The organism is Jatrophihabitans sp. YIM 134969, from assembly GCF_054456675.1.
Genome location: NZ_JBTJEQ010000042.1, coordinates 1 through 42740, shown reverse-complemented (window position 1 = coordinate 42740; position 42740 = coordinate 1). Strand labels below are relative to the sequence as shown.

35 protein-coding genes and 1 pseudogene are annotated in these 42740 nt (G+C 72.1%); 17 read left to right on the top strand and 19 right to left on the bottom strand.

Going from position 1 to position 42740, the window contains the following annotated elements:
* The 4 genes from ACXR2U_RS18720 to ACXR2U_RS18705 form a co-directional block, all read left to right on the top strand.
* A partial coding sequence (locus tag ACXR2U_RS18720; RefSeq protein WP_458826593.1) for a MotA/TolQ/ExbB proton channel family protein occupies positions 1-502 on the top strand: 502 nt, incomplete at its 5' end.
* Positions 499-867 (top strand): DUF2149 domain-containing protein, encoded by a 369-nt coding sequence (locus ACXR2U_RS18715; RefSeq protein WP_458826592.1) that lies wholly within the window; start codon positions 499-501, stop codon positions 865-867. The genes ACXR2U_RS18720 and ACXR2U_RS18715, both read left to right, overlap by 4 nt.
* A 7-nt stretch (positions 868-874) precedes the next feature.
* Entirely contained in the window at positions 875-1591 is a 717-nt protein-coding gene (locus ACXR2U_RS18710; RefSeq protein WP_458826591.1) for an ABC transporter permease, read from the top strand.
* Positions 1588-2502, top strand: coding sequence for an ATP-binding cassette domain-containing protein (locus tag ACXR2U_RS18705; protein WP_458826590.1), 915 nt, complete (start codon positions 1588-1590; stop codon positions 2500-2502). Before ACXR2U_RS18710 ends, ACXR2U_RS18705 begins: the two co-directional genes overlap by 4 nt.
* Positions 2503-2621: 119 nt before the next feature.
* On the opposite strand, the gene ACXR2U_RS18700 is transcribed toward ACXR2U_RS18705, so the two are convergent.
* A complete protein-coding gene (locus ACXR2U_RS18700) occupies positions 2622-2831 on the bottom strand; it encodes a TOBE domain-containing protein (RefSeq protein WP_458826589.1) in 210 nt (69 codons plus the stop codon).
* A gap of 624 nt (positions 2832-3455) precedes the next feature.
* On the opposite strand from ACXR2U_RS18700, the gene ACXR2U_RS18695 reads away from it, so the two are divergent.
* The gene (locus tag ACXR2U_RS18695; RefSeq protein WP_458826588.1) at positions 3456-4187 is read left to right on the top strand and encodes a Pr6Pr family membrane protein; all 732 of its coding nucleotides are present in this window, start codon (positions 3456-3458) and stop codon (positions 4185-4187) included.
* A gap of 121 nt (positions 4188-4308) precedes the next feature.
* Here the strand turns inward: ACXR2U_RS18695 and ACXR2U_RS18690 are convergent, their stop codons facing one another.
* From ACXR2U_RS18690 to ACXR2U_RS18680, 3 genes are all read right to left on the bottom strand, one after another.
* Entirely contained in the window at positions 4309-5007 is a 699-nt protein-coding gene (locus tag ACXR2U_RS18690) for a VOC family protein (protein WP_458826587.1), read from the bottom strand.
* A gap of 289 nt (positions 5008-5296) precedes the next feature.
* Complete coding sequence (locus ACXR2U_RS18685) at positions 5297-6541, bottom strand: MFS transporter (protein ID WP_458826586.1); 1245 nt, start codon at positions 6539-6541, stop codon at positions 5297-5299.
* Positions 6542-7493: 952 nt separating this feature from the next.
* Positions 7494-7934, bottom strand: coding sequence for a VOC family protein (locus ACXR2U_RS18680; RefSeq protein WP_458826585.1), 441 nt, complete (start codon positions 7932-7934; stop codon positions 7494-7496).
* Positions 7935-7997: 63 nt separating this feature from the next.
* Between ACXR2U_RS18680 and ACXR2U_RS18675 the strand changes: the two genes are divergently transcribed.
* Positions 7998-9029, top strand: a complete 1032-nt coding sequence (locus ACXR2U_RS18675) for a helix-turn-helix transcriptional regulator (protein ID WP_458826584.1) — start codon at positions 7998-8000, stop codon at positions 9027-9029.
* Between the two features lie 655 nt (positions 9030-9684).
* On the opposite strand, the gene ACXR2U_RS18670 is transcribed toward ACXR2U_RS18675, so the two are convergent.
* A complete protein-coding gene (locus ACXR2U_RS18670) occupies positions 9685-9972 on the bottom strand; it encodes a PASTA domain-containing protein (RefSeq protein ID WP_458826583.1) in 288 nt (95 codons plus the stop codon).
* Positions 9973-10074: 102 nt separating this feature from the next.
* On the bottom strand, positions 10075-10614 hold the full coding sequence (locus ACXR2U_RS18665) for a hypothetical protein (protein ID WP_458826582.1): 540 nt from the start codon (positions 10612-10614) through the stop codon (positions 10075-10077).
* 247 nt (positions 10615-10861) lie between these two features.
* On the opposite strand from ACXR2U_RS18665, the gene ACXR2U_RS18660 reads away from it, so the two are divergent.
* Positions 10862-12043 carry a zinc-dependent alcohol dehydrogenase gene (locus ACXR2U_RS18660; protein WP_458826581.1) on the top strand — a complete coding sequence of 394 codons (1182 nt, stop codon included), beginning with the start codon at positions 10862-10864 and terminating at the stop codon, positions 12041-12043.
* Between the two features lie 38 nt (positions 12044-12081).
* Here the strand turns inward: ACXR2U_RS18660 and ACXR2U_RS18655 are convergent, their stop codons facing one another.
* Positions 12082-12807: a YoaK family protein gene (locus ACXR2U_RS18655; RefSeq protein ID WP_458826580.1), complete on the bottom strand. Its 726-nt coding sequence runs from the start codon at positions 12805-12807 to the stop codon at positions 12082-12084.
* A gap of 57 nt (positions 12808-12864) precedes the next feature.
* On the opposite strand from ACXR2U_RS18655, the gene ACXR2U_RS18650 reads away from it, so the two are divergent.
* Positions 12865-13764, top strand: a complete 900-nt coding sequence (locus tag ACXR2U_RS18650) for a LysR family transcriptional regulator (protein ID WP_458826579.1) — start codon at positions 12865-12867, stop codon at positions 13762-13764.
* Between the two features lie 32 nt (positions 13765-13796).
* Here ACXR2U_RS18650 and ACXR2U_RS18645 read toward each other — a convergent pair whose 3' ends face one another.
* Together ACXR2U_RS18645 and ACXR2U_RS18640 are read right to left on the bottom strand one after the other, a co-directional pair.
* Positions 13797-14315, bottom strand: coding sequence for a GNAT family N-acetyltransferase (locus tag ACXR2U_RS18645; RefSeq protein WP_458826578.1), 519 nt, complete (start codon positions 14313-14315; stop codon positions 13797-13799).
* Between the two features lie 106 nt (positions 14316-14421).
* On the bottom strand, positions 14422-17640 hold the full coding sequence (locus ACXR2U_RS18640; RefSeq protein ID WP_458826577.1) for a BTAD domain-containing putative transcriptional regulator: 3219 nt from the start codon (positions 17638-17640) through the stop codon (positions 14422-14424).
* 212 nt (positions 17641-17852) lie between these two features.
* On the opposite strand from ACXR2U_RS18640, the gene ACXR2U_RS18635 reads away from it, so the two are divergent.
* Positions 17853-25985: a calcium-binding protein gene (locus ACXR2U_RS18635; protein WP_458826576.1), complete on the top strand. Its 8133-nt coding sequence runs from the start codon at positions 17853-17855 to the stop codon at positions 25983-25985.
* A 90-nt stretch (positions 25986-26075) separates the two neighbouring features.
* On the opposite strand, the gene ACXR2U_RS18630 is transcribed toward ACXR2U_RS18635, so the two are convergent.
* Both ACXR2U_RS18630 and ACXR2U_RS18625 read right to left on the bottom strand, forming a co-directional pair.
* Positions 26076-29486, bottom strand: coding sequence for a BTAD domain-containing putative transcriptional regulator (locus tag ACXR2U_RS18630; RefSeq protein ID WP_458826575.1), 3411 nt, complete (start codon positions 29484-29486; stop codon positions 26076-26078).
* Positions 29483-30919, bottom strand: coding sequence for an FAD-binding oxidoreductase (locus tag ACXR2U_RS18625; RefSeq protein WP_458826574.1), 1437 nt, complete (start codon positions 30917-30919; stop codon positions 29483-29485). Before ACXR2U_RS18625 ends, ACXR2U_RS18630 begins: the two co-directional genes overlap by 4 nt.
* A 127-nt stretch (positions 30920-31046) precedes the next feature.
* Between ACXR2U_RS18625 and ACXR2U_RS18620 the strand changes: the two genes are divergently transcribed.
* Positions 31047-31454 (top strand): RidA family protein, encoded by a 408-nt coding sequence (locus tag ACXR2U_RS18620; RefSeq protein ID WP_458826573.1) that lies wholly within the window; start codon positions 31047-31049, stop codon positions 31452-31454.
* A gap of 59 nt (positions 31455-31513) precedes the next feature.
* Here the strand turns inward: ACXR2U_RS18620 and ACXR2U_RS18615 are convergent, their stop codons facing one another.
* The 3 genes from ACXR2U_RS18615 to ACXR2U_RS18605 are packed head-to-tail and all read right to left on the bottom strand — an operon-like array spanning position 31514 to position 33755.
* Positions 31514-32527, bottom strand: a complete 1014-nt coding sequence (locus tag ACXR2U_RS18615) for an alpha/beta hydrolase (RefSeq protein WP_458826572.1) — start codon at positions 32525-32527, stop codon at positions 31514-31516.
* A 27-nt stretch (positions 32528-32554) separates the two neighbouring features.
* The gene (locus tag ACXR2U_RS18610) at positions 32555-33343 is read right to left on the bottom strand and encodes an SDR family oxidoreductase (RefSeq protein WP_458826571.1); all 789 of its coding nucleotides are present in this window, start codon (positions 33341-33343) and stop codon (positions 32555-32557) included.
* A 49-nt stretch (positions 33344-33392) separates the two neighbouring features.
* Positions 33393-33755, bottom strand: coding sequence for a nuclear transport factor 2 family protein (locus ACXR2U_RS18605; RefSeq protein WP_458826570.1), 363 nt, complete (start codon positions 33753-33755; stop codon positions 33393-33395).
* Between the two features lie 79 nt (positions 33756-33834).
* On the opposite strand from ACXR2U_RS18605, the gene ACXR2U_RS18600 reads away from it, so the two are divergent.
* Complete coding sequence (locus ACXR2U_RS18600) at positions 33835-34629, top strand: MerR family transcriptional regulator (RefSeq protein WP_458826569.1); 795 nt, start codon at positions 33835-33837, stop codon at positions 34627-34629.
* 114 nt (positions 34630-34743) lie between these two features.
* On the opposite strand, the gene ACXR2U_RS18595 is transcribed toward ACXR2U_RS18600, so the two are convergent.
* Entirely contained in the window at positions 34744-35229 is a 486-nt protein-coding gene (locus tag ACXR2U_RS18595) for a GNAT family N-acetyltransferase (RefSeq protein WP_458826568.1), read from the bottom strand.
* Between the two features lie 133 nt (positions 35230-35362).
* Here ACXR2U_RS18595 and ACXR2U_RS18590 point away from each other — a divergent pair, with 133 nt between their 5' ends.
* The 4 genes from ACXR2U_RS18590 to ACXR2U_RS18575 all read left to right on the top strand — a co-directional run bounded on the left by ACXR2U_RS18590 (position 35363) and on the right by ACXR2U_RS18575 (position 37513).
* The gene (locus tag ACXR2U_RS18590; RefSeq protein WP_458826567.1) at positions 35363-35773 is read left to right on the top strand and encodes a hypothetical protein; all 411 of its coding nucleotides are present in this window, start codon (positions 35363-35365) and stop codon (positions 35771-35773) included.
* 23 nt (positions 35774-35796) lie between these two features.
* Positions 35797-36264, top strand: a complete 468-nt coding sequence (locus ACXR2U_RS18585) for a GNAT family N-acetyltransferase (protein WP_458826566.1) — start codon at positions 35797-35799, stop codon at positions 36262-36264.
* 47 nt (positions 36265-36311) lie between these two features.
* The gene (locus ACXR2U_RS18580) at positions 36312-37034 is read left to right on the top strand and encodes a hypothetical protein (protein ID WP_458826565.1); all 723 of its coding nucleotides are present in this window, start codon (positions 36312-36314) and stop codon (positions 37032-37034) included.
* 83 nt (positions 37035-37117) lie between these two features.
* Positions 37118-37513: a rhodanese-like domain-containing protein gene (locus ACXR2U_RS18575; protein ID WP_458826564.1), complete on the top strand. Its 396-nt coding sequence runs from the start codon at positions 37118-37120 to the stop codon at positions 37511-37513.
* Positions 37514-37516: 3 nt separating this feature from the next.
* On the opposite strand, the gene ACXR2U_RS18570 is transcribed toward ACXR2U_RS18575, so the two are convergent.
* On the bottom strand, positions 37517-38755 hold the full coding sequence (locus tag ACXR2U_RS18570) for a CaiB/BaiF CoA transferase family protein (protein ID WP_458826563.1): 1239 nt from the start codon (positions 38753-38755) through the stop codon (positions 37517-37519).
* 125 nt (positions 38756-38880) lie between these two features.
* Between ACXR2U_RS18570 and ACXR2U_RS18565 the strand changes: the two genes are divergently transcribed.
* Positions 38881-39792 carry a hydroxymethylglutaryl-CoA lyase gene (locus tag ACXR2U_RS18565; RefSeq protein ID WP_458826562.1) on the top strand — a complete coding sequence of 304 codons (912 nt, stop codon included), beginning with the start codon at positions 38881-38883 and terminating at the stop codon, positions 39790-39792.
* Positions 39793-39903: 111 nt separating this feature from the next.
* A complete protein-coding gene (locus tag ACXR2U_RS18560; RefSeq protein WP_458826561.1) occupies positions 39904-40068 on the top strand; it encodes an RGCVC family protein in 165 nt (54 codons plus the stop codon).
* 17 nt (positions 40069-40085) lie between these two features.
* Here ACXR2U_RS18560 and ACXR2U_RS18555 read toward each other — a convergent pair whose 3' ends face one another.
* The 3 genes and pseudogenes from ACXR2U_RS18555 to ACXR2U_RS18545 all read right to left on the bottom strand — a co-directional run.
* A complete protein-coding gene (locus ACXR2U_RS18555; protein WP_458826560.1) occupies positions 40086-41222 on the bottom strand; it encodes a cystathionine gamma-synthase in 1137 nt (378 codons plus the stop codon).
* Between the two features lie 21 nt (positions 41223-41243).
* Entirely contained in the window at positions 41244-42554 is a 1311-nt protein-coding gene (locus ACXR2U_RS18550; protein WP_458826559.1) for an alpha-hydroxy-acid oxidizing protein, read from the bottom strand.
* A pseudogene (locus tag ACXR2U_RS18545) lies at positions 42551-42740 on the bottom strand (hypothetical protein); the annotation flags it as partial. The pseudogene ACXR2U_RS18545 and the gene ACXR2U_RS18550, both read right to left, overlap by 4 nt.

The window sequence follows — 42740 nt, the reverse complement described above, 5'->3', positions numbered from 1 at the left end:
CGCCCAGGCCGCTCGGACCGCGGCCGCGGGTGACGACGGCGCGCCCGCTGCGACCCGCGCCCTGGCCGGGGTCGCGTGGAGCGCCGGCATGGCCGCGACCTACGCGCAGGTCGTGACCCACCGCGCCGACGAGAACGCCGTGGCCAAGGACCTCGCGGACTTCGACCTCGCCGCGCAACGACGCCTGGCCCGGACCCGCCTGCTGGTGCGCGTCGGCCCGGCACTGGGTCTCATGGGCACTCTGATCCCGTTGGCGCCCGCGCTCGACGGTCTGGCTCGCGGCAACACCCGCGCCCTCACCGACAACCTCCAAGTCGCGTTCAGCATCACAGTGCTCGGCCTCCTGGTCGGTGCCGTCGCCTTCGGCCTGTCGCTGGTGCGGGAGAACATGTACGGGCAGGACTTCTCCGACCTCGAGTACGTCGTGTCGGTGCTGATCGACGACGTCGCAACCACGCCGGGAGACGGTCCCGCGGCCACGAAGGTCGAGGCGACCTCGTGAAGGTCTCGCGCCGCGCCCGTCGGTACAACGACGCCTCGGGCGACCCACTCGACGGCCTGGTCAACCTGTTCGACGTCGGCATCGTGCTGGCGGTCGGGTTCCTGCTCGCCGCGCTCGCCTCGCAAGGGCTCACCGGAGTGCTGTCCAGCGACGCGCAGTCCGGGCGCCCGCAGAACACCATCACGCTGCAACCCGGCGACGTCGTGCGGACCGCGCCACCGACGCCGCAACTCACAGCGGGCCAGGGCACGCCGGTCGGGCAGGTCTACCGGCTCGACGACGGGCAGCTGATCTACGTGCTACCCAGCGGGATCGCGACGTCGGTGGCACCCGAACCCACCGCGACACCCACACCCACCGGCTGACAACGCTGTGGACTACTGGACCCGGGCGTTCACCCAGGCGTGGGACCTCATCGTCTCCGGTCAGCTCAACGGCATCGTGTGGGTGACGCTCAAGGTCGCAGCGATCCCGACCGTGATCGCCGCGGCGATCGGACTGCCGATCGCGACGGCGCTGGGAGTGGGCCGGTTCCGCGGTCGCGGAGCGCTGCTCGCGGTTGCCAACGCCGGGCTGGGACTGCCACCGGTCATCATCGGGCTGCTGTTCGTGCTGCTGTCACTGCCGGCCAGCGGACCCCTGGGAACACTGCACATCCTGTTCACGCTGCGGGGTGTCTACATCGTGCAGACCGTGCTCGCCCTGCCGGTGATCGTCGCGCTGTCGGCGTCGGCGGTCCGCGCCCTGCCGACCGGGTTGCTCGATCAAGCGCGGGCGTTCGGTGCCGGTCGGGTCGCCGTGGCCCTGCTGGCCCTGCGCGAGGCGCGGGTCGGGATCCTCGCCGCGCTCATCGCCGCCGTGGGGTCTGCGTTGTCGGAGGTCGGCGCGGTCGTGCTGGCCGGCGGCAACATCGACGGCCTGGACCAGACGCTCGCCAGCGCTGCGCTCCAGCGGGTCGAAGCCGCACAGTTCGTCGATGCGCTCGCCATCGGCATCGTCCTGCTCGGTCTGATCCTCGTGGTCAGCGCCGTGCTCACCGCGGTGCAGCACGGCGGTGTCCGCCGCGAGCGGTGGAAGGAGCCCGCGTGAGCGCGGCCCTGTCGGCATCCGGCGTGCGGGTCCGGCGAGGCCGGCGCGACGTGGTCACCGGCGTCGACCTCCACGTCGAGGCCGGCGAGGTCGTCGCCGTGCTCGGCCCCAACGGCGCGGGCAAGAGCACGTTGCTCGCGGCCCTCGGCGGGACGCTGCCGGTCGCCGCCGGCACCCTCACCCGCAGCGGACGCGTCGCGACCGTGCTGCAGACGCCGGGGCTCGCACGGCGATCCGCCCGGGCCAACGTCGAACTCGCCCTGGCCTGGTGGGGTGTCCCGCGCGGCCAGCGGCGCGCGCGGGCCGAACTGGCGCTGCAGGCGATGCAGGCGGGCGACCTCACCCGGCGGGCCGCCACACGGTTGTCCGGCGGCGAGCAGCGGCGGATCCACCTGGCCCGGGCCGTCGCCGTCGCGGCCGACGTGACCCTGCTCGACGAACCGTTCGACGGCCTCGACCCCGCCACCCACGTGGCCCTGCGCGAGGACACGGTCGACGCACTGCGCGCGACGGGCAGCGCGGTGGTCGTCGTGCTCCACGACCGCGCCGATGCCTGGGCCGTCGCCGACCGGGTCGTCGTCCTCATCGACGGCACGGTGCGCGCCGACGCCGCCCCACGCGACCTGTTGCACGCGCCACCGAGCATCGAGGTCGCTCGCTTCCTCGGTTACGACGGCGAGTACGCAAGCCCCGACGGCCTGATTCTCACGCGCGCAGCCGGCGTGGCGGTCGACATCACCGGGAGCGTGCGCGGGACGGTCCTCCGCGTGATCCCCACCGAGGACCACGCCCGTGTCGCGGTGGACACCGGACGCGGCACCGTGTGGGCTCTCGACCCCGGCCAGCGATGCGCACCCGGTGACGAGGTCGCTCTCCGGATCGACCACGGTGTCAGCTTCGGCCGGACGTGAGCCAGCCCTCTGCCTGATCCGCAGTCGCTGTCAGTCGACGGCGGCGAAGTCCGTTCGGGTCGCCCGTCGGATCGAACGCGGCGACGTGCGTCGTCGGTCGACGCACGTCGCCGGTGTCGCTACTCGACGCCGATCATGACCTCCGTCGACTTGACCAGGGCGGTGACGGGGTGTCCGACCTCGAGTCCGAGGTCGGTGACGGCGTCCTTGGTGATGGATGCGGTGATGTGCTGGCCGCCGGGCAGTTCGACCTTGACGATCGCCATGACGGAGCCGAGGTCGATGGCGGCGACGGTGCCGCTGAGCTGGTTGCGGGTGGACAAGCGCATGTGGACTCCTGGGTTCGAGACGGCTGGCGTGACATTCGAGCGGGGACGGTAGCGACGTCCCACGCCGCGCGCGAACAGCACCGAACCCGCGTGAACCGAGACGAACCTCAGCCGCGTGTGCGGCGTGTCAGCCGACCGGTTCGCGCGTGGTTCAGGGGTGGGCGGCAACGCCGCGCACCCGCCACGTCCTCGGCGACCGGCGTCGACCGAGCGTCAGGTGAACGCCGTGTCCATTCCTCGCAGTCGAGTCACGACCCGTCGCCCGTGAGCCGGTGTGGTGACCAGCCAGCGGTCCGGTCAGGTCGATCGCTGACCTCCGCATCCTCCCGTACCCGACTGATGTAGCGCCTGGGGTGGTGACGGGCTACCCGTGGTGCTGGCTTCGGACCCGATGGTCGGCGGCCTTGCGTCTCGGTAGGAGATCTCCGCCCGCGGCCCGAAGTGGCTGACCCGGTCGTCCTCGCGGCGGCGGATCGGCCACCGCACCCGCGACGCCCGCGCGGAACGTATGGCGCGAGGACAACCAGCGGATCCGCAGGTGCGAGACGAGGAGCCAGTCGATCCGCGCGAGCCTGGCCGCGCGCCGACCCGCCACGACACCGCCACGGGCAGACAATGGCGGGCATGTCGGTGCCTGGATCCGCGCGATCTTCGTCATCTGCTCGAGCTGTCATCGCCGCGCGCTGCTGCTACGGGCTGATCGCTGCGGTCATCACGACCGCGTCGACCATCCAGCTCGTGCTGCTGTTCACCGGCGGCGCTGACGCCAACTCCGGTGACAGCAACGCGTCCCTGTCTGTTGGCACGCGGCTGGTCCACCTGTTCAGCTACTTCACCATCGACAGCAACATCATCGTGCTGGCCGTCAGCATCGGCCTCCTGGTCGATCCCGCCAGAGACGGCCGGCTCTGGCGAGTTGCGCACCTCGACGCCCTGCTCAGCATCGTGATCACGGGACTCGTCTTCGCCATCGTGCTGGCACCCCACGTCCACCTCACCGGAGCTGCGCTCGCCGCCACCATCGGGTTCCACTACATCAGTCCGTGGGCCACTCTCGTCACCTGGCTCGTCTTCGGGCCGCGTCCCGCGTTCACCTGGTCCACCGCCGCCTGGGCGTTCGTCTGGCCCGCGCTCTGGATCGCCTACACCTTCGCCCACGGCGCCGCGACCGAGTTCTACCCCTATCCCTTCCTCGACGCCGCCACGAAGGGCTACCCGCGAGCGCTGGCCGGGACCGCCGTCGTTCTCATCGTCGCCATCGCACTCGCGGTCACCCTGAAGCTCGGCAGCCGACTCCCCGCACAACTCCACCCTCGGGCCACGATCCGTGCCGAAGACCGGGGCCAGAGATCGTGACGACACCCGGTAGGGCGTGATGGGTCAGCGGTTCGCCACCCGCCGAGGGATCCGCCGAGCCTCACCGGCTCGGGAACGAGCAGGGTTTCGGTTCAGAGCGTGCCGATCCAGACCGCAGTCGTCACGCGAGGACGAGCTCGAACTCGTTGCCGTCGGGGTCGGTCAGCTCGACGCGGTCAGCGTCGGTCCGGCCAGTGCGGGCGGCGCCCAGACCGGTGAGCCGCTCGACCTCCGGACCCAGTTGCTGTTGCGGCACAGTGATCTCGAAGCGGTGGCGGTCATGTTCACGGCGGGGGGCAACGGGTGGTCCGCCCCACGCCACCTTGGTGCCGCCCGCCGGTGACTGCACGGCCGTCTCCTCGTCCTGGTCCCACACCAGTGGCCACTCCAGGGCGGCGGACCAGAACAACCCGACGCCCCGGGTGCCGTCGCATGCGAGCTCGCCCAGGAGTCCGCAGCCGGCGAGGAAGGAGTTTCCCCTTTCGATCACGCAGAACTCGTTGCCCTCCGGGTCGGCCAGCACCACGTGGCGCTCGCCGGGCTGCTGACCGACGTCGAGAGGGGTGGCGCCGAGGGCGAGCGCACGAGCGACGTTCTCGTCCTGGGTGGCGTGGTCGCTGGTGAGGTGCAGGTGCACCCGGTTCGGCCCGGACCTGGGCGACCGGGTTGCCACGAACCGCAGGGCGACCTGTGTGTCGGAGCCGGGCACGACCAGTCCCCGAGATCCGGCAGCGGCGGGCCGACCGAGCAACTCGGCCCAGAACGTCGCCAGCAGGTCGGGGTCACGCGCCTCGGTGGCGAGGGTCAAGCGGGAGGCCACGACCCCAACGCTATGCCAGCCCACCAAACGTGTGGAACTCCGCGTCGGTGAGCCCGACGCGCCCGGACACCGACCAGCGCCCGACCGACTCCAGGACGTCATCGGCCAGCTCGACGAACCAGGGCAGCCGCTCAACCGAGGCTCCACTGCTGCCGCAGACGACCAGTCGTCTCCGCACACGCTCGGGCGGCTCGGCGCGGCCGAACCCGCAGCAGAGGATCCCTTCCACACGCCGGCGCAGGATCCTGAGGCCGTCGCTCCCTCAGCATCGGTGGGTACTCGAGACGCGTCAATCCGCATCGATCGGGCCGACCCGGCGAAACGGCGACAGAGCGATACCAGCGGTCACAGCGGCCATGCCGGCGGTCGCCACCCACAGGGCCGGTCGGAAACCGATGGCGTCGGCCAGCACGCCGCCCAGAGGAGCGCCGATGACGACGACGCCGCGGTTCACCGAACGCATCGTGGTGTTCATCCGCGCCTGCAACCGATCGGGGGTGACCGTCTGGCGGTAGCCCATCGTGTTCGCGTTCTCGGCGCCGAGGGCGAGCCCGAACAGGAGTTGCCCGATCGCGACGACGGCTCCGCCCGTCACGCCGAGCGGAGCGAGTGCGACAACGGCGAACGCGACCACCGTCAGTGCCCAGCACCCGATCGTGACCGGGCCGACCCCGAAACGGGCACCCAACCGCGTCGCCAGTGTGCTGCCGGCCAAGGCGCCAATGCCTGCTGCGGCCAGAAGCAGGCCGAGACCGACAGCGTTGAGTCCCAGCTGACGCAGCACGAAGGGCGTCACGACGGTGTTGAACACGGCGACGAACAGGAACCAGGCGTGAGTCCAGACCGCGAAAGGCATGAGGGTGGGGTGGCGATAGACCCATCGCAGACCGTCGGTCAGTTCCCGGCGCAAATGACGTTCGGCGCGGCCAGGGACCTCCTCCGCGATCGGCGTTCGCGCGACCAAGAGTGCTGACACGACGTAGGAGAACGCGTCGACGAGAACCGCGACCGGGGCGGTGAGCGCTGCGACGAACGTGCCGCCCAATGCTGGCCCAGCGGTCTGGGCCACCGCATCGCTCTGGTCCAGGCGCGCGTTCGCTGCGGTGATCAGCCGCCGTGGCACTGTTCGAGGCAGAAAGGACTGGGAGGCCGAGTCGTGTACCAGCGTCAACGCACCGAACACGACCATCAGCGCCAGCAGCGCGGGCAGGTTGAACGCCCCGATCCACGACATGACCGGGATTGCAACGAGCACGACGGCTGAGCAGGCGTCGCTGGCCGCCAACAGTGGCCGTCGGCGACATCGGTCGACCAGGACGCCCGCAGCAAGGCCGAACAGCAAGTAGGGCAACCACCGCGCCGAGCTGACCAGCCCGACCTGCGCGGCCGATCCCCCGAGGTCGACGACAACGAGAACCTGTACCGCGACGACCGTCACGTAGGAGCCGAGACCCGACAGCGTCGAGGCGAGCCAGAAGTCCCGGAACGATCGCACAGACAACGGCCCGGCCCGTGGAGATCGGGCGTCGGCCACCGCGACAGTCAATCAGTCCGCACACGACGACGTGATCGCCCGGCTCGACTGCTCACAGCCGAGAGGCTCGACCCGCACAGTGCGCGGTGCGGTCCGAGCGGCGCACAACTTCACCTGGAGACGCATGCATCGTGGCACGGCCGCCTGCTGCCCAAAGCCCCTGGTGTGGGAAGGAAGGTGTCGGAGGACTGGCTGGTAAAGCTGGGTTCGAACACCTCAGCAGGGTGGAGTTCGAGGTCCCCGCCCCGCACCTCACCGACGATGACCGCCGGTGCCACGCTCGTCATCGCTGTGTTGGCGGCGAAGGCACGCGGTCCGCTGACGGTCCTGAGTGGCAGCTGCGGTGCGAGAGGACAGTCAGGCCGTCCGCCGGCCGGGATCGCGCGTTGATGGCGTCGATGTCGGTGAGGCTGCGCACGAGGTACCAGTCCCTGGCGCCAGCCGCACGGTTCCGACGAACCAGCTTCGCTGCGCGCCCATCGACCGTAGACGTCGCAGATCGCGGCAGACCGCCCCTTCCGTCCGCCACCGAGGGCGCTGACGACGCCGGCACCGCAGTAGCGGATCGTCTACCGCCGCGCCTCGCCGGAGTTCCCGGTGCTCAGAGACCGACTGACGGTTGTCACGGCTTCGGCTAGGGGGTGGGCTCGTCTACCCCGCCGATCCCGGCGAGTTCGATCGGCTGAGCCCCCGCTTGACGCCGCAGGACGTCACCAACCCGACGACGAGCGGATTCACGGTCACGGCCCTCCCCAGTCAGCGCACTGCAAGCGCATCTCACGACGCTTCGAACAAGACTCGATCTCTGAAATCGGTCGACGACGAAGTTCGTGCAGCTCGCATCGGGTCTTTCCTCACGCCATCGGGGCGCGGGCGTCGTCGGAGCTCTCCGTCACGGATCGGGTATCGGTGGGGACAGGGATCGAACATTCTGGCGCAAGGCGCTGACGGGCTACAGCATCTTCGGCGTCCGGTTCTGTTGCAGCTCGACGCCCTGGGGCGACACCGGCGTGTACAGGTTGACCGGCGAACCTTCCGGGTCACGCAGGATGACCGACCGGTTGCCCCACGGCATCGTGGTCGGTGCCTGGACGATGTCCAGGTCCTCGCCCAGGTTCTCGCTGAGCTTCGCGAACAAGGCGTCGACGTCCTGCACCAGGAACTCGAAGAACGCCGTGTTGTTGCTCGCCGCGCGAGGGGTGTTCGTGGTGATGAACGCGACGCGCTCGGGCGTGCTCAACGCGAACGTCGCCGACGGGGTCACCACCTCGACGAAGTCGTCGGTGATGTACCTCGCCGTGACACCGGTGATCGTCTCGTAGAAGTGCACGAGTCGAGGCAGGTCGTTGGTGATCAGTCGGACGGAGGCGAGCTGAACAGTGTTGGTCGTCATGAGTCGGACGGTAGGGACGATAGGGGACACGGCGAGTCCGGTATCGCGGGCAGAATCGCTGCTGTGGTGCAGTCGACAGCGCGGGTGATGGCACTGCTGGAGATCCTGCAGTCGGGCGGTACCCGGACGGTCGCGGAGCTCGCCACCCGGCTCGAGGTCGACAAGAGGACGGTGCGTCGTTACGTCGAGAACCTCCGTGAGCTCGACATCCCCGTGGACTCGGTACGCGGTCGCTACGGGGGTTACCGGCTCGCGCGGCACTTCCGGATGCCTCCGCTCATGCTCACCGACGAGGAGGCCCTCGCGGTCGTCTGGGCCCTCCTCGCGGCGCGCGCGTCCGGTTCGAGTCCCGCCTCGCCGACCGCGGTGGACGCCGCACTCGGCAAGCTGCGCCGTGTCCTTCCGAATGCACTCGCAGGGCGGATCGACGCCGTCCTGGAAACGACGGAGTTCACCAGCGCTGTGCACGGGTCGAAGGCCAGGGCCGCCGACGTGGAGCAGGATGCCGCGGCACTGGTGCTGGAGCTCGCCGAAGCGGCGCGGGACCTCCAGGTCGTCACGTTCGACTACACCACCGGTCGCGGGCAACAAGAGCGGCGGGAGGTGCATCCCCACGGCGTCGTCGCCCACGAGGGGCGGCTGTACCTCGCCGCCCACGACGTCGCGAGAGCTGCGGCGCGTACGTTCCGGCTGGATCGCATGGCGAACCTGGCCCGGACCGGTGGAACGTTCGATCCGCCGACGACACCGCAGAGCACGGTCCGGCGGGTCACGGGGCCGCTGCCGCCGGACCCCACCCGCCACGACGTGTCGTTCCTGGTGCAGGCCGACCCCGCGGACGTCCGACAGTTCTTCCCGGAGCTGCTGGCTTCCGTTGATCCCGTCGCCACATCCGACGTCGACGACACGTGGGTGCGCGTCGTGGTCCGCGCCGAACGCCTCGACTGGGTCGCGCAGCGTCTGGCAGCCGTCGACCGGCCGTTCCACGTCGAACGTCCCCCGGAACTCCGCGACGTGCTCGGAGGTCTCGCCCACCGGCTCCTGGGCGCGGCCTCGACGTCCGACGCGACTGACGACGAACGTGGCTTGGGCTGACACGACCGCGTCGCCGATTCCCTGCGTCGTGTCGTCGCGGAGCCGAGCGGCGTCTACCGATCGCGCAGGCCGGCGACGGCAACTGCTCGGCGGCGTGGACCGCCGGGAGACTGTCGCCGCACTCCACCGCGCTGGTCATGACCACGTGAGTACTCGAGGGAACCGGTACAGCGCCGAGCAGGTCGAGGACGCGTTGTTGGATGGCCTGCGTACAGATCGCCATGGGGTCGGCAGCACCGAGCAACTCGTCATGACGACGACCCCGGGCCCGGCCGAGGCAACCGCCACCAACGAACGTCCGCTGCCCACAGCCGAACGGTGCCACCGCAGGGTTGAGAGCGTCCCGTGTCGCCCGACGGTCGACCCGATGGTGCGCCGCGAACTCGTGGACCGTTCGACCATGTGCGGTGAGCATGACGGTGGGCGAGAATCGGCGCATGGGCCGCGACTGGTGCTGGCAGCTGTCGCCGTCGTCGTTGCGGTGTTGGCGATCGTCGTCTACGTACAGGCTCGACCGCGCCCTCTCGACAATCCGGGCGGTCCGGCCCACTACGGACGGAGCCATGCGGTGTCGGGGGCCTCGACGTCGCCCTAGGCCACGGCATGAGCGGGGACACGAGTGCTCGGTTGGATCGCAGGACAGGACGCGCGACGATCAGGTTCCCGGTAGGTCTCGAGCCGCGTCAGGCTGCGTCCTCGGGAGGGGACGGCGGGGCTCGCGAACGCCGGCGGGACCGGCACGCGCGGCCCACGTGACCACCACCGTGTGCCAGGCGGACACGGGGGTTCCGGCCGGCGGGTCTTGACCGGTCACCACCACGGGCCGCTGCCAGGTCAGGGCGACCAGCGGTGGACCGTCTGGATCGCGCTGCGCCAGCGTGACTCCGTGTCCGTGCGCGAAGAGGCGAGCGTCGTCGACGACCATCCCGAGCACGTCGGGCACGACGACGAGGTCACCTGGGAGCACGTGCTCGCCGCTCACCACGCGATCGTCGCACGGCGGTTCCAGCCGATCGCAAGGCTCGGGTCGGCTGCACGGTGTGGGTCATCCGTCCCGACCCCCGTCGCCGTCCACGACCCTCAACCTGCGGGTGGGCGGCGTTCTGCGCTGCAGGATCCGACGTTGTTCGTCGAGCAGGTGCAGCGCGGCGCGGGTCAGCTGTCGTAGCAGGGGGTGCACCAGCGGGTCGGGAGGAGCTCCGTCGATGTGCCGGACGGCGAGGACGCCGATGCCGATGCGTTCGTGGCCGACCAGGACGGCGGTGGTGACGACGTCGCCGGTCGGCAGGAGCGCGGCCGCGACGGTGGCGGTGTCATCGGTGTCGAGGCACGCGTTGCCCAGCTGCGTGACGAGCGAGGTGGTCTCGTCGTCGGTCTGCGCGAGCACGAGCGGTCCCTGGCTGGGCCACAGCAGCAGGGTGGCGCCGTGCGCTCCGACGTGGAGGGTGGCGCAGTCGACGATCTCCTGGAAGGCGGTGTCGATGCCGTCCGATGCTCGGAAGCTCGCATCGACGCCGTACAGAGCCAGGGACCGCTGACGACGACCGTCGAGGTCGTGATCGGGTCGGAAGAGCGAGGTGTCCATGACGACTCCGTCAGCAGCGCAGAGGGGGGCGGTCCGGGGAGCTGGCGACCTGTCTTCGCGAGGACGTCGCCGCCGGTTCCGCGCCGCCGCGAACTGCTGGCGCGTTCCCGGCACACCCGCCCAAACCGCACCGGGGTCCGGAATGGCCGGGCTCGACGCAGGTGCGCGGTCTCCGACACGCGACGCCGGTTGTGGGTAGGCCGAGGTTGAGGCCGAAACCAGTGCCTGGTCCTACCAGGGAGTCGTCATGAAGGCAGTCACGTGGCAGGGCAAACGCAAGGTCTCGGTGGACGAGGTACCCGACCCTCGTGTCGAGCAGCCGACCGACGCGATCATCAAGGTGACGAGCACCAACATCTGCGGATCGGATCTGCACCTGTACGAAACGCTCGGTGCGTTCATGAACGCCGGGGACATCCTCGGCCACGAACCGATGGGCATCGTCGAGGAGGTCGGCCCCGAGACCGGCGATCTCCGTGTCGGTGACCGCGTCGTCATCCCGTTCCAGATCTCCTGCGGGCACTGCTTCATGTGCCAGCAGACGCTGTACACCCAGTGCGAGACCACGCAGGTGAGGGACCAGGGCATGGGTGCCGCACTGTTCGGGTTCTCCGAGCTCTACGGCGAGGTCCCCGGCGGGCAGGCGGAGTACCTCCGCGTCCCGCAGGCGCAGTTCACCCACATCAAGGTGCCCGAGGGCCCGGCCGACGACCGGTTCGTCTACCTGTCCGACGTGCTGCCCACGGCGTGGCAATCGGTGCAGTACGCGGCCGTTCCGGACGGCGGCTCGGTCACCGTGCTCGGACTCGGCCCCATCGGTGACATGGCGACGCGCATCGCCCAGTACCAGGGCAAGCGGGTCATCGCCGTGGACCTCGTTCCCGAGCGACTCGAGCGCGCCCGGAGCCGTGGGGTCGAGGTGTACGACCTGTCGGAACACGGCGACGACCTCGGCGACGTCATCCGCGACGCCACCGACGGTCGCGGGACCGACAGCGTGATCGACGCGGTCGGGATGGAGGCGCACGGTTCACCCGTGGCGCACGCGATGTTGCAGGCGACCTCGCTGCTGCCGGACGCGCTCGGCGCACCGATGGCCAAGGCCGCCGGGGTCGACCAGTTGGCCGCCGTCAACTCCGCGATCGACATCGTGCGGCGCGGTGGCACGGTCTCGTTGATCGGCGTCTACGCCGGAGGTGCCGACCCACTTCCGCTGAACATCATGTTCGACAAGCAGATCCAGTTCCGGATGGGTCAGGCCAACGTCAAGAAGTGGGCGCCGGACATCCTGCCGCTGCTCGGTGACGACGACCCGCTCGGCGTGGACAGTTTCGCCACCCACCACCTCTCGCTCGACGAGGCGCCGCACGCCTACGACATCTTCCAGAAGAAGGAGGACGGGGCGATCAAGATCGTCCTGAACCCGTGAGACCGTGAGGTCCGGCCGGGGACTCCCCCGGCCGGAGGTCAGTGGTGCCAGTCGGCGTGGCCGGTCGCGACATGTGCCGCCGCCGCGGCGACGACACCGACGAGTCCGGCCGCGAGACCGAGCGCCCACGCGGCGGAGGCGACCCGGACCAGGACGCCTCCCCCGGCGGCACCGGCGAGCATCGCCGTCACCGCCACGAGGCGGCGGGCGACGACCCGGTACTGACCGTGGCGGATGTCAGCGGCGATGCCGGTGAGCGTCATGGTCAGCACGGTCGTCGTCAGGTCAGGGACGGCGAGGGACCGCACGGCGGCGTTCTGCAGACCCAGCGCCGCCGCGGCGAGCCCGACCGCGAGATCCTGCGCGAGCGGCCCGAACGGTGCGTGAGCCACACCCAGGACGACGGTGGCTGCTCCCAGCAACAGGAACTCGACGGCGACGGCGTCACGCAGCAGCCGACCGTGATGACGGGACGGGCGTGACACGAACGCGCCGCCCGTGCCGGCTCCGCACAGGAACGCCCCGAGGGCGACGAGCGAAGCCTGCAGGGAGAAGCCCGGCGCGTGGGCCAGGGCGAACCCGATGAACACGACGTTGCCGGTCATGTTGGCCACGAACACGCGTCCGAGGGCGAGGATGCTCACCGCGTCGACCAGCCCGGTCGACACCGTCAACAGCACCAGCAGCAGCGGCAGCGGCCCGTGCCGGGGGTGCGCGACGTAGTCCGCCCACCAGGCACGGGTTCCTTCGACCTGTTCGACCACCCCTCCACCGTGGCCGCGACCCGTTATCGTGTTCAACACACATCACAGACCACGGCCATGCATGGGAGTGATGACACGGAACTGCGCCATCTCGAGCACTTCCTCGCCGTCGCCGAGGAACGCAACTTCACGCGCGCCGCCACGCGGCTGCACATCGTGCAGTCGGCCCTGTCGGTGTCGATCCGTGCGTTGGAGCGCGACCTCGGAGCCCGGCTGTTCGATCGCGACACCCACCGGGTGGACCTGACCGACGCAGGAACGGCACTCGTCCCGGAGGCCCGCCGGGTTCTCACTGGTGTCGGCGGTGCGCGTGACGCGGTCGCCGCGGTCAGCGGCGGGCTGCGCGGCACCGTCCGCATCGGGATCATGCGGTCCCTGGCGCTGGTGGACCTCGCCGCGATCTTCACGGCGTTCCGGTCGGCGCGCCCGGGCGTGCACCTCGAGCTCCACGCCGCCGCCGGGGGATCCGCCGAACTGGTCGAGAAGGTCGGACAGGGCCGGCTCGACGTCGCGTTCGCCGCGCCCCTCCGCCCGCTGCCGCCCGGGTTGACCGCCCACCCGCTCGCCGCCGAACCGATGCTGCTGGCGAGCCCTCGTGGGCACCGCTTCACGGTCCCGACGACGGTCCGGCTGAAGGAACTCGCCGGTCTGCCCTTCATCGACTTCCCACCGGGCTGGGGCACCCGTGCCGCGACCGACCTGGTCTTCGCCGCGGCCGGGCTGCACCGGGAGATCGCGGTCGAGGTGGCGGACACCCCCACCGTGCTGCACCTGGTGGACGCCGGGTTCGGTCACGCGTTCGTCCCGCCGTCGACCGTGCCGGCCGCGAGACGCCGGCGCCTGCGTCACGTCACGCCGTCGCCGGTGTTCACGGTCTCCCTGCTCACGCCCGTCGACGGCCTCGGCGCGGCTGCCCACGCGTTGGTCGACTCCGTCCTCACCCGTCACCCCGGCTGAGACGGATCGCCCGTGGCGACGGTCGTCTCCCCTCAGCCGCTGCTGTCGGACGCGGTGCGGGGAATCGCCATCCACTGCGCCCAGGTCAGGTCGCGGCCCACGTAGCGGGGTGCCTGCAGCGGCCACGCGGTGGCGATCCAGGTCGGCACGAACTCGTCGAGCGCCCGCTCGACGGGCGAGCCGACCGCCTCGTCGCGTACCCACCAGGAGATGTCGGCGTCGGCTCCGGGTTTGTCGGTCGGGTCGATGTACACGCACCCGACGAGTTCGGTCTCGTCGGCGTCGAAGACGGCGTAGTTGAACGACTCGTGGGCCAGGGCCTCGTCATGGTGGTGCTGGAGGTCCTCGCGGTCCTGCTCGGCGGTCATCGTGGCCGGCGGCCAGCCCCACGCCTCGCCGTAGACGGACCACAGCCGTTGTCGCGAACCCATGACGGCGGGCAGGTCGAGCGGGGTGTCGTCGGGGTGGATGGGCCGCAGGTGGTGCCCGGTCGGCAGTGCGACGCGGCGCGGGTGGTCCCACTCGGCGGGTAGCCAGGTCTCGGGTGTCATGACGGGTCTCTCCTCCGTGAACAGGAACCTCAGCCTGACCCGAGTCGCTTGTGTCCTGCTTGCCTTCCGTTCCGTCCGTGGTCCGGGCGGCCCGGAGGCACCGCCCTCACGGGTACAGCAGGCGGCGCAGGAACAGGCCGGCCCGTTGGTCCTGCGCCATCGCGACACCGCGAGCCACCTCCGCCTCGACCACGTGCCTCGGGTGTCCCGTGGCGCGCAGGACGTCGGCGCGCACCCGGTGGAGCGCGGCGTCGTAGCCGTGCGCGCCGGACGTCGCGGCCTCGGTGAGGGCGGCATCGAGGCGTTCGAGCGCGTCGTCGTACCGTCCGACCCATGTGAGCACCTCGGCGTACATGCCGAGGAAGTGCGGCCGGTACAGGAGCGCCTCGTGCTCGGCGACCTCCGACATCGCGGCGTCGGCGAGCGCGGCGCCACGGCGGGGATCGACGGTCGCCTCCGCCCACGCCGCCGGCATGACCATGTAGGGCCGCATCATCTCCATGCCGTTTGCCGTGATGCTGTGGTCGACGACGCTCGCCGCGTCGCGCGCCGCGACCGCGTCGCCCCGCCACACCCGCGTGAACAACCACATCCCGTCCACGTAGCTCGACCCGACCGGGTCACCGGTCTCCGCCGCGGCGCGGCGCGCGGCGGCGAAGCCCGGGGCCGACTCGTTGTCGTCGCCCAGCACCGTGTCACAGACCGCGGTGAACAGCGGGCTGGCCACACGGGGATCGGGGAGGAACACCAGCGCCGGGATGTCGACACCGTGCAGCAGCGGGCCCGCGGCGGCGAACGAGTCGCGGGCGTCGGGGTACCGGCCCTGCTGGATGAGCATGTTGCCGTGCGTGAGGTGCGCGGCGATGCCCAGGAGAGGGTCGCCGCCGGACTCGGCCAACTCGGCCATCTTCCGACTGACGGCATCCGCCTCCAGCAGTCGGTTGCGCCCGTGCAGGTCGGCCCACCAGGCGTGCAACTGGGTGACGACATCGCGCGCAGAGGTGCGGTGGTCGACGTCGACCGCTCCGTCGGCCCACCGGCCGAACGACGAGTGCGCCCCCTCGAACATCGTGTGGAAGGAACGCAGTCGCGACGTCGCGGCAGCCCGGAGCGCACCAGCGCGGGTCCCGGCCAACCGGTCGGCGACCTCGACCGCCTGCTCCAGGAGTGCGCGGCACTCGCTCCAGGCTCGTCGGGCGAAGGCCTCGTCGTTGGCGAGCAGGTAGAACTCGACGGCGCGAGCGAGATCGTCCTCGCCGCCAGCCTGTTCGAAGTGGTGGGCGACGGCCTGGGCGGGCGTGCGAGCGTGACCGACCTCGGCGCGTCGGTCGACCAGGCAGTCCGCCACGCGCCGGTGCAGTCGGGCCCGGCGCGCCGGCCCGGTCTCGTCGAGCAGGGTCTCCTGCAACAGGGCGTGGGTGAACCGGTGCTGGTCCGCCGAACCGGGCTCGGACCGCAGCAACCCGAGACTGGTCGCGCGGTCGACCGCTTCGTCGACATCGTCCTCGGAGGCGCCGGTCAGTGCCGCCAGCAGGTCGAGGTCGAAGGTGCGGCCGACGACGGCAGCAGCCCGGAGCAGGATCTTGTCGTCCTCGGACAACCGTTGCACCCGGCGTCGGATGACCCCACGGATGGTGTCGGGGATGCCCTCGGTGAGCGCGGTGTCGGCGCCGCTGCTGAGTACCAGGCGGACGATCTCCCCGATGAAGAAGGGGTTCCCGCCCGTCCGGGTGTGCAGAGCAGTCGCCGTCGGCTCGTCCACCTGTTCCCCGACGCGCTCGGCGAGCAGCGTGCGGACGTCAGCCGGGGTCAACGGCGGGAGGTCGATGCGCCGGACCCTCGTCAGACGTGCGAGCGAGGCCAGGACGTCGAGATCGGGGTGCGCCTTCTCGTGTCCCGGCGAACGGACGGTCACCAGCACCGCGACCGGGGTGCCACGCAGGTGCGTCGCCACGTACTCGGTCAACCGTCGCGACGCCGGGTCCGCCCACTGCAGGTCGTCGACGACGATCACCACCGGGCGGTCCCGAGCGGCGGCCTGCAGGAACACCACGACGGCGTCGAAGGTGCTGACCTCGGCGGCGTCCACCGAACCGATCGTCGGCGCCCCGAGGTCCGGTCCCGACGGGGACAACTCGGGGACCACCGTGGCGACGGCTGCGGCTCGCCCGGTCATCGCGTCGGCGAGGACGTCGTCGGGCATGCGGGTGGCGAGCTCGCGCAGCACCTGCCGCCACGGCCAGAGGGCCGGCGCGCCCTCGTGCTGCCAGCACCGGCCCCAGGCGACGACGTGCCCGCGTGCGCGGGCGATCCGGCTCAGCTCCTCGGCCAAGCGGCTCTTGCCCATGCCCGCCTCACCGACGAGCGCCACGAACTCGGTCGCCCCCGTAGCGACGCGGGAGAGGGTGGCCGAGAGGCCACCCACCTCGGCGCTTCGGCCCACCAGACGTTCGGCGTCGAGCGCGGTCGGTTCCCGCACGGTGTCGGCGGCGACGGGTGCGACCGAGGCGGGCACGGCGAGGTCCAGGGCGGGGTCCTGCCGCAGGATGCGCGCCTGGAGCTGTTGCAGCTGCACGTCGGGGTCGAGCCCGAGGTGCTCGGCCAGCAGCGACCGGCCCTCGTCGAAGACCCGCAACGCGTCGGCCGGTCGCCCGGAGCGGTAGAGCGCGAGCATCAACGCGGCGCGCAACGGTTCGCGGAGCGGCTCGGCGACGATCAGCGGTGGCAGGGTCTGCACGACCTGGAGGTGGCGACCGAGCTCGAGATCGAGCTCCGTGGCCAGTTCGTGGGCGATGAGGCGGAGCTCGTGCAACCGGGTGGCCTCGAGCGTCGTGAAGCCCGCGGTGAAGTCGGCGTACGCCTCGCCCCGCCACAGGGTGAGGGCTTCGCCGACCAGCGCACGGGCGGAGGCCGGGTCACCGTCGTCGCGTCGGTGACCTGCGCGTTCCAGCAACACCTCGAACCGTCGCGCGTCCACGTCGTCGTCGCCGACGTCGAGCGCGTAACCCCGCGGACTCGTGGAGACCAGAGCGGGCGAGGACGCGGAGGCGGTGCCGAGCGTGACCCGCAGCCGTGAGACGTAGGTCTGCAGCGTCGCCCGTGCCGCATCGGACGGATGGCCGTCCCACACGCGGTCCAGCAGCGTCTCCACCGGGACCACGCGCCCGACGTCGACCAGCAGCGCCGCCAGCAGCAACCGGCGGCGCAACGGGCCGGTCTCGACGAGTCGTTCGCCGTCCCAGACCTCGGTCGGCCCCAGCACGGCGAACTTCACGACGACCTCCGCAGCGGTGTGCAGTCCGCGCACGGTACCCGGACTCGGCACCGGGCAGGGGTCCTCCGCGGTCTGCGCCAGCCGCGCCCAGCGGTGCAGCACCCGACTGCCAGCGCGTGAACCGAGCGGTCTGTCCGGGTTCGTCCCGGACTTGAACGCGCGTGTAAGTGGCGTGCAAGTGACGTGCAAGACGCCTGAACGAGGGTCAGCGACGGCCCGGGCGACGTGCGTCCGCAGCCGCACCACTCAGGCGAGGAGCCCGCATGTCTGCACAGCCCGGTCGACACCATCGCGTCGATCCCGACGTCGTCACCGAGACCCCCGGCGCCCGGTCCGGGCGTCGTCGCCCGGTCCTGGCCGTGGTGTTCCTCGCCGTGGTCGCGGGCACCGTCGCGCTCGCCGCGTGGGCCCAGGCAGCGAACCGGCCGAGCTCCGCCCAGCGGACGGCGACGGTGGCCGCCAACTCCGATGTCCGGGTCACCGCGGTCGGCGACGCCGTCTCGGGGTACCTCGCGATCCTCGACAGAGTCGAGGGGTACCAGACGCTGAAGAACGGTCTGCCGTTCGGCGGCAAGACCTTCCTCGACGCGCGCTACACCCAGGTGCTCGACTCGGTCGATGCGTTGCGGACCAAGGTCCGGCAGATCGCCGCGAACGCCGACACGAAGATCTCCACGCTCGAGCGCGCGCTCGACGACCCCGACGGCAACGGCGATCCCCGCAACGACGGCACCATCGGTGGCGTGGTCGTCGACCTCGACGTCGACTTCTCCGGCAGCGTCGACGCCGCCACCTTCCAGACCGCCGTCAAGGTCAGCGTGACGAGTGCCGGGACGCCGGACCTCACGTGGAGAGCCGGCGGTGTCACGGTGACCGGCACACCGACCGAGGCGGACCTCGCGTTCACCGCCCGGGCCACGGCGACCATCTCGCCCCGCGCCGCGAAGACCTTCGCCATCAAGGTCGCCGGCACCCCCAGCGGCACCTTCTCGCTCGGTGTCACGGGCGACTTCACGCCGCAGACCGGCACCCCGCTCGCGTTCGACGCGGGCCTGCTCGGCGTGAGCGCGACCGGGAAGGTCCGCGCGGACATCGGCGTGAAGGTCGCTCTCGTCGACCCCGGAACCGGTGCTGCACAGGACGGCGTCATCGACAGCACCGAACTCGCCGACCTCTCCAGGGTGTTCACCACAACGTGTTTGTCGACCGGCGCGAGCGCCGACCTCAGCGTGAAGACCGACGTCGTCGGACTGACCGACGAGGTCGGCACCATGAAGCTCGAGGACGCCACGCTGTGCGACGGCCTGAGCGCCCCGACGGTGAAGCTGGCGAAGCTCGGCGACCTGCAGAACGTCTCGGTGGGCGACGTCGTGAACGGCATCGCGCAGGTGGCACGCGCCGTGCAGTCGGCGCAGGCCGCGGGCGACATCGACCTGCCCTTCGTCAGCGAAGGCCTGTCGCAGGTCGTGCAGGTCAACGAGCGGCTGGTGAAGTTCTTCGTCGACAACGGGCTCACCGACCCGGCGCACCCGCTCGACTCCATCACCTTCGACAAGGACCACCCGCCGTTCTCGTCACTGCAGGAACTCGCTCCGAAGCTCGCGACGGCCCTCGGTCTGCCGGTCGGCGACCTGAAGATGGCGTACGTCGACGGAGCGATCCGTTTCGTCGTGCACCAGTCGGCCGACCCGGCCGCGAAGCCCGACGCCGGCACGCTCGACTTCGGCGACACCTTCGGGGGGCTCGGGATCGCCGCCGTGAGCGGCACCGCCAGGGCGAGCATCGACCCCGCCTACTCGCTGGACTTCGGGTTCGGGTTCAGCACCGAGGCGGGGAAAACCCTCGACGAGCGGTTCTTCCTCACCAACAACCCCGACGCCACCGACCCCGCCGAGCAGACGCTCTTCACGCTCGATGCCGACGTCAAGGCCGCGCTCGACCTGCAGGGCGCCATCCCGCCGGTCGGGGTCAGCCTCCGCACCGGTGGCACCGTCGACCTGCTCGACCCGGTCACCGCCGGCACACCGATGCTGTCGCTCGCCCTCGTCGACCCGACGCCCGCGGACCGTCGGGTCACGCTCGCGGACCTCGCAACCAGCCTGTCCGGCAAGGGCTTCCCGATCACCGCGGCGGTGAACGCCCGGGTGCCCTCGACGACCGTCAACGCCGCGCTCGACGTCCTCGGCACGGACATCGCCTCAGGACACCTCACCGTGGCGTGGCCGGACGTGCGCACCGGCGCGCCGGTCGTCAGCGCCGACGCCGCGTTCCAGACCGGCGCGCTGCAGTTCGCGTTCGACACCACCGATCCGAAGAAGCTCGTCGTGCAGGTGCTGACCGCCGCACGCAACGCGATCACGGGTCTCCGGGCAGGCATCGCCACCGGAAAGCTCAGCACGACCACCCCGCTGCCGCTGGTCGGCAAGAGCGTGGCCGAACTCGAGCCGGTACTCGTGGACCTGCAGTCCTCGCTCGACGGCCTCATCGAGAGCGCTGACGCGTTCACGCTGCCCGCGATGGAGGCCAGGATCAACCGAGCGATCGCGGACGCGCTGCAGATCGCGAAGGACGTGGCGCCGCCGGACCTGCTCGACCTGCGCTACGAACCGATGTCCACGAAGGCCGACGGCACCACCACCAACGCCGCGATCGTCGCGACGCTCACCCTCTCGGCCTGCACCGACGGTCGGGGAGAGAACTGCACGCGGACCGTCGGTCCGCTCGCCCTCCCGTTCGCCCTGCAGCTGGGTAGCGGGAGCCGCACCGGCGGCATCGCGGGCGTCGGCAGCCGGGGCACACTGTCAGTCGGATACGACGCCAAGGCGACGCTCACGTTCGGGGTGACACTGCCCGAGGTCTCCTACGCCGACGGCCGCCTCTCGGTCAGCGGAGCGGTCACGCCCTTCGTCCAGGACGACACCTCGTTCGTCATCGGTGTCGGCGCCAAAGTGTCGGGCACGCTCAGCGCGGCTCTCGGGCCGTTCCAGGTCAGCCTCGGCCGCGGGGCGGCGAACGGACAGCCGGCGCGCAACGCCGTGGCGCAGGTCGCCGCACGGTTCGCCCTGCAGACCGCGCACGACGTCGCGAAGCCGAAGCGGTACGACCCGTCCACGATGGGTGCCTTCTTCAGCTCGTTGATCCCGAAGTCGCCGGTGACCGTCCACGAAGCCCCGACCGGTTCGCCCGCGAACTGCCCTGGCCTCGCCGGCCCCTACGACGCCTGCGCGAACCTCCCGGTGTTCCTCGGCACCACCTCACTCGGCTCGATCACCTTCACGGCGCCGGACCTGCTCAACCCCTCGGGGTGGACGTTCGACAGTGCGCAGGTCGAGGCGGCGTTGTCGAGCAAGACCGTCCAGTTCTCCCTGCTCGTCGACGGCATCCGGGCGATGTCCGACCAGCTCGAGAAGAGCCTGCGTTCCCTGCCGGCCGGCACCAAGATCCCGCTGATCGGCGCCGACCCGCTGGCGGGGGCCGACGCGGTGGCCGCGTTCAACGCGGCCGTGCTCGACCCGGTGCAGCGGCTCACGGGCCAGCTGAGCGGACTCAACAAGGTCAGCCTGGTCACCGACCGCTTCAGTGAGACGCTCAACGGCGTGACCGGGCGGAACGGGACCGTCGTCGTCACCGCGAACTGCCGGGCCGAGTCCGGCGCTACCGTTGCACAGTGCAGCGGTAGCGAGACGCTCGACCGGTTGCAGAACCTCGAGGTGTCGTTGCCGCTGCACCTGGGCGTCCGGGGCCAGACGGTGTTCGACCTCGGCTTCCCCGGGCTGTCACTGAAGAGCGAGGACGAGCTCGTCGCCGACGCCGGTGTCGACGTGGAGCTCACCTTCGGCATCGACCGCGACCTCGGCTTCTACGTCCCGACCAAGGCCTCGGACGGGGAGTTCAGCATCGGCGCCACCGTGTCACTGCCGGACACGATGCAGGCCGAACTGGGCTTCGTGCCCATCACGGTGCGGGACGAGACCACCGGCCCGAACGTGCTCGTGAGCGTCGTGCTCGACCTCGCGACCACTCGGGCGGACGGCCGCCTCACCCTGCAGGAGCTGAAATCGGCCACCCTCACGCCGAAGGTCACCGCTCAGGCCGACGCCGCCCTGCGCCTGCAGACGGAGTTGGGCGCGGGCGCCCAGTCGGGTCTGCCGTCGATGGCCGCGCTGTTCACTCTCGACGCGGGCGTCACGTGGACGCCGGGCAGCAACCCGGTGCCGCGTGCGACGCTCGGCTTCGAGGACGTCCAGGTCGACCTCGGTGCGCTGATGTCGCGCTACATCAAGCCGGCGGTCGCTGAGATCCGGAAGTACACCTCACCGCTCGAACCGGCGATCGACGCGATCCAAGCGGCGATCCCGGGCGTGGAGCAGGCCTGGCAGCTCGCCGGGTTCAAGGAGAAGGCTCCGAGCTGGCTGGACCTGTTCGAGGCCGTCGACGGGATCGTGACGCCGCCGGGCGGCACGAGCGGGCTGCAGATGGTCACGCGCCTCATCGACTTCGTCCAGACCGTGCAGGACCTGGACCGCATGACCTCCGAGACCGGCCGTGTCGACCTCGGTGACTTCACGGTTTCGGCCGCGAAGGTGCAGACGCCGACACCGGTCGCCGACGCTGCATCGCTCATCAGCGGTTCCAGCAGTCCGGCCAGCCTGCTGAGCGCGTTCGGCGACACGGCGACGACGTTGCAGACGGCGTCGTCGTCCGGCGGTCTGAAGTTCCCCGTCCTGGAGAAGCCGTCACTGTTGTTCGGGATGCTCCTGGGGCAAGACGTCGACCTCGTGACGTTCGACGCCGGCAAGCTCCAGATCCAGCGCGGGCTGACCTTCGGTTTCCCGATCGGTCCGCTGAACCTCTACATCGGTGGTTCGGCGAGCCTGTCCGGTCACTTCGCGGCAGGCTTCGACACCTACGGGATCCGCAAGGCGTTCGAGTACGCCAGCGACGACATCACCAGCAACGACAACGTGTTCCGCCTGGCCGAAGGTGTCCTGCTCGGCTTGTACCTCGACGACTTCGACGCCGAGGACAACGACGTCCCGGAGATCACCTTCCGGGCCGAGCTCACGGCGGGAGCGTCCATCGGTGTGCCGCTGTTCTCGGTCGGCGCGGAGGGGGGCATCGGCGGGCAGATCGACTTCAACCTGCACACCGAACCCGATCAGGCCGGCAAGATCCGCTACAGCGACATCGCCGCACAGCTGAAGAAGAACGGGAACCCGTTGTGCTTCTTCGACGCCAGCGCGAAGGTCGACGCGTTCATCCGCGCGTACCTGGACACACCGCTCGGCAAGTCCGTGTACCCGATCGCGAGCGGCGTGGTGTGGGAGCAGGAGAACCTGTTCGACTTCTGCCAGACCCCGGTCGACGAGCACGTCAACCAGTTCGGTGAGGTCGTCGACGGGCAGTTCCGCCTGAAGACCGACCAGAACGCCCAGGACTTCGTCATCCGGCAGAACACAGAGGACGAGGTCCTCGTCGAGTCCGGCGGGGTGCAGGAGAGCTACACCGGCGTCACCGAGATCTTCGCCGACCTCGGAGCCGGCGCGGACCAGCTCGATCTGGTGAAGGCGTCGGGCTACACCGGTGCGGGGCTGCCGGTGCAGGTGTGCGGCGGCGCCGGTGTCGACCGCATCGCGAGTGACCTGGGACCCGCGACACTGCACGGCGACGGCGGTACGGGGTGCGCGAAGGTCGCGAACACCGCGGCCGGCCCGGACACGTTGACCGGCGGCGACGCGGCCGACACCTTCGACGGCGGACCGGGCGACGACGTGCTCGTCGGCCTCGACGGCGGCGACCGCCTCGACGGCGGCGCCGGCAACGACGTCCTGCGTGGTGGGGCAGGCGACGACACCATCGTCGGCGGCACGGACAACGACACGCTCGACTACTCCGACCACCGCGACGCGGTCACCGTGAAGCTGCCGGGTACTTCCGGGTCGAAGGACGAGCGCGACACCGTGACCGGCACCGAGAACGTCGTCGGGGGCAGCGGGAACGACACCGTGCAGATCACGACGGCGGGCTCGTACCGCATCGACGGCGGCGCCGGCGACGACACCGTCAAGCCCGGCCCGGCCACGACCATCGTGTTCGGGGGTCCCGGCAACGACACCCTCATCGGTGGGACGGCCTCGACCCAGTTCCTCGGCGACGACGGCAACGACGAGCTCGTCGACGGCCCCGGCTTCGAGACCTTCCTCGGCGGCCCCGGCACCGACACCGCGGACTACTCGAAGGCGACCGCTCCGCAGTCGGTCACCGTCGACGGCCGGGCCGACGACGGCCCGAGCCGGAACGGGCTCCCGACCGGCAGCGACAACCTCGTCGACGTCGACATCGTGCTCGGCGGCAGCGGTCCCGACCACCTCGTGGGCGGATCCGAGGGTGAGACGCTCCGGGGCAACGGTGGCGCGGACGTCCTCGAGGGTGGCCCGGGCAACGACGTCCTCGACGGCGGCGCCGGCGGGGACCGCCTGGTCGGCGACGACGGCGCCGACACGCTGAAGGGCGGGTCGGAGGACGACACGCTCGACGGCCGCGAGGGCCCGGACGTGTTCGACGGCGGGCCGGGCTCCGACGCCGCCGACTACTCCTACCGGACCGATGAACTGGTGATCACGAAGAACGGCGTCGCCGACGACGGTGGTTGGCGCATCAGTGAACGGGACGACGTCACCGACACCGTCGAGCGCATCGTCGGTGGCTCGGCGGCCGACGACATCACCGGCAACGGGAGCAACGAGGTGCTCGAGGGCCGTCTCGGCGACGACGACATCGACGGGATGGGTGGCGCTGACCGCATCGACGGCGGCGCCGGCGACGACAGCCTCGCGGACTGGTCGTTCAACGAACGGTTCTCCGACCTCGACGCCAACGCCGTGGACACCATCCTCGGCGGGCCGGGCATCGACGAGATCTACGCCGCGAGCGGCGACGACCGCATCGACGGCGGTGGCGAGCGCGACACCGTCCACGGCGGCACCGGGAACGACACGATCAGCGCCGGCGACGGCGGCGACTCGGTCTACGCCGGCGACGGCAACGACATCGTGAACGGCGGGACCGGCGACGACAGCATCCAGGGCGGCGACGGCGACGACACGATCGTGGCCGGGCCGGGCCGTTGCAGCCTGTTCGGTGGGCTCGGCAACGACACGATCACGTCGGGCACGGGCGACTGCAGCACGTTCCTCGGTGACACCTCGAGCGGGTCGGAGAAGGACCTCGGTCCGAACACCTTCACGGGCGGCACCGGCTACGACGCGGTGACCGGCGGCGACGGACCGGACCGGATCGACGTCGGCGACGGCGGCAGCAACGTCGACGGGGGCGACGGCGACGACGTCGTCACCGCCGGCCGCTGGGCACCCGGCCACCGCGGCAACACGCTGAACGGTGACGAGGGAGACGACACGATCACCGGCGGACCGGAGAACGACACCATCAAGGGCAACATCGGCGACGACCACCTGTTCGGTGGCGGCGGCAGTGACTCGCTGTACGGGTACGGCTTCGGCTCCGGGGTCACGGGTGGCACCGAGGACGACGACCTGCACGGTGGCCCGGGTGACGACTTCCTCCACGGGGAGACGGGCACGGACCTGCTCGACGGCGGCACCGGCGCGGACTACTTCTCCGGTGGCGACGGTGACGACATGGTCACCTACGCCGACCGCACCGAACCCATCGTCGTGGTCGACGACCGCAACGGCCGGGACGGCGGCAAGTCCGACCTGGCAGAGGACGGCGCCCACCGTGACGACCTGCGCGACGACGTCGAAGGCGTGACGGGCGGCAAGGGTGCCGACCGGATCACCTTCGGTGCCGCAGCGAACCGGACCACCACGCTCGTCCTCAACGGTGGCCCGGGGGCCGACACCCTGACCGTCAAGCCCGACTCGACCCTGCCGAGCGTGCTCGACGGCGGCAACGGGAGCGACGTCATCACCGGCGGGGCGGGACCTGACCGCATGGTCGGCCGCGACGGCGACGACCGGTTCGTGTTCCTCGCGACGGTCGACGGCGCCGACGTCGTGTCCGGCGGCAAGGGGACCGACACGGTCGACTACGCGGCGCGGGCGAAGGGGTCGGTGCGGGTCACCGCCGACGGCAGGGCCGACGACGGCGCCAGCGGCGAGAAGGACGACGTCGGCGTCGACGTCGAGAAGGCGGTCCTCGGCCGGGCCACCGCGGCCGCCGCGAGCACCGCGCCGACGACGCCGGTGCCCGCGGGAACGGCGACGCAGCCCGGCCCGGCCGGCGTGCCGACCAGCCCGGCGCCGTCGGGGCCGCCGACCGGCTCGGTTCCGTCGGACGTGCCCACCTCGCCGGGTCCGTCGGCGACGCCGACGGTTCCGGAGCCCACGGACGCCGGGGCCACTCCGGAGGGCTGAGCGCGGACGGCAACGCTCCCGGTGGGTGGCAGGGAACTCCTCGCCACCCACCGGGAGTCGTCGTGTCCGCCCCGGACCGCGCCCGCTCAGCTACTGCGCGAGGTCGTGCATGCCGCGGCGGCGCGCTGCGGCCCGGACCGCGGCACGCGCGGCGGGGTCGACGTCGCGACCCTCGGCGGCGTCGAGGTCGAGCGCGAGCGACCGGCAACGCAGGACCGCGCCGGGTGCCCCGGCCTTCTCGGACAGCGCACGAGCGCGGGCGAGCGCCGATCGCGCCGCAGCGGTGTCGCCGAGCAGCAGGTGCAGGCGGGCCGCGGCGAGGGCGACCGGCCCCACCACCCCGATCTGGCCGACGTTGGCGAGATAGGGCAGGTAGGGCTGGAGGCGGTCGAGGGCCTCGGGCGCGAGCGCCGCCGCGCCGACGTCCGCGACGGCGTGGCCGATCAGGGTGAACCGGCAGTGGGTGTTCCACGTCGACGGCGTTTCGCGCCGCAACTCGGTGGCGAGTTGGTCGGCGGCGGTCGGGTCGCCCGTCGCGACGGCCTGGAGGCACGCCACCCAGGGCGCGGACGCGGGTCGCTCGAGTGCGTAGTCCGCGTCGGCGAGACGCCCCTGCTCCCAGCGCAGGGTCATCGTCGCCACCTGGAAGCTGTCCACCGCGTAGAGCTCGGTGCGACGGTGCAGGTCGAGCGCGCGACGGAACAACGACTCGGTCACGGCGAGGTCGTCGGTGACCAGCAGGTCCAGGGTGGCCTCGGACCACCGGAACTGCACCCGGCTGGTCGCGAGGCGCAGCAGGTCACTGCGGACCGCGCCGTCGCGGACGTGGGCGGCGGCCTCGCCGGTGTCACCGAGGGTCAGGTGGGCCATGAAGGCCAGGCCGTGGGTGATGACCGCGTCGACGTCGGCGGTGGCGTGGTCGAGGCGGGCGAACTCGGCCAGGTGGGTGAGCGTCTCCCCGGCGTGGGTCGCGACCCCGGAGTAGGCGAGCACCCGGCCCAGGAGCGCGTCGGCCAGGACCTCAGGGTCCCCGAGCGCCCGGGCGACCTCGATGCCCCGCCGGCTGAAGCGGTCCGGGACCTCGGGATCGGGGTCGTAGGGTGACCCGGCCGCGATCGCGGCGAGGACCCGGACGTGCGCGGCCGGGTCGTCGGCCGTCATCGGTTCGACGGCGCGGAGCCGGGCGAGCACCGGGCGGGGGTCCTCGCCGAACGACGCCCACGGCCACGACCCGCTGGTGCGCAACAAGGCGCGGGCCATGCGGCCGACGGAGTCCAGGCGCCGCTCGCGCACGGCGTCGAGCAGCTGTTCGTCGACGGCGTCGAGCACGGTCTGGCCGCGCCCGCTCCGAGCGAGGGCGTCGAGGCGCGCGACGACCAGGTCGTCACGTGAGCGGGTGGTCGCCGCGGCCGAGCCGGTCGTCCCCCCGAGCAGGTCGACCGCGGCCACGGCGTGGCCCCACCACTCGGCGGCGACGTCGGGGTGCCAGCTGCGCTCGGCCTCCTCGGCGGCGTCTCGGCAGGCCTGCAGCACCTCGACGGGGTCGGCGAGCACGCCCGCCGCCAGCAGGTGGGTGGCGCGGCGGGCCGGGTTGTCCGCGCCCGTGCCGCCGTGGGCGAGGGCCTCGGCCACCCGCAGGTGCAGGCGCTGACGCCGCACGACCGAGAGGCCGGCGAGGGCCTCCTCGCGCAGCAGCGCGTGCGCGAAGGTGTAGTCGCCCGTGCCCGGCGCGGGGACGATCAGGTGTTCGTCGGCGGCGTCGTCGAGCAGATCGGCGAGATCGGCGCGGTCGGTCCGCGTCACCCGGGCCAGCAGGTCGAGGTCGAGGTGCTCGCCGATGACGGCGGCGGTCCGCAGCACCTGCACCACGTCGGGGTCGACCGCGGCGAGACGCCGCCCGAGCACCGATCGCACTGCTGCCGGGACGTCGCCCCGCGCCTGGTCGCGTTCGGGCAGGCGCGCGTACTCGGAGACGAAGAAGGCGTTGCCGCCGGTGCGGTCGGCCAGCTCGCGGGCGCGGGCGTCGTCGCAGGGACGGCCGCTCACCTGCTCGACGAGCAGAGCGACGTCGGCCGCGGGCAACGGCGGCACCGGGAGCAGACGGGCGCCGGAACGGCGGGCGAGCGCGAGCAGCAGGCGACCGACCTCGGCGCCACCCTCGCCCTCGCGGACGGTGACGACCACGGCGAGGCCGGGCAGGTCGGTCGGGTCGGTCGAGCACAGGTGGGTCAGCAGGCGCAGCGTCGGGGTGTCGGCCCAGTGCACGTCCTCGACGAGCAGCAGCAGCGGTCGGTCCGCCGTCGCCTCCCGCAGGGCGTGGCGCACCGCGTCGTACGTGGCGAACCGGGCAGCGTCCGCGTCCGTGCCCGGGGGCGGCGTGAGCACGGCGTCGGCGTCAGCGCCCAGGGCGGTCAGCGCGTGCCGCAACGGCCAGTGGGCGGGCGTCCCCGTGTCGTCGGGGCAGTCGGCCCGGACCACCTGCCCGTCGGTCGTCCACAGCCGGGTGGCCTCCTCGGCCAGGCGACTCTTGCCGATGCCGGCGGTGCCGCTGAGCGCGACCCACCGGGCGCCGGCGGCCGCGGCGTCGCCGAGCAGCGCCCGCAGGACCCCGAGCTCGTGCGCGCGTCCGATCAGCGGGTCCAGGGCGGGCGGCGGCCCGACGTGCGGAGGCGTCCGCACCGGTGCGACGGACGCCGGTTCGACGACGCCCGGCGTGACCACGGCGTCGTCGGTCCGCGGCCAGGTCGCGAGGGCCGCGTCCTGCCGCAGCACGGCGGCCTGCAGGTCGCGCAGGGCTGGGCCCGGGTCGAGGCCGAGCTCGAGGTCGAGCCGCTCGGTGTGCTCCCGCAGGACAGCGAGCGCGTCACCGGAGCGCCCGGCGCGGTACAGCGTGACGGCGTGCAGCCAGCAGGCGCGCTCGTCGAGGGGGTGGTCGCCCGCGAGCGCGCGGGAGTGACCGACCGCCTCGGCCACCCGGTCCAGCCCGAGCAGGCCTGTGACCCGGTGCTGCCGGACCGCGAGCAGACGTTCCTCGAGGGGACCGGCGGCGACCCGGACCCACTCCTCGTCGCGGTACTCGGCGAGCAACGGACCACGCCACAGCGCCGTCGTCCGGTCGGCCGCGTCCACGACCTCCGCCCACCGGGAACCTGCCGAGGCACCCTCGACCTCGGCCGCGAGCAGGGAGAACTCGCCGAGGTCGGTGTCGCTCGGCGCGACGTCGAGGACGTAGGCGTCGCCCTTGCGCAGGATGGGCGACGCCGCCCGGTCGTCGTCGCGCAGCACCCGGCGCAGGTTCGAGACGTACGCCTGCAGGCTGGCGGCGGCGCTGGGCGGGTGGCGCTCACCCCAGACCACCTCCGCCAGGCGGTCGGAGGAGACCACCCGCCCGGCGTCCAGGGCGAGCGCGGCGAGGACGGCGCGCTGCTTGCGGCCGCCGAGCGGCGCCGGGCCGGTGGCGAGGTCGACCTCGACCGGTCCGAGCAGCCGGTATCGCGTCACCGCGACATCATGACGGCCGTCCGCAAGGGGGTCGCGGCAGCGACGACGTGGCGTGGGTCGTAGGCCTCGGCCAGCGTGGCGAGGCGGTCGAGGGTCGCCGGGTCGTGGTGCCGGCGCACGCCGCGCCCGTCCGTCGCCGCACTGAAGTTCGGCTGGGCCCGCCCGCCGGACAGCGGTTCGAGCGCGACCGCGACCGCGGCGGCCGCCGCCTCGCTCGCCTCGGCCAGCGGCGGGGCCGCGAGGCCCACGAGCATCAGGTTGTAGGCGGCGTCGCGGTGGCAGACCGCGCTGGGGACGTCGGGTTCGTCGGCCAGTCGTCCCCCGAGCAACCGCAACTCCACCGCGAGCAACGGGCTGCCGGACTCCGGCCCGGCCAAGGCGAGCAGGGTGTCGACCGCGTCGGCCGGCAGCGCACCGAGCAGCATCGACCTCTCGAGCACCGGCATCGGGTCGACCGGGTCGGCGTGGATCGCACCCAGCGCGGCGAACGGCATGACGTCGACCCCGCCGAAGACGACGGGTGCCGCTCCGGAGATGCCCGCCAGGGTGCGGGCGCCCTCGGCCGGGTCGCCGACCCAGGCGAAGCGCACGGCCACACTCGTGCGGCCGGCGAGCGGCGCGGGCACCGTCGGCAACGGCGGCAGTCGCAGTACGGCCACCGACGTCGTGGCCTGCTCGGGCAGTTCCGCGCTCCAGGTGCGCCACGCGCGCAGCACCGTCTCGGCGTCGGCGCCGTCGAAGTACAGGGCACCGCCGAACAGTTCGGCGACCTCGAACAGGTCGATCTCCACGGCGGTGACGATGCCGAGGGCGCCCTTGCCACCGCGCAACGCCCAGAACAGCGCCGGGTTGTCGCCGGCGCTCACGTGCCGCACCTCGCCGTCGCCGGTGACGACCTCCAGGCTGCGCACGTGGTCGCTGGCGTAGCCGAACGTGCGGGCGACGGGTGACAACCCACCGCCGGTGAGGTACCCGACCACGCCGACGCCCGGGGCGGAACCTGCGAGAGCGGCGAGCCCGTGGGGAGCGGCCGAGTCCAGCACCCGCTGCCAGCACACGCCGGCGCCCACCCGGGCGGTCCGGCGGACGGGGTCGACGCTGAGCTCGTCGAGTCGGCGGGTGTGCACCAGGACGGTCGGCCGGGTCGTCGGCACGGCTCCGTGCCCGGTCGCGCGGACCGCCACCTCGAGCTCGGCGCCCGCAGCGACGCGCACCACGGCCGCGACGTCGGCCGCGTCCAGCACCTCGACGACCGCGACGGGTGAGGACGCCGCTGCAACGTTCCAGGGCGTGGACAGTTCGGGGTACGCGTCGTCGCCGGGGAGCAGCACCCGCCCCCGGACCTCGGAGCGAAGGACCTCGGTCCACGGGGCGGAGGTGGTGGCCGCGGGGCTGTCGGGGGCGGGACGATCGGACGGGACGAGCAGGGTCATGACGGACTCCGGGATGACGAGCGGTGGTGGACGGTGACACCGTGGCCGCAGCGGCTTGCATCCGCGTTGAGCTCGGTTCCAAGCAGCGTCCAACCCCTGTGCAACGGTCCAGCGCCAACCTCAGGGCATGACCCACACCGACGCGACCGAGCGTCTCAACCCGTCCAGCTGGAACCTCGCCCTCGGCTACGACCAGGCGCAGGTCCGCCCCGCCCCGTCGCGTCTGCTCACCCTCGCGGGGCAGGGTGCGATCCTCGCCGACGGCACCCCGGTGCACGCCGGCGACATGGCCGCCCAGCTGAACGTTGCACTCGACAACGTCGAGGAGTTGTTGGGGCTCGGCGGCATGGACTGGCGCGACGTCTTCTCCTTGACTCTCCACGTGACCGACGTCGACGCGGCCCTCGCGGCGTACTCGGTCGTCACCGCGCGACTCGCCCCCAGCGGTGCGACCCCGCCCGCCACGCTGGTCGAGGTCACCCGTCTCGCCGTGCCGACGATGCTCGTCGAGATCACCGCGCAAGCCGGCCGGTAGAGCCCGCGGTGCGCCTCGGACAACGCGTGGGAAGCGCGCCGCCGGCGGTTCGTCTCGACCTACGCATCCAACTGCCGGCGCAGCCACGCCGCTCGCGCGGCGACGGCGTCGCGGGACAGCGCGGCGTGGGGCGCGACGACGTCGAAGCCGTGGAACCCGCCGGGCCACACGTGCAGCTCGGCGCGGGCCCCCGCCTGCCACAGCCGGACCGCGAAGGCGACGTCCTCGTCGCGGAAGGTCTCGGCGGACCCGACGTCGACGAACGTCGGTGGCAGTCCGGACAGGTCGGTGGCGCGGGCGGGCGCGGCGTACGCCGGCACGTCCGGTCCACCCGCGACACCGACGCCGAGCAGCGCGTCCCACCCGGTCCGGTTGGAGGTCTGGTCCCACACGCCCAGGCCACGCATCTGCCGCGCCGAGCGGGAATCGTTGCGGTCGTCGAGCATCGGCGACATGAGCAACTGCGCGAACACCTGCGGGCCATGGCGGTCGCGGGCCATGAGGGTGACGGCAGCGGCGAGGCCGCCGCCGGCGCTCTCCCCGGCCACGACGATGCGCTCGGGGTCGATGCCGAGTTCGGCCGCGTGCCCGGCTACCCACACCAGGCCGGCGTAGCAGTCCTCGACCGGTCCGGGGTGACGGGTCTCGGGAGCGAGTCGGTACTCGACCGAGACCACCGCGGCCCCCAGCGGTGCCGCCAGATCGAGGATCTCGACCAGCGCGAACCGGTTGTCGCCGACGATCATCCCGCCGCCGTGGACGTGGTAGATCGCGGCGGTGGGCGCCAGCGCCCCGGTCGGCAGGCAGAGCAACAGGCTGATGTCGGGGTCGACGTCCGGGCCGGGCACGGTGCGTTCCTCGACGCGGTAGGCGCCATCGCGTGCGAGGACCTCGTCGGTCGGACTCACGACTCCGGGTACGGGCGCGCGCATCTGCTCGATGGTGTCGAGGCGGTACGCATCCGGCGCCCGGATGCCGGCGAGCAGTTCGACGACAGGCGCGAGCTCCGGGTCGAACGGCGGCGGCGGTCCGACCGGGCGGGTGTCGGGCCGCGTCTCGACGGGAGTGCTCACGGGCTTCCTCCGATGTGATCAAGGGATTCAGGCGGTCGGGACGGTGCCGCCGTCGATGACGTACTCGGCGCCGACGATCGCCGATGCCCGGTCCGAGACCAGGAACCCGACGAGATCGGCGATCTCCTCGGTCCGGGCGAAGCGGCCGAGCGGCACGCCACCGAGGGAGTCGAAGATGGACTGCGCGGCCTGCTCGCGGGTCAGGCCGTTGCCCTCGGCGAGGTGGCCGACGAACTGCTCGTAGGCCTCGGTCTCGATGCCGCCGGGGCTGACGGCGTTGACGCGGATGCCGCGTGGCGCGAGTTCGTTCGCCAGCCCCTTGTTGTACGTGCGCAACGCGGCCTTCGCGGCGGCGTAGGGCAGCGTCGCGTCGTGCAGCGGGATCTGGTGCTGGATGGACGTGACGTGCACGACGACGCCCGATCCGGCCTCGACCATCGCCGGCAACAGCGCGCGGTCGAGGCGGACCGCGCCGAGCAGGTTGAGCTGCAACTCGGTGAGCCACTGCTCGTCGGTGATGACGGCGAATCCTCCGGTCGGCGTGGAGGTGCCGCCGACGACGTGCACGAGGATGTCGAGGGCGGCGCCGGTCTCCGCGATGCGCGCGGCGACGGTGGCGCTGCCCGCGGCGGTCGACGTGTCGGCGGTGATGAACCGGTCGGGGTGCCCGTAGCCGTCGGGCATCGTGCGGGCTGAGGTCCACACGTCGGCGCCCAACTCCCGCAGACGTTCGACCACGGCCTTGCCAGCGCCCTTGGACCCGCCGGTGACCAGCGCCCGGCGCCCGTCGAGGCGGTCGCGATCCCTACCAGACATGGGGTTTCTCCTTCGAGACTGCAGTGACGAGGTGTCGGGGACGGGTCGGTCAGGCTTCGTGGTCACCGATCACGATCTCGGTGATGAGGCCGCCCTCGAGGGTGAACCGGTAGTCCAGTTCGGCGACGCCGCCGGGGAAGTTGCCCGTGAGGCGCACGGCGATGATGAAGTGCGCATCGTCGATCCGGCGGGTACCGAGTTCCTCGGTGGTGACCTCGAACTCGGCGCCGGCATCGCGGACGAACAGGTACACCTGGTCGCGTCCGCGCCAGGTCTGACCCATGTCGACGGCGACCACGTCGTCGGCGAGGAACTGCACGGCCGTGTCGGCGTCGTGGACGACGTGAGCCGTGAAGAACTCGCGCAGGGCGCTGGGGAGTTGCTCGGACCGGGATGCGGTGTGGTTGGTCATGGACCCACCGTGCGGGCTCGCGGCGCGGGAGGGTCAAGAACTCGACCCTCCCCCAGGGGGAGGGTCCAGACTCCTCTGCATGCTGACCATCGGGGAGTTCTCCCGGCTGACCCACCTCAGCGTCCGGACCCTGCGTCGCTACCACGAGGCGCACCTGCTCGAGCCACTCGTGGTCGACGACGCCACCGGCTACCGCTACTACGGCGTCGAACAGATCCCGACGGCACAGGTCATCTCCCGCCTACGCGAACTCGACGTCCCCCTGCCGGACGTGCACCGCATCCTGCGCACCCCCGACCCCGGCGTCCGCTCGACCCTGGTCGCCGAACACCTGCAGCGCCTCGAGGACGAACTGACCCGGACCCGCGCCGCGGTCACCTCACTGCGCCGCCTGCTCGACCCCGACCCCGCGCCGATCGAGGTCGAGCTGCGGGCCGAACCCGCCCGCACGGTCGCGGCGGTCGAGGCCGTGGTCCGCAGCGGCGACGTCGAGTCGTGGTTCGCGGGCGCGATGGCCGAGTTGCACGCGGCGGTCGGCGCCGACGTCACCGGACCGCCCGGCGGCGCCTACGACAACGCCTTGTTCGAACAGGAACGCGGTCACGCGCTCGTGTACCTGCCGACCACAGCGCCGCCGCGCACCGGACGCGTCCACCCCGTGACCCTGCCGGCGGCGGAACTAGCCGTCACGACCCACGCCGGCGAGCACGACAGCGTCGAGGTCACCTACGGGCAACTCGGGACCTGGGTGGTCGAGAACGCCATGGCCGTGGCCGGACCGGTGCGCGAGGCGTACCTCGTCGGGCCCGGCGACACCGACGACCCCGCCGCGTGGCGCACCCAGATCGGGTGGCCGGTGTTCCGCGTGTCCTGAGACGCCCGGAGCGAACCGGGACAGCTGGGAGGAGGAGCGGACGTGGGCAGCATGGACGAGCTGGTCGACCCCGGGACGACGGATCTACCTGACTCCTCGCGGAGTTGCGGGGTGTCAGAGGACGATCTCGTACAGCACGAGGGTCCCGTCCGTGCCGGTGGTGATGAACCCGGCACGCTCGAGCGTCCTGCGGGACGCGGCGTTGTCCGCCTCGATGTCGGCCACGACCCGGGCCACCCCGTGCGCGCGGGCGTGGGCGAGGACGGCTCCGACGGCCTCGGCGGCGAACCCGTGTCCCCGCGCCGAGGGCGCGAACCCGTAGCCGATCTCCGCGGTGCCGTCTCGAGGCCGGCCCTTGAAACCGATGCCGCCGACAGCCTGACCGTCGGCGGACCTGACGACGACGAAGTGCCCGAAGGGGTGTTGGTCTCCCTCCGCCCGCGTGGCGCGCAGGAACATCGTCGCGCCGATCACGTCGCCCTCGAAGGGGAAGTCGTGGGCCCAGGAGTCGCCGGCGTCGGGCGCGCGGGCGGCGATGCGCTCGGCCTCGTCGACGCCGACGGGTCGCAGGACGAGCCGTTCGGTGCGCAGGTCGTCCACGTCGTCATCAGACCAGCGCGGCCAGGGTGGAGCAACACCGTTCCGACCCACCGACCTGCGGCCGGCAGCGCCCAGCGCCGAGACACCGAGGCGTTCTCCGCAGCCGCTGTCGTCGGGTGGCAGCATGCGTCGGGTGAGCTACGACCTGGCGGTCTGGGAAGGCGTCCGACCCTCCGATGACGTCTCGGCCGCGGCGATCTACGAGCGGATCGTGAACGAGCTCGAGGCCGGCGACCCCGCGACCCCGACCGCGCCGATCGTGGCGTACGTGTCCGCGTTGCTCGAGCGGTGGCCGGACATCACGACGGAGGCGGGCGACGACTCGCCGTGGGCCGACGGTCCGATGATCGCCAACGCGTCCGGCTCCTGGATCTACTTCTCGATGGTGTGGAGCCGCGCCGAGGAAGCGTCCCGGTACGCCGCGGATCTCGCCGCCCGCCAGGGGTTGGTCTGCTTCGACCCGCAGACCGAGCGGCTGCGTCCCGCGACGGTGCAGCCCGCGACCACACGCCGTCGATGGTGGTCGGGACGCGACGGCGAGTGAACCGTGCTGGAGGAGATGTGGACGTGACCGCACCTCGTGGCCGGATCCGATCCGCGACCGCTGCTGACGCCCCGCAACTGCTCAGGTTGTGGAGCTTGCTCTTCGGCGAGGACGTCGCCGCTGACGACGCGACGTGGCGGCCGCGTGCGCTCGAGTGGACCGAACAGGTCGTGGAGCAGCCGTCGGTGGCGCACCTGCCTCTGGTCGACGTGGGAGGCGCTGCGGTCGCGTGTGCGGTCGGCACGCTCGAGCTCGGCGTCCCCAACCCGTACTGCCCGCGTGGACGTACGGTCCGCCTCGCCAACCTCGTGACCGTTCCCGAGCAACGCGGTCTCGGTCACGGGACGCAACTGGTCGCGGAGGTGGTGCAGTGGGCCAGATCGATCGACGCCGACCGCGTGGACCTCAGCGCGACGGCCGAGGGGCGTCGGATCTACGAGCGCGCGGGTTTCGTCGTCACGTCGGCCCCACGCATGAAGCTGGTGATCTGAGCACTCCGCGGAGCACCACCGGTGAGAGGTCGTGCTGTCCCTGGCCCGTGCCCGGAACCGACGACCTCGACACCCGGCTGCGCGCTGCCGACACCCGGTGGGTCACCGCCCGTGGCGTCATCCGGCACCGACGGCGCCACGACCTGGTCACCGTCGGGTTCGAACGTCACTTCGCCGCGCTGGCGTCGTCGGACACGGGCTGGCGGGTGGGCGACGCGCCGGCGGACGTGGTGGCCGCGGCGACGGCCGATCCCACCGTCGTCGAGGCGGTTCTCGCGGTGGCGGCGGACCAACACGGTCGGCGTCGGGTCGAAGCGCTCTCGCGGAACGGGGACGAGTGGCTCCCCGATCTGGTCGTGGTGGACGGCGACACCTGGTGGGCCCGCACCAGCGACGGAGTGCTCACCAACGGTGGCGACCCTCGACACCAGCACGGCGGTGCCGAGGAACTCGTCCTCCTCTCCCCCAGCCGGGTGCCGGACGGCTACGACCTGACCGCGACGCCGGACCACGAAGTCGTGGCCGGTCGGAGGTGTCAGGTCGCTGTCGCCACACCACGCCCGCCGCGGGCCGGTCCACGCCGGCCCGGGTCGGAGGTGTTCGCCATGATCACCGGGGGCGGCCGCTTCCGCCTCAGTGTCGACGCGGACACCGGCGTGCTGCTGAGGGTCGTCAAGCAGGTCGACGGCGAGGACGCCGAGACCGTCGAGTTCCTCGACCTCGTCGTCGACGCCCCGTTGCCGGACGACCTGTTCGCCGCGCTCAGCTGAGCTGAACGCGACGTGCGTCGCGCACCGCGGCACGGCCCTCCCGCGCCCGGTGACGCGCACCCCCGCCGCCTACCGTGGCCGAGGTGTCCGCGATCGACGACGCCCTGGCCCGGGCGCGTGAGGGGTGGACACGGGTGGCGGCGGCAGAGGCCGCGGCGCAGGTCGAGGCGGGTGAGGCGTTGCTCGTCGACACCCGCACGGCCGCGCAGCGGGCCCGGACCGGCGAGTTGCCGGGCGCGGTGGTCATCGACCGGACCGTCCTCGAGTGGCGCCTGGACCCCACGACCGCCACCTGCATCCCGGAGGCGCTGCGCCGTCCGCGGCTGATCGTGGTGTGTCGGCAGGGGTTCAGCTCATCGGTCGCCGCGCGGGCGTTGCGCGACCTCGGCCTCGACGCCACCGACGTCGTCGACGGCGTGGAGGGATGGCTCGCCGCCGGGCTGCCGCTCGTCGACGGCCCGGCCGACGTGCGGGAGTGACCCTCAGATCACCCCGCGGTCGCGCAGCCCCTGCAGGTCCGCCGGCGAGACGCCGAGCAGATCGCCCCACACCTCGTCGTTGTGCTCGCCGAGTTCCGGGCCGGCGGTGCGGACGGTTCCCGGCGTGGCCGACAGCTTCGGCGCGACACCCTGCATCGGCACCTCGCCGAAGTCGCGGTGGGCGACGCGCACGATCGCCTCGCGCGCCGCGAAGTGCGGGTCGGCCAGCATGTCCTTGGCGCGGAAGATCTGCCCGGCCGGGACGCCCGCGGCGTGCAGACGTTCCAGCAGCGCACCGGAGTCGACGGTCGAGGTCCACGCCGCGATGTGGTCGTCGAGTTCGGCCATGTTGGTGCCGCGCGCGCCGTGGGTGGAGTACCGCTCGTCGCCAGCCAACTCGGGTTCACCCATCACGTCCGCCAGCCGCCCGAACACGGAGTCCTGGTTGGCGGCGATGAGCACGAGGTCGCCGTCGGCCGTCGGGTAGACGTTGCTCGGCGACACGTTGGGCAACGTCGCTCCGGTGCGTTCGCGCTGGTACCCCGCGACCGCCCACTCCGGGACGAGGCTCTCCATGAAGGCGAGCACGGCCTCGTAGATGGCGGAGTCGACGACCTGCCCGCGGCCGGTGCGGCCCCGGGCGTGCAGCGCGACGAGCGTGCCCAGGCAGGCGAAGGTCGCGGCGAGGGAGTCACCGAGCGAGATGCCGGCGCGGACCGGCGGGGTGTCGGGGTCGCCCATGACGTAGCGGATGCCGCCCATGGCCTCACCGATCGCGCCGAAGCCCGCCCGCGGCGAGTACGGGCCGGTCTGGCCGTAGCCGGTCACCCGGGTCACCACCAGGCCCGGGTTGGTCTCCCACAGCCGTTCCGGGGCGAGGCCCCAACGCTCGAGGGTGCCGGGCCGGAAGTTCTCGACCAGGACGTCGGCGGTGTCGAGCAGCCGCCGGACCATCTCCTGGCCCTCGGGGTCGCGCAGGTTCAGCGTGACCGACCGCTTGTTCCGGGCGACCACCGGCCACCACAGCGACCGGCCGTGCGGCTTCTCGCGCCCCCACTGCCGCATGGGGTCGCCTCGTCCGGGGTCCTCGACCTTGATGACCTCGGCGCCGAAGTCCCCGAGCAGCTGCCCGCAGAAGGGGCCGGCCAGCAGCTGTCCGAACTCGACCACGCGGAGGTCGTCGAGCGGGAGTCCGGGGTCGTCCCCGCCGCCGCCGAACCCCTCGTCTGCCGCTTGCGTCACGTGCGCACCTCTCGATCGTCGATCCGATTGCATGGAACCTGCCGCACCAGGACGGCGTTCCGCCCACGATTCACCAACTGCATCCAAGGATTGCATGCAATCGCCGTTCGGAGTAGGAGTAGACCATGCGCAGATCGGTGAGCGTCGTCGAGGTGTCCCCCCGCGACGGGTTGCAGAACGAGGCCGTGACCCTGTCGACCGAGGACAAGCTCGACCTCCTCGACCAGCTCCTCGCGAGCGGGCTGTCGCGTGTCGAGGTCACCTCGTTCGTCAACCCGGCCCGGGTCCCCCAGCTCGCCGACGCCGACGACCTCTGCGCCCGGCTGCCGCGTGACGGCGGCGCGTCGTGGACCGGGCTCGTGCTCAACGACCGCGGGCTGGACCGGGCGCTCGCCGCCGGGGTCGACGAGGTCAACGTCGTCGTGGTCAGCACCGACACCTTCAGCAGGCGCAACCAGGGCGTCGACACCGCGGGCGGGGTGCAGGTGTGGAAGGACCTCGCCGGACGCGCCCGCGCCGCGGGTCGCCGGGTGACCCTCACCCTCGGCGCGGCGTTCGGCTGCCCGTTCGAGGGCGAGGTGTCGACCGCGCGGGTGCGGGAGGTCATGGCCGCGTGCGCCGAGGTCGCCCCCGACGAGATCGCGCTCGCCGACACCATCGGCGTCGGAGTGCCGACCCAGGTCGACGCCCTCACGGCCGTCGCGTCGGACGTCCTGCCCGGCGTCCCGTTGCGGTGGCACTTCCACAACACGCGCAACACCGGCAACGCGAACGCGTGGACCGCGGTCCTCGCGTCCGATCCCGACGTGCCGCTCGCTCTGGACGCCAGCACGGGCGGCATCGGCGGGTGCCCGTTCGCCCCGGCCGCGACCGGCAACATCGCCACCGAGGACCTGCTGTACCTGCTGCACCGCGCGGGCATCGACACCGGCGTGCGGGTCGAGCCACTGCTCGACACCGCGCTCTGGATCGGCGAGCACCTCGGCCAGACCGTCCCCGGCCAGCTCTCCCGCGCCGGAGTGTTCCCGCCGCCGTGAGCGCACAGCTGGTCCGCGTACCGTCGGAGACACCAGGGAAACAGGGCTCCGGTCCACGGAATCCCTCCCTGGCGAACGCAACCGGCCCACGGGCCATGACGGGGACCGCTCGTGTCCACCCAGCTGATCACCACCGACACCACACCGACGGCCGCGACGGCGTTGTGCGAGGCCTGCCCGCATCCGGCCGCCGCCCACGACGCGACCTCGCGGCGCTACTGCGCCGCGACCACCGCAGCCGCGAGTGCGCGCGGCTGCATCTGCGCCGGTCAGTGACGCACGGGGACCCCGCGTCAGCCCAGCGCGGCGCGGAGGTCCTCGACCAGGTCGGCGCCGTCCTCGATACCGACGGACAGTCGGACCAGATCGGCCGGCACCTCGAGCTCGGATCCCGCCACTGACGCGTGCGTCATCTGCGCCGGCAACTCGATGAGACTCTCGACGCCACCGAGCGATTCGGCGAGGGTGAACCACTGCGTGCGCTTGCAGATCTCCAGCGCGGCCTCGACGCCGCCGGTCGGGCGGAACGAGACCATCCCGCCGAAGCCGCGCATCTGGCGAGCGGCGACGTCGTGGTTCGGGTGCGAGTCCAGCCCCGGGTAGAGCACCGTGCCGACCGCGGGGTGCGAGGTCAGCATGTCCACGACCAGTCGCGCGTTGACCTCGTGCTGACGCATCCGGACGCCGAGGGTCTTGATGCCGCGCAGGGTGAGCCAGGCGTCGAACGGCCCGGCGACCCCGCCGATCGCGTTCTGGTGGAACGCCAGGTCGTCGCCCAGCTCGGTGTCGGCCACGACCAGGGCGCCACCCACGACGTCGGAGTGGCCGCCGAGGTACTTGGTGGTCGAGTGCACGACGACGTCGGCACCGAGGGCGAGCGGCTGCTGCAGGAACGGCGTGGCGAAGGTGTTGTCGACCACCAGCTTGGCACCGTTGTCATGTGCAACAGACGCCAACGCGGCGATGTCACCGATCGACAGCAGCGGGTTGGTGGGGGTCTCGCACCACACCATGACGGTCTCGGGGCGCATCGCGGCGCGCACGGCGTCGAGATCTCCCAACGGCACCGGGGTGATCGTCACGCCCCAGTTCGCCGCGACCTTGGCGAACAACCGGTAGGTGCCGCCGTAGGCGTCGTTCGGGAGCACGACGTGCGAACCCGGCCGGCACACCGTGCGGATCAGGGTGTCCTCGGCGGCGAGGCCGGACGCGAAGGCCAGGCCCCGCGAGCCGTTCTCCAGAGCGGCCAGCGCGGTCTCGAGCGCGGTGCGGGTCGGGTTGGCGCTACGGCTGTACTCGTAGCCACCGCGGGTGCCGCCGACGCCGTCCTGCGCGTAGGTCGACGTGGCGTAGATCGGCACCACCACGGCACCGGTCGTCGGGTCGGGCTCCTGGCCCGCGTGGATGGCGAGCGTCTCGATGCCGGTCACGTCGTCCACGGTATCGACGTCTCAGGTCCGGACGAGGAGCTCCGGGGTCAGCTCGGCCAGCGACGTCGCGCCGACCAGCCCCATCGTGAGGTCCAGTTCGGCCAGCACGTCGTCGAGCACCTCCCCGACCCCCTCCTCCCCCGCGACCGCCAGCCCGTAGACGTAGGGACGGCCGAGCAGCACCGCCGCGGCCCCGAGCGCGACCGCCTTGACCACGTCGGCACCGCCGCGGACCCCGCTGTCGAGCAGCACCGGGATCGCGCCGTCGACGGCGGCGAGGACGCCGGGCAGGGCGTCGACCGCCCCGATCGAGCCGTCGACCTGCCGGCCGCCGTGGGTGGACACGACGATCCCCGCGACGCCGGTGTCGACGGCCCGGCGGGCGTCGTCGGGGTGCAGCACGCCCTTGAGCACGATCGGCAGGTCGGTACGTTCCCGCAGGCCCTCGACGTCGTCCCACGTGAGCGACGGCCTCGAGTAGATGCGCAGGAACGTCTCGACGGCCGCCCGTGGTACGGGCGAGCGCAGGTTGTCGACGAACCGGCCGGGGTGGTTGGCGGTGAGGGCGACGAGCGTGCGCAGCGTCGTCGGCGTGATCCGAGGCCGTTCGGTGGGCGTCAGGGCGGCGGCGTCCGCGGCCTCCTGCGCGAGCCGCCGGAAGACCGGGTCGGAGGTGTACTGCGCGATCCCCTCCCCCCGCGCGAACGGCAACGACCCGAGGTCGAGATCACGCGGACGCCAGCCCAGCATCGTGGTGTCCAGCGTCACGACGAGAGCCGAGGCCCCGATTCCCGCGGCGCGCCGGAGGACCGAGTCGACCAGTTCGTCCGATGTCGACCAGTACATCTGGAACCATCGGGGCGTGACCCCGAGTGCCGCTGCCACGTCCTCCATCGCGAAGGACGCCTGGTGCGACAGCACCATCGGCACCCCGCGGGCAGCTGCGGCACGCGCCACGGCGAGGTCGGCGTCGCGATGAGCGAGCGAGAGCACCCCGACCGGGGCGAGGGCCACCGGCGCCGGCAGCCGGTCGCCGAACAGCGTCGTCGAGAGGTCCCGCGTGCCGACGTCCCGGAGGACGCGCGGGACCAGGCGCCACCGGTCCAGGGCCGCCCGGTTCGCAGCCGCGGTGGACTCGGCCCCGGCACTGCCCGCGAGGTACGCCCAGGCCCGGCGCGAGAGTTTCCGTCGAGCCGCGTGTTCCAGGGCGACGGCGGAGGTCGGGACCTTCGGCCGGGTACCGGCGATCCCCGCGCGGTAGACGGCGTCCTGCCGCCGCCGCCCCCACGACGACGCCGCCGGGGTGGGATCGGCGGGTGGTTCGACGCTCATCGCGCGACCGTAGCGCCGTGGCAGCTGGCGCTCGCAGGCGTGCTCACGGTGGCGTTGATCGTCGCGCTCGGGACGTGGGTCTTCAACGGCGACGGCGGGTCGACGCCGGCCGCCGCCCGTCCGACCACGGCGGCGCAGCGGGCCGCGGCGTCCGCCTCGGCCGCCGCCTCGGCGTCGCAGTCGGCC

Bases quoted from the DNA above. Each gene is read 5' to 3' on its own strand.
- ACXR2U_RS18610 (WP_458826571.1), bottom strand. From the start codon at position 33,343: ATGTCTGGTAGGGATCGCGACCGCCTCGACGGGCGCCGGGCGCTGGTC.
- ACXR2U_RS18605 (WP_458826570.1), bottom strand. From the start codon at position 33,755: ATGACCAACCACACCGCATCCCGGTCCGAGCAACTCCCCAGCGCCCTG.
- ACXR2U_RS18625 (WP_458826574.1), bottom strand. From the start codon at position 30,919: ATGACCCTGCTCGTCCCGTCCGATCGTCCCGCCCCCGACAGCCCCGCG.
- ACXR2U_RS18700 (WP_458826589.1), bottom strand. From the start codon at position 2,831: ATGCGCTTGTCCACCCGCAACCAGCTCAGCGGCACCGTCGCCGCCATC.
- ACXR2U_RS18550 (WP_458826559.1), bottom strand. From the start codon at position 42,554: ATGAGCGTCGAACCACCCGCCGATCCCACCCCGGCGGCGTCGTCGTGG.
- ACXR2U_RS18650 (WP_458826579.1), top strand. From the start codon at position 12,865: ATGCATGGGAGTGATGACACGGAACTGCGCCATCTCGAGCACTTCCTC.
- ACXR2U_RS18620 (WP_458826573.1), top strand. From the start codon at position 31,047: ATGACCCACACCGACGCGACCGAGCGTCTCAACCCGTCCAGCTGGAAC.
- ACXR2U_RS18645 (WP_458826578.1), bottom strand. From the start codon at position 14,315: ATGACACCCGAGACCTGGCTACCCGCCGAGTGGGACCACCCGCGCCGC.
- ACXR2U_RS18660 (WP_458826581.1), top strand. From the start codon at position 10,862: ATGAAGGCAGTCACGTGGCAGGGCAAACGCAAGGTCTCGGTGGACGAG.
- ACXR2U_RS18600 (WP_458826569.1), top strand. From the start codon at position 33,835: ATGCTGACCATCGGGGAGTTCTCCCGGCTGACCCACCTCAGCGTCCGG.
- ACXR2U_RS18680 (WP_458826585.1), bottom strand. From the start codon at position 7,934: ATGACGACCAACACTGTTCAGCTCGCCTCCGTCCGACTGATCACCAAC.
- ACXR2U_RS18565 (WP_458826562.1), top strand. From the start codon at position 38,881: ATGCGCAGATCGGTGAGCGTCGTCGAGGTGTCCCCCCGCGACGGGTTG.
- ACXR2U_RS18665 (WP_458826582.1), bottom strand. From the start codon at position 10,614: ATGGACACCTCGCTCTTCCGACCCGATCACGACCTCGACGGTCGTCGT.
- ACXR2U_RS18635 (WP_458826576.1), top strand. From the start codon at position 17,853: ATGTCTGCACAGCCCGGTCGACACCATCGCGTCGATCCCGACGTCGTC.
- ACXR2U_RS18695 (WP_458826588.1), top strand. From the start codon at position 3,456: ATGTCGGTGCCTGGATCCGCGCGATCTTCGTCATCTGCTCGAGCTGTC.